At 67.1% G+C, this 54,905-nt stretch carries 54 protein-coding genes, 1 tRNA gene and 2 pseudogenes (2 of these 57 only partly in view); 36 read left to right on the plus strand and 21 right to left on the minus strand.

The window, feature by feature from the left end; translation table 11 throughout:
- The 5 genes and pseudogenes from E5CHR_RS02125 to E5CHR_RS02140 all read right to left on the minus strand — a co-directional run.
- Positions 1-394: the beginning of a class I adenylate-forming enzyme family protein gene (locus tag E5CHR_RS02125; RefSeq protein ID WP_162583520.1), read on the minus strand. 1,130 nt of this gene lie to the left of the window's left edge; only the first 394 of its 1,524 coding nucleotides appear in the window; its start codon is at positions 392-394; its stop codon lies beyond the left edge, outside the window.
- Between the two features lie 34 nt (positions 395-428).
- On the minus strand, positions 429-1,409 hold the full coding sequence (gene lipA / locus E5CHR_RS02130; RefSeq protein WP_162578161.1) for a lipoyl synthase: 981 nt from the start codon (positions 1,407-1,409) through the stop codon (positions 429-431).
- Positions 1,410-1,426: 17 nt separating this feature from the next.
- Entirely contained in the window at positions 1,427-2,104 is a 678-nt protein-coding gene (lipB, locus tag E5CHR_RS02135) for a lipoyl(octanoyl) transferase LipB (protein ID WP_162578162.1), read from the minus strand.
- Entirely contained in the window at positions 2,101-2,397 is a 297-nt protein-coding gene (locus E5CHR_RS31620) for a YbeD family protein (RefSeq protein ID WP_174255770.1), read from the minus strand. Before E5CHR_RS31620 ends, lipB begins: the two co-directional genes overlap by 4 nt.
- 9 nt (positions 2,398-2,406) lie before the next feature.
- Positions 2,407-3,300 (minus strand): annotated as a pseudogene (locus E5CHR_RS02140) (D-amino acid aminotransferase); the annotation flags it as partial.
- A 169-nt stretch (positions 3,301-3,469) separates the two neighbouring features.
- Between E5CHR_RS02140 and E5CHR_RS02145 the strand changes: the two are divergent.
- The 14 genes from E5CHR_RS02145 to E5CHR_RS02210 all read left to right on the plus strand — a co-directional run bounded on the left by E5CHR_RS02145 (position 3,470) and on the right by E5CHR_RS02210 (position 16,828).
- On the plus strand, positions 3,470-3,961 hold the full coding sequence (locus E5CHR_RS02145) for an ATP synthase subunit I (RefSeq protein ID WP_162578164.1): 492 nt from the start codon (positions 3,470-3,472) through the stop codon (positions 3,959-3,961).
- Positions 3,962-3,964: 3 nt separating this feature from the next.
- Positions 3,965-4,834, plus strand: a complete 870-nt coding sequence (gene atpB, locus E5CHR_RS02150) for a F0F1 ATP synthase subunit A (RefSeq protein WP_162578165.1) — start codon at positions 3,965-3,967, stop codon at positions 4,832-4,834.
- A 64-nt stretch (positions 4,835-4,898) separates the two neighbouring features.
- A complete protein-coding gene (gene atpE / locus E5CHR_RS02155) occupies positions 4,899-5,162 on the plus strand; it encodes a F0F1 ATP synthase subunit C (protein ID WP_019657641.1) in 264 nt (87 codons plus the stop codon).
- Between the two features lie 86 nt (positions 5,163-5,248).
- Entirely contained in the window at positions 5,249-5,719 is a 471-nt protein-coding gene (locus tag E5CHR_RS02160) for a F0F1 ATP synthase subunit B (RefSeq protein ID WP_162578166.1), read from the plus strand.
- 10 nt (positions 5,720-5,729) lie between these two features.
- Positions 5,730-6,260 (plus strand): F0F1 ATP synthase subunit delta, encoded by a 531-nt coding sequence (locus E5CHR_RS02165; RefSeq protein WP_162578167.1) that lies wholly within the window; start codon positions 5,730-5,732, stop codon positions 6,258-6,260.
- A 36-nt stretch (positions 6,261-6,296) separates the two neighbouring features.
- Positions 6,297-7,850: a F0F1 ATP synthase subunit alpha gene (atpA, locus tag E5CHR_RS02170; RefSeq protein ID WP_162578168.1), complete on the plus strand. Its 1,554-nt coding sequence runs from the start codon at positions 6,297-6,299 to the stop codon at positions 7,848-7,850.
- A gap of 21 nt (positions 7,851-7,871) precedes the next feature.
- Positions 7,872-8,747, plus strand: coding sequence for a F0F1 ATP synthase subunit gamma (gene atpG, locus E5CHR_RS02175; RefSeq protein WP_068674805.1), 876 nt, complete (start codon positions 7,872-7,874; stop codon positions 8,745-8,747).
- A gap of 46 nt (positions 8,748-8,793) precedes the next feature.
- Positions 8,794-10,209: a F0F1 ATP synthase subunit beta gene (gene atpD / locus E5CHR_RS02180; RefSeq protein ID WP_162578169.1), complete on the plus strand. Its 1,416-nt coding sequence runs from the start codon at positions 8,794-8,796 to the stop codon at positions 10,207-10,209.
- A 21-nt stretch (positions 10,210-10,230) separates the two neighbouring features.
- The gene (locus tag E5CHR_RS02185; protein ID WP_162578170.1) at positions 10,231-10,650 is read left to right on the plus strand and encodes a F0F1 ATP synthase subunit epsilon; all 420 of its coding nucleotides are present in this window, start codon (positions 10,231-10,233) and stop codon (positions 10,648-10,650) included.
- 283 nt (positions 10,651-10,933) lie between these two features.
- The gene (locus E5CHR_RS02190) at positions 10,934-12,103 is read left to right on the plus strand and encodes an ROK family protein (RefSeq protein WP_162583521.1); all 1,170 of its coding nucleotides are present in this window, start codon (positions 10,934-10,936) and stop codon (positions 12,101-12,103) included.
- Positions 12,100-13,608: a sugar ABC transporter ATP-binding protein gene (locus E5CHR_RS02195; RefSeq protein ID WP_162578171.1), complete on the plus strand. Its 1,509-nt coding sequence runs from the start codon at positions 12,100-12,102 to the stop codon at positions 13,606-13,608. The genes E5CHR_RS02190 and E5CHR_RS02195 overlap by 4 nt, the downstream gene beginning before the upstream one ends.
- Positions 13,577-14,602 (plus strand): ABC transporter permease, encoded by a 1,026-nt coding sequence (locus E5CHR_RS02200; protein WP_174255681.1) that lies wholly within the window; start codon positions 13,577-13,579, stop codon positions 14,600-14,602. The genes E5CHR_RS02195 and E5CHR_RS02200 overlap by 32 nt, the downstream gene beginning before the upstream one ends.
- A gap of 79 nt (positions 14,603-14,681) precedes the next feature.
- Entirely contained in the window at positions 14,682-15,641 is a 960-nt protein-coding gene (locus E5CHR_RS02205) for a substrate-binding domain-containing protein (protein ID WP_162578172.1), read from the plus strand.
- A 23-nt stretch (positions 15,642-15,664) separates the two neighbouring features.
- Positions 15,665-16,828, plus strand: a complete 1,164-nt coding sequence (locus E5CHR_RS02210; protein ID WP_162578173.1) for a Gfo/Idh/MocA family protein — start codon at positions 15,665-15,667, stop codon at positions 16,826-16,828.
- A gap of 24 nt (positions 16,829-16,852) precedes the next feature.
- Here E5CHR_RS02210 and E5CHR_RS02215 read toward each other — a convergent pair whose 3' ends face one another.
- Both E5CHR_RS02215 and E5CHR_RS02220 read right to left on the minus strand, forming a co-directional pair.
- The gene (locus E5CHR_RS02215) at positions 16,853-17,653 is read right to left on the minus strand and encodes a hypothetical protein (RefSeq protein ID WP_162578174.1); all 801 of its coding nucleotides are present in this window, start codon (positions 17,651-17,653) and stop codon (positions 16,853-16,855) included.
- A 120-nt stretch (positions 17,654-17,773) separates the two neighbouring features.
- Positions 17,774-18,325, minus strand: coding sequence for a nucleoside 2-deoxyribosyltransferase (locus tag E5CHR_RS02220; protein ID WP_162578175.1), 552 nt, complete (start codon positions 18,323-18,325; stop codon positions 17,774-17,776).
- A gap of 224 nt (positions 18,326-18,549) precedes the next feature.
- Between E5CHR_RS02220 and E5CHR_RS02225 the strand changes: the two genes are divergently transcribed.
- The 4 genes from E5CHR_RS02225 to E5CHR_RS02240 all read left to right on the plus strand — a co-directional run bounded on the left by E5CHR_RS02225 (position 18,550) and on the right by E5CHR_RS02240 (position 22,135).
- Positions 18,550-19,146 (plus strand): hypothetical protein, encoded by a 597-nt coding sequence (locus E5CHR_RS02225; RefSeq protein WP_197893831.1) that lies wholly within the window; start codon positions 18,550-18,552, stop codon positions 19,144-19,146.
- Positions 19,143-19,664 (plus strand): hypothetical protein, encoded by a 522-nt coding sequence (locus tag E5CHR_RS02230; RefSeq protein WP_162578176.1) that lies wholly within the window; start codon positions 19,143-19,145, stop codon positions 19,662-19,664. Before E5CHR_RS02225 ends, E5CHR_RS02230 begins: the two co-directional genes overlap by 4 nt.
- A gap of 39 nt (positions 19,665-19,703) precedes the next feature.
- Positions 19,704-19,982 carry a hypothetical protein gene (locus E5CHR_RS02235; RefSeq protein ID WP_197893832.1) on the plus strand — a complete coding sequence of 93 codons (279 nt, stop codon included), beginning with the start codon at positions 19,704-19,706 and terminating at the stop codon, positions 19,980-19,982.
- A gap of 74 nt (positions 19,983-20,056) precedes the next feature.
- Positions 20,057-22,135 carry an NAD(+) synthase gene (locus E5CHR_RS02240; protein ID WP_162578177.1) on the plus strand — a complete coding sequence of 693 codons (2,079 nt, stop codon included), beginning with the start codon at positions 20,057-20,059 and terminating at the stop codon, positions 22,133-22,135.
- Between the two features lie 84 nt (positions 22,136-22,219).
- On the opposite strand, the gene E5CHR_RS02245 is transcribed toward E5CHR_RS02240, so the two are convergent.
- Entirely contained in the window at positions 22,220-22,831 is a 612-nt protein-coding gene (locus tag E5CHR_RS02245) for an alpha-ketoglutarate-dependent dioxygenase AlkB (RefSeq protein WP_162578178.1), read from the minus strand.
- A 247-nt stretch (positions 22,832-23,078) separates the two neighbouring features.
- On the opposite strand from E5CHR_RS02245, the gene E5CHR_RS02250 reads away from it, so the two are divergent.
- The 5 genes from E5CHR_RS02250 to E5CHR_RS02270 all read left to right on the plus strand — a co-directional run bounded on the left by E5CHR_RS02250 (position 23,079) and on the right by E5CHR_RS02270 (position 29,804).
- Positions 23,079-24,173, plus strand: a complete 1,095-nt coding sequence (locus E5CHR_RS02250; protein WP_162578179.1) for a ligase-associated DNA damage response exonuclease — start codon at positions 23,079-23,081, stop codon at positions 24,171-24,173.
- Entirely contained in the window at positions 24,170-25,834 is a 1,665-nt protein-coding gene (locus E5CHR_RS02255; protein ID WP_162578180.1) for an ATP-dependent DNA ligase, read from the plus strand. The genes E5CHR_RS02250 and E5CHR_RS02255 overlap by 4 nt, the downstream gene beginning before the upstream one ends.
- Positions 25,835-25,910: 76 nt before the next feature.
- The gene (locus E5CHR_RS02260; protein WP_162578181.1) at positions 25,911-28,493 is read left to right on the plus strand and encodes a ligase-associated DNA damage response DEXH box helicase; all 2,583 of its coding nucleotides are present in this window, start codon (positions 25,911-25,913) and stop codon (positions 28,491-28,493) included.
- Positions 28,494-28,539: 46 nt separating this feature from the next.
- Positions 28,540-29,208, plus strand: a complete 669-nt coding sequence (gene pdeM, locus E5CHR_RS02265) for a ligase-associated DNA damage response endonuclease PdeM (RefSeq protein WP_232061926.1) — start codon at positions 28,540-28,542, stop codon at positions 29,206-29,208.
- Positions 29,209-29,219: 11 nt separating this feature from the next.
- Entirely contained in the window at positions 29,220-29,804 is a 585-nt protein-coding gene (locus E5CHR_RS02270) for a Crp/Fnr family transcriptional regulator (protein WP_162578183.1), read from the plus strand.
- A 99-nt stretch (positions 29,805-29,903) separates the two neighbouring features.
- Here E5CHR_RS02270 and E5CHR_RS02275 read toward each other — a convergent pair whose 3' ends face one another.
- Genes E5CHR_RS02275 through E5CHR_RS02285 form a run of 3 tightly spaced genes read right to left on the minus strand, consistent with a single transcriptional unit; the run spans position 29,904 to position 31,981 of the window.
- Positions 29,904-30,431, minus strand: coding sequence for a TPM domain-containing protein (locus E5CHR_RS02275; RefSeq protein ID WP_162578184.1), 528 nt, complete (start codon positions 30,429-30,431; stop codon positions 29,904-29,906).
- A 2-nt stretch (positions 30,432-30,433) separates the two neighbouring features.
- A complete protein-coding gene (locus E5CHR_RS02280) occupies positions 30,434-31,366 on the minus strand; it encodes a TPM domain-containing protein (RefSeq protein ID WP_162578185.1) in 933 nt (310 codons plus the stop codon).
- 6 nt (positions 31,367-31,372) lie between these two features.
- Positions 31,373-31,981 carry a LemA family protein gene (locus tag E5CHR_RS02285; RefSeq protein ID WP_443083055.1) on the minus strand — a complete coding sequence of 203 codons (609 nt, stop codon included), beginning with the start codon at positions 31,979-31,981 and terminating at the stop codon, positions 31,373-31,375.
- Positions 31,982-32,033: 52 nt separating this feature from the next.
- Here E5CHR_RS02285 and E5CHR_RS02290 point away from each other — a divergent pair, with 52 nt between their 5' ends.
- From E5CHR_RS02290 to E5CHR_RS02305, 4 genes are all read left to right on the plus strand, one after another.
- Positions 32,034-32,813 carry a hypothetical protein gene (locus E5CHR_RS02290; RefSeq protein ID WP_162578187.1) on the plus strand — a complete coding sequence of 260 codons (780 nt, stop codon included), beginning with the start codon at positions 32,034-32,036 and terminating at the stop codon, positions 32,811-32,813.
- Positions 32,814-32,914: 101 nt separating this feature from the next.
- On the plus strand, positions 32,915-33,364 hold the full coding sequence (locus E5CHR_RS02295) for a YybH family protein (protein ID WP_162583524.1): 450 nt from the start codon (positions 32,915-32,917) through the stop codon (positions 33,362-33,364).
- The gene (locus tag E5CHR_RS02300; protein WP_162578188.1) at positions 33,364-34,332 is read left to right on the plus strand and encodes a YheT family hydrolase; all 969 of its coding nucleotides are present in this window, start codon (positions 33,364-33,366) and stop codon (positions 34,330-34,332) included. The genes E5CHR_RS02295 and E5CHR_RS02300 overlap by 1 nt, the downstream gene beginning before the upstream one ends.
- 50 nt (positions 34,333-34,382) lie before the next feature.
- A complete protein-coding gene (locus E5CHR_RS02305) occupies positions 34,383-34,925 on the plus strand; it encodes a DUF2946 family protein (RefSeq protein ID WP_162578189.1) in 543 nt (180 codons plus the stop codon).
- Positions 34,926-35,003: 78 nt separating this feature from the next.
- Here E5CHR_RS02305 and E5CHR_RS02310 read toward each other — a convergent pair whose 3' ends face one another.
- From E5CHR_RS02310 to E5CHR_RS02325, 4 genes and pseudogenes are all read right to left on the minus strand, one after another.
- A complete protein-coding gene (locus E5CHR_RS02310) occupies positions 35,004-35,624 on the minus strand; it encodes a c-type cytochrome (RefSeq protein WP_162578190.1) in 621 nt (206 codons plus the stop codon).
- Positions 35,625-35,718: 94 nt separating this feature from the next.
- Positions 35,719-37,140, minus strand: a complete 1,422-nt coding sequence (locus tag E5CHR_RS02315; protein WP_269474039.1) for an efflux transporter outer membrane subunit — start codon at positions 37,138-37,140, stop codon at positions 35,719-35,721.
- A complete protein-coding gene (locus tag E5CHR_RS02320; RefSeq protein WP_162578191.1) occupies positions 37,137-40,298 on the minus strand; it encodes an efflux RND transporter permease subunit in 3,162 nt (1,053 codons plus the stop codon). Before E5CHR_RS02320 ends, E5CHR_RS02315 begins: the two co-directional genes overlap by 4 nt.
- 13 nt (positions 40,299-40,311) lie before the next feature.
- Positions 40,312-41,591: pseudogene (locus E5CHR_RS02325) on the minus strand (efflux RND transporter periplasmic adaptor subunit).
- 171 nt (positions 41,592-41,762) lie between these two features.
- Here E5CHR_RS02325 and E5CHR_RS02330 point away from each other — a divergent pair.
- Together E5CHR_RS02330 and E5CHR_RS02335 are read left to right on the plus strand one after the other, a co-directional pair.
- Positions 41,763-42,419, plus strand: a complete 657-nt coding sequence (locus tag E5CHR_RS02330) for a TetR family transcriptional regulator (protein WP_162578192.1) — start codon at positions 41,763-41,765, stop codon at positions 42,417-42,419.
- A gap of 42 nt (positions 42,420-42,461) precedes the next feature.
- Positions 42,462-42,536: transfer RNA gene (locus E5CHR_RS02335), tRNA-Arg, on the plus strand.
- Positions 42,537-42,562: 26 nt separating this feature from the next.
- Here E5CHR_RS02335 and E5CHR_RS02340 read toward each other — a convergent pair.
- The 3 genes from E5CHR_RS02340 to E5CHR_RS02350 form a co-directional block, all read right to left on the minus strand.
- A complete protein-coding gene (locus E5CHR_RS02340) occupies positions 42,563-42,715 on the minus strand; it encodes a hypothetical protein (protein ID WP_162578193.1) in 153 nt (50 codons plus the stop codon).
- Positions 42,712-43,671, minus strand: coding sequence for a DMT family transporter (locus E5CHR_RS02345; RefSeq protein WP_162578194.1), 960 nt, complete (start codon positions 43,669-43,671; stop codon positions 42,712-42,714). The genes E5CHR_RS02340 and E5CHR_RS02345 overlap by 4 nt, the downstream gene beginning before the upstream one ends.
- A gap of 227 nt (positions 43,672-43,898) precedes the next feature.
- The gene (locus tag E5CHR_RS02350) at positions 43,899-44,843 is read right to left on the minus strand and encodes an alpha/beta fold hydrolase (RefSeq protein WP_162578195.1); all 945 of its coding nucleotides are present in this window, start codon (positions 44,841-44,843) and stop codon (positions 43,899-43,901) included.
- Between the two features lie 113 nt (positions 44,844-44,956).
- On the opposite strand from E5CHR_RS02350, the gene E5CHR_RS02355 reads away from it, so the two are divergent.
- The 6 genes from E5CHR_RS02355 to E5CHR_RS02380 all read left to right on the plus strand — a co-directional run bounded on the left by E5CHR_RS02355 (position 44,957) and on the right by E5CHR_RS02380 (position 49,545).
- Positions 44,957-45,931, plus strand: coding sequence for a LysR family transcriptional regulator (locus E5CHR_RS02355; protein ID WP_232061927.1), 975 nt, complete (start codon positions 44,957-44,959; stop codon positions 45,929-45,931).
- 46 nt (positions 45,932-45,977) lie between these two features.
- Complete coding sequence (locus E5CHR_RS02360; RefSeq protein WP_162578196.1) at positions 45,978-46,595, plus strand: DJ-1/PfpI family protein; 618 nt, start codon at positions 45,978-45,980, stop codon at positions 46,593-46,595.
- A gap of 132 nt (positions 46,596-46,727) precedes the next feature.
- On the plus strand, positions 46,728-48,050 hold the full coding sequence (locus E5CHR_RS02365; protein ID WP_162578197.1) for an MFS transporter: 1,323 nt from the start codon (positions 46,728-46,730) through the stop codon (positions 48,048-48,050).
- Between the two features lie 76 nt (positions 48,051-48,126).
- Positions 48,127-48,531: a cupin domain-containing protein gene (locus E5CHR_RS02370; RefSeq protein ID WP_162578198.1), complete on the plus strand. Its 405-nt coding sequence runs from the start codon at positions 48,127-48,129 to the stop codon at positions 48,529-48,531.
- A 10-nt stretch (positions 48,532-48,541) separates the two neighbouring features.
- On the plus strand, positions 48,542-48,883 hold the full coding sequence (locus E5CHR_RS02375; RefSeq protein WP_162578199.1) for a ferredoxin family protein: 342 nt from the start codon (positions 48,542-48,544) through the stop codon (positions 48,881-48,883).
- Positions 48,884-48,894: 11 nt separating this feature from the next.
- Entirely contained in the window at positions 48,895-49,545 is a 651-nt protein-coding gene (locus tag E5CHR_RS02380; RefSeq protein WP_162578200.1) for a helix-turn-helix domain-containing protein, read from the plus strand.
- A gap of 61 nt (positions 49,546-49,606) precedes the next feature.
- On the opposite strand, the gene treF is transcribed toward E5CHR_RS02380, so the two are convergent.
- Positions 49,607-51,298 carry an alpha,alpha-trehalase TreF gene (gene treF / locus E5CHR_RS02385; RefSeq protein ID WP_162578201.1) on the minus strand — a complete coding sequence of 564 codons (1,692 nt, stop codon included), beginning with the start codon at positions 51,296-51,298 and terminating at the stop codon, positions 49,607-49,609.
- Entirely contained in the window at positions 51,285-52,052 is a 768-nt protein-coding gene (locus E5CHR_RS02390; RefSeq protein ID WP_162578202.1) for an SDR family NAD(P)-dependent oxidoreductase, read from the minus strand. The genes treF and E5CHR_RS02390 overlap by 14 nt, the downstream gene beginning before the upstream one ends.
- Before the next feature lie 321 nt (positions 52,053-52,373).
- Here E5CHR_RS02390 and E5CHR_RS02395 point away from each other — a divergent pair, with 321 nt between their 5' ends.
- Positions 52,374-53,015 carry a class I SAM-dependent methyltransferase gene (locus E5CHR_RS02395; RefSeq protein ID WP_162578203.1) on the plus strand — a complete coding sequence of 214 codons (642 nt, stop codon included), beginning with the start codon at positions 52,374-52,376 and terminating at the stop codon, positions 53,013-53,015.
- Positions 53,016-53,252: 237 nt separating this feature from the next.
- On the opposite strand, the gene E5CHR_RS02400 is transcribed toward E5CHR_RS02395, so the two are convergent.
- A protein-coding gene (locus E5CHR_RS02400; RefSeq protein ID WP_162578204.1) for a thiamine pyrophosphate-requiring protein crosses the window boundary here: on the minus strand, positions 53,253-54,905 show its 3' portion. 153 nt of this gene lie beyond the right edge of the window; the window shows 1,653 of its 1,806 coding nt (coding positions 154-1,806); its start codon lies off the right edge, out of view; its stop codon occupies positions 53,253-53,255.

The following is a 54,905-nucleotide window of genomic DNA, read 5'->3' on the forward strand; positions in this document are numbered from 1 at the left end:
CGTCGAGCGCGACGCGTGGAATGCCGTCCTGCGCCGCTGCGCCGATTGTCGCGGCCGCCGCCGCGTCGAGGAAGAGGATGCGCGCTTGCGCGTCCTCGATCATCCTTGCGAGGCTGGCGGGCGTAGAGCCGGGCGCGAGCGGCGCGACTGCGATGCCCGCGCGCAAAGCGCCCAGGAACAATGCCGCGTAGTGCGTGCTCGACGAAGCGCATATCGCGATGGCATCTCCTGGCCGCAGGCCGTCACGCTGCAGGGACGCCGCGATGCGGTCCATCAACGCATCGAGCGCGCCGTAGCGCAGCGTGAGTTGCGCATCGACGAGCGCCGGCCGGGACGGTGCTTCCTTCGCGTGCAGGCGAATCAGCTCGGCGATGACGCCGAACTCGCGTGCCATCGCAGCGTCGATCGCGCTCATCCGCGTGCTTCCGTCAGACCCCGGCCGCGTGCGCCTGCTGGTCCGCGTGGTAGCTGCTGCGCACCATGGCGCCCACGGCCGCGTGGCTGAAGCCCATCTTGTAGGCCTCTTCCTCGAACATCTTGAAGGTGTCGGGATGCACGTAGCGGCGCACCGGCAGGTGGCTGCTGCTGGGCGCAAGGTACTGGCCGATGGTCAGCATGTCGATGTCGTGGGCGCGCATGTCGCGCATGACCTGCAGGATTTCCTCGTCGCTCTCGCCGAGGCCCACCATGATGCCGCTCTTGGTCGGTACGGCCGGATGGAGCGCCTTGAACTTCTTCAGCAGGTTGAGGCTGAACTGATAGTCGCTGCCCGGGCGCGCTTCCTTGTAGAGGCGTGGCGCCGTCTCGAGATTGTGGTTCATCACGTCGGGCGGCGCTGCCTTGAGGATCTCGAGCGCACGGTCGTCGCGGCCCCGGAAGTCGGGCACCAGGATCTCGATCTGCGTCTGCGGCGAGAGCTCGCGAATGCTGCGGATGCAATCCACGAAATGCTGGCTGCCACCGTCGCGCAAGTCGTCGCGGTCCACGCTGGTGATCACCACGTACTTGAGGCGCAACTTCGCGATCGTCCTGGCGAGGTTGAGCGGTTCGTCCTTGTCGAGCGGGTCGGGCCGCCCGTGGCCCACGTCGCAGAAGGGGCAGCGCCGCGTGCACTTGTCGCCCATGATCATGAAGGTCGCCGTGCCCTTGCCGAAGCATTCGCCGATGTTGGGGCAGGAGGCCTCTTCACAGACCGTGTGCAGGTTGCTCTCGCGCAGGATCTGCTTGATTTCATAGAAGCGCGTCGTCGGGCTGCCGGCCTTGACGCGGATCCACTCGGGTTTTTTGAGCACCTCGCCCTGCACGACCTTCACCGGAATGCGAGATAGCTTGGCCGCCGCCTTCTGCTTGGCCAGCGGGTTGTAGGTGGCGGAACCTTGGGCGTCGCGGACGACTTCAGGGGTGCTCATGGGTGCGTGGGCGGGGTTCAGGGCGCGAGATAGATGGCCAGCTTGCTGGCCAGCACCTGTGCGGCTTCGTCCCAGGTTGTTTGAACCCCGATTGTAGAAAGATCGACGGTCTTCAGACCCGGGTAGCCGCAAGGGTTGATGCGGGAGAAGGGTTCGAGGTCCATTGCGACGTTGAGGGCGACGCCGTGGTAGGTGCGGTGGCGGGTGATCTTGATGCCGAGAGCCGCGATCTTCCCGAGGCAACGGAAGCGCTCGGAGTCATCCCCGGGCGAGGATTGCAGCCGCGCATGCGAGAACGGATCGTCCAGTCGCACATAGATGCCCGGCGCACCCGGCACCCGGTGCCCGGTCACCCCGAAATGCGCCAGCGTGCGGATCACCGACTCCTCGATTCGATAGACGTATTCCTTGACGTAGTAGCCTGCGCGCTTGAGGTCGACCAGCGGATAGGCCACCACCTGCCCTGGCCCGTGGTAGGTCACCTGGCCACCGCGGTCGGTCTGTATCACGGGGATCTCGCCCGGATCCAATACATGGTCCGCCTTGCCTGCCAGGCCTTGCGTGTAGACCGGCGCATGCTCGCAGACCCAGAGCAGGTCTCCAGATTCAGGCGTGCGCTCCTGCGTAAGGCGCTGCATCGCAGCGTAGGTGGATGCGTAGTCGACGTGGCCCAGCCAGTCGACCTCCAGCGTCACAGCACCACCTTGACCATCGGATGCGCGGTCAGCGCGCGGTAGATGTCGTCCAACTGCTCGCGGCTGGTGGCGGTCACCGTGATGGTCACCCCGAGGTAGTTTCCGGCCTTGCTGTTGCGCAGCTCGACAGTGGTCGCGTCGAAGGCGGGGTCGAACTGCTCGGCAATCTGCGTGATCGCGTGCACGAAGCCGTCGGCCTTCGCGCCCATGACCTTGATCGGGAACTTGGACGGATACTCGATCAGCGATTCTTTGCGCGCTTCGGTCGGCGTGTCTGGCGGGGTGGCTGTCATGCTGTCGCTTCCTTGGTCTTGCGCGCTGCGTTCCTTGGCGCGGCGATAGCCGGCGTCGAGTGCCTGAAAGATGGGTCCCGGGCGCCCGGCGCCAATGGGCTGGCCATCGAGCGTGACCACCGGCAGCACCTCCTTGCTGGCCGAAGACAGCATCAGCTCATCTGCGCCAAAGACCTCGTCGCGCCCGATGCGGCGCAGCGAAAAGGGAATGCCGGCCTCCGCGCAGATGCGCTCTATCAGGCCGTAGCGGATGCCCGCGAGCACCAGCTCGTCTTTCGGGGGGCCGCTGACCGCGCCGTCTTTGACGACCCAGACGTTGCTCGACGAGGCTTCGCTCAGCCAATCGCCCCGGAACATGATGGTCTCGGCCGCGCCGGCCTCCACGCTGATCTGGCGGGCCAGCACCGCGCCCAGCAGGCTGGTGCTCTTGATGTGCGCCTTCTGCCAGCGGAAGTCCTGCGCGCTGACGCAGGCGACGCCCTTTGCGCGCACCGCATCGGGCACCGGCTTCATCGGGTTGAGCATCACGAACACGGTGGGCGTCAGACCCTGGGGCATCGCATGCTCGCGCGGCGCGACGCCGCGCGTGACCTGGAAGTAAAGAGCCTGCACGGCTGCGCGTTGGTCGGCCGGGCTGGCCTCGATCAGGCGTGCAGCGATCGCGTGCCACCCGTCGTGCGTCAGCGGGTTGGCGATGCGCAGTTCGGCCAGCGATCGGTCCAGCCGCGCCATGTGCTCCTCGAAGCAGAAGGGAACGCCACCGTAGACCGGCACCACTTCGTAGACTCCGTCGCCGAAGATGAAGCCGCGGTCGAGCACGCTGATCTTCGCGTCGCGCAGCGGCGCGTAGGCACCATCCAGATAGCAAAGAGAATCGGGAGGGGCTTCGGCGATCGGGTGCATAAGCGATTATGGTGGGGACGCCGCCATGCTTTCCAATGGGGTCCCAGGCGCCCGCCGGCCACCAAGGGTGTTGCCAAACCTGACGGGAAGCTGGCGAAGGGCTTTGGGTTTCTACTTATAATCAGTGGCTTTGTAGAAATTCTGGGTCGTCATCCGGGCTTCATTCGAAATGAAAACAATCGCCCGCGATGTGGATGTCTGCGAGGACGGGCAAGACCCGGATGCCAACTTCAAGCCGCTGACTGCCGAGGAGGCCCAGCGGTTGCGCGAACGAAAGCCACTGATCTCGCCTTGGCGCGTGATCGCGGTCCAGGTCGCGGCGGGGCTGCTGGTGGCACTGGTCGCCTGGGGCTTGTCGGGGAGGCAGAGTTTGGGATGGTCCGCTGGATACGGCGCACTTGCGGTGGTGATTCCTTCCGCGGTGTTCGCAAGAGGACTGACGGGGAGGTTTTCTTCGCTGAACGCGGGCACTGCGGTGTTCGGGTTCTTCTTGTGGGAAATGGTCAAGCTGGTCTTGTCGGTGGCGATGCTGCTCGCCGCGCCGAGACTGATAGTGGCGCTGAGCTGGCCGGCGATGCTGGTGGGCTTGGTGGTGACAATGAAGGCGGCGTGGGTGGCGGTGATGCTGGCTCCCAAACGCCCGAAATTTAAAGACGAGTAACGGATGGCTGCTGAAAACGCTGCGGAACATGGTCAAACCGCTGGTGAATACATCGTTCACCACTTGACCCATCTTCAAAGCCGGACACCGTCGGGTGTGGCCGATTTCTCCGTATTCAATTTCGACTCGCTCTTCTTCGCAATCCTGCTCGGCATTGTCGGCTGCTGGCTGCTCTGGCTGGGCGCGCGCAAGGCGACCTCTGGTGTTCCCGGTCGCTTCCAGGCGGCCGTCGAAATGCTCGTCGAGATGGTCGACCAGCAGGCCAAGGGCATCGTGCACAACGCAAAGAGCCGCAAGTTCGTGGCACCGCTCGCGCTCACCGTCTTCGTCTGGATCGTCATGCTCAACGCGATGGACCTGCTGCCGGTCGATCTGCTGCCCGCCATCTGGGCCAAGCTCTTCGGCGCTGCCGGCGGTGACCCGCATCACGCGTACTTGCGCGTCGTTCCTACGGCCGACCTTTCGGTCTCGATGGGGTTGTCCGTCTCTGTGCTGCTGATCTGCCTGTACTACAACATCAAGATCAAGGGTGCCGGCGGCTGGGTCCACGAGCTCTTCACGGCACCCTTCGGCAACCATTGGGCGCTCTATCCCTTCAACTTCGCGATGCAGATCATCGAGTTCGTCGCCAAGACGGTCTCGCACGGGATGCGTCTGTTCGGCAACATGTATGCGGGCGAACTGATCTTCCTGCTGATCGCCTTGATGGGCGGCGCCTGGTCGCTCTCGGCCACCGGCATTTTGCTCGCGCTGGGTCACATCGTCGCGGGCACTGCGTGGGCCATCTTCCACATCCTGATCATCATTCTTCAGGCCTTCGTGTTCATGATGCTCACGCTCGTGTACGTCGGCCAGGCGCACGATCACCACTGACCTGTCGCGCCCTCGCGATTTCCGTTTTTCTTTTTCTCTTCAACCAAAGTCCTTAGGAGTCATCATGGAAGTTATTAGCTTTGTCGCTCTCGCCGCCGGCCTGATCATCGGTCTTGGCGCCGTGGGCGCTTGTATCGGCATCGGCATCATGGGCAGCAAGTACCTCGAGTCGGCCGCCCGCCAGCCCGAGCTGATGGGTGAACTGCAGACCAAGATGTTCCTGCTGGCCGGCCTGATCGACGCGGCGTTCATCATCGGTACCGGCATTGCGCTGTGGTTCGCCACCGCCAACCCCTTCCTCTCGCAAATCGCGAACCTGCCGAAGTAATTGGGCACAGGCTTCTCGTCGAAACCGCGTGTGCTTCTTTTCATGAAGTGCTGCGCTGGATTTCAATCTCAAAGAGAGGGTGAAAAGTGAGCATTACCGGTACCCTGATCGTCCAGATGATCGTGTTCCTGATCCTGGTCGGATTCACGATGAAGTTCGTGTGGCCGCCGATCGCGAAGGCGCTGGATGAGCGTGCCCAGAAGATCGCGGAAGGCCTGGCTGCGGCCGACAAGGCCAAGGTTGCGCTGTCCGAGGCGGACAAGCGGGTGGAAGTCGAACTGGGCAAGGCGCGCAACGAGTCAGCGCAGCGCCTGGCCGATGCCGAACGTCGTGCGCAGGCCATCGTTGAAGAGGCTAAGGCCCGCGCCACGGAAGAAGGCAACAAGATCGTGGCAGCCGCCCGTGCCGAAGCAGAGCAACAAGCCGTGAAGGCGCGCGAGGCGCTGCGCGAGCAGGTGGCCGTGCTGGCCGTCAAGGGTGCCGAGCAGATCCTGCGCAAGGAAGTGAATCCGGCCGTGCACGCCGATCTGCTTTCGCGTCTGCAGACCGAACTCTGAGACGCACGCCATGGCTGAACTCGCCACCATTGCACGCCCCTACGCCGAAGCGCTGTTCAAGGCCTCTTCGTCGGACCTTGCCAACACCGGTGCATGGCTCGAGAGGGTGGCGGCCATCGCCGCCAATCCCGAGCTGCAGCAATTCGCCGACAACCCGAAGGCCACGCCCGAGCAGGTGCTGGGCGTGATTGCCGGTGCCAACGGTGCCGCGCTGCCCCCGGCTGCCAACAACTTCCTGATGGCGCTGCTCGAGAACGGCCGCTTCACTGCATTGCAGGAGATCGCCAGGCAGTTTCGGGCGTTGGCGAATGCGCAAAGCGGCTCGTCCGATGCGGTGGTTTACAGCGCCTTTCCGATCGACGCCGGCGCCCTCAACGGCGTGGCGGCCGCGCTCGAGAAGCGCTTCGGCCGCAAGCTGCAGATTGCCGTCGAGCAAGACCCGTCCCTGATCGGCGGTATCCGCGTGGTGGTGGGTGACGAGGTGCTCGACACCTCCGTCAAGGCGCGCCTCGAACAAATGAAAGTTGCGCTGGCAGCCTGAGGCCGCCAGCCCCCTTAACGAAAGAAGGAAAGAGTCATGCAACTCAATCCCGCAGAAATTTCCGAGCTGATCAAGAGCCGCATCGAGGGCCTTGGCGTCAGCGCGAACATCCGCAACGAGGGCACCGTGGTGTCGGTAACCGACGGCATCGTGCGCGTACACGGCCTGTCGGACGCGATGCAGGGCGAAATGCTCGAGTTCCCGCCTTCGCCGGACGGCGCGCCGTCCTTCGGCTTGGCCCTGAACCTCGAGCGTGACTCCGTCGGCGCCGTGATTCTGGGCGAGTACGAGCACATTTCCGAAGGCGATACCGTCAAGTGCACGGGCCGCATCCTGGAAGTGCCGGTCGGCCCCGAGCTCATCGGCCGCGTGGTGAACGCGCTGGGCCAGCCGATCGACGGTAAGGGTCCGGTCAACGCCAAGCTCACCGACGTGATCGAAAAGGTCGCCCCGGGCGTGATCGCACGGAAGTCGGTCGACCAGCCAATGCAGACCGGCCTCAAGTCCATCGACTCGATGGTGCCGATCGGTCGCGGCCAGCGCGAACTGATCATCGGCGACCGCCAGACCGGCAAGTCCGCCGTGGCGATCGACACGATCATCAACCAGAAGGGTCAGAACATGACCTGCGTCTACGTCGCGATCGGCCAGAAGGCTTCGTCGATCAAGAACGTGGTGCGCGCGCTGGAGCAGGCCGGCGCGATGGACTACACCATCGTGGTTGCCGCTTCTGCCTCCGAGTCCGCTGCGATGCAGTACGTCGCGGCCTATTCCGGCTGCACGATGGGCGAGTACTTCCGCGACCGCGGCCAGGACGCGCTGATCGTCTATGACGACCTGTCCAAGCAGGCCGTGGCCTACCGTCAAGTGTCGCTGCTGCTGCGCCGCCCTCCGGGCCGCGAAGCCTATCCCGGCGACGTGTTCTACCTGCACAGCCGCCTGCTCGAACGCGCCGCTCGCGTGAACGCCGACTATGTCGAGGCCTTCACCAAGGGTGAGGTCAAGGGCAAGACCGGCTCCCTGACGGCACTGCCGATCATCGAAACGCAGGCCGGCGACGTGTCCGCCTTCGTGCCGACCAACGTGATCTCGATCACGGACGGCCAGATCTTCCTGGAAACCAGCCTGTTCAACGCCGGCATTCGTCCCGCCATCAACGCCGGTATTTCGGTGTCGCGCGTGGGTTCGTCGGCCCAGACCAAGGTCATCAAGGGCCTGTCGGGCGGTATCCGTACCGACCTCGCGCAGTACCGCGAACTCGCGGCCTTCGCGCAGTTCGCCTCCGACCTGGACGAAGCCACCCGCAAGCAGCTGGACCGCGGTGCTCGCGTGACCGAGCTGCTGAAGCAGGCGCAATACAGCCCGCTGCCCATCTCGCTGATGGGCGCTTCGCTGTTCGCTGTCAACAAGGGCTTCATGGACGACCTCGAGGTCAAGCAGGTGCTTCCGTTCGAGCACGGCCTGCACCAGTTCCTGAAGTCGAGCCATGGCGCGCTACTCGACAAGATCGAGCAGGCCAAGGCGCTCGACAAGGATTCCGAGGCCGAGTTGACGACGGCGATCACTTCCTTCAAGAAGTCCTTCGCCTGACCGATCCAAGGAGTAGTCTCAATGGCAGCCGGTAAGGAAATCCGCGGCAAGATCAAATCGGTGGAGAACACCAAGAAGATCACCAAGGCCATGGAAATGGTGGCCGCATCGAAGATGCGCAAGGCGCAGGACCGCATGCGTGCCGCCCGGCCGTACAGCGAGAAGATCCGCAACATCGCAGCCAACCTCGGCCAGGCGAACCCGGAGTACACGCACGCCTTCATGAAGGTCAACGAGGCCAAGGCCGTGGGCTTCATCGTCGTGACGACCGACAAGGGCTTGTGCGGCGGCATGAACACCAACGTGCTGCGCGCCGTGACCGCCAAGCTGCGCGAGCAGCAGCAGGCCGGCAATGCGGTCGAGGCGGTGGCCATCGGCAACAAGGGCCTGGGCTTTCTCAACCGCATCGGCGCTCGGGTGGTGTCGCATGTCACCCAACTGGGCGACACGCCGCACCTGGACAAGCTGATCGGCCCGATGAAGGTGCTGCTCGACGCCTATGCCGAGGGCAAGCTGAGCGCGGTCTACCTGTGCTACACCAAGTTCATCAACACGATGCGCCAGGAGTCGGTGGTCGAGCAGCTGCTGCCGCTGGCCGCCGACGCGCTGAAGATGGAAAAGGGCCAGCACTCCTGGGACTACATCTACGAGCCGGATGCGCAGAGCGTGATCGACGAGTTGCTGGTGCGCTATGTGGAGTCCCTGGCTTACCAGGCGGTGGCCGAGAACATGGCGTCGGAGCAGTCGGCGCGCATGGTCGCGATGAAGGCCGCCACCGATAACGCGGGCAGCGTGATCGACGAGCTCAAGCTGGTCTACAACAAGACTCGCCAGGCCGGCATCACCAAGGAGCTGTCGGAGATCGTGTCGGGCGCCGCGGCGGCCGCGGGGGTCTGAGCCTCGGTTCGACCTCAACCAGATTCAATTTTTATCGGAGCAGATGATGGCTCAAGAAGCAGCAGTTCAAGGCAAGATCGTTCAATGTATCGGTGCCGTTGTGGACGTGGAGTTCCCGCGTGACCGCATGCCCAAGGTGTACGACGCCCTGAAGTACGAAGAAGGCGGCCTGACGCTGGAAGTGCAGCAGCAGCTCGGCGACGGCGTGGTGCGCACCATTGCGCTGGGCTCGTCCGACGGCCTGCGCCGCGGCATCGTGGTCACCAACACCGGCGCGCCCATCACGGTGCCGGTCGGCAAGGCCACCCTCGGCCGCATCATGGACGTGCTCGGCCGCCCGATCGACGAACGCGGCGAGGTGAGCCAGGAGCTCACCGCTTCCATCCACCGCAAGGCCCCCGTCTACGACGAACTGTCGCCCTCGCAGGACTTGCTGGAAACCGGCATCAAGGTGATCGACCTGGTGTGCCCGTTCGCCAAGGGCGGCAAGGTGGGCCTGTTCGGCGGCGCCGGCGTGGGCAAGACCGTCAACATGATGGAGCTCATCAACAACATCGCCAAGGCGCATTCGGGCCTGTCGGTGTTCGCCGGCGTCGGTGAGCGCACCCGCGAGGGCAACGACTTCTATCATGAGATGGCGGAGTCGGGCGTGGTCAACCTCGAGAACCTTCCCGAGTCGAAAGTGGCCATGGTCTACGGCCAGATGAACGAGCCCCCGGGCAACCGCCTGCGCGTGGCGCTGACCGGCTTGACCATTGCCGAGTCGTTCCGCGACGAAGGCCGCGACGTGCTCTTCTTCGTAGACAACATCTACCGCTACACGCTCGCCGGAACCGAAGTGTCCGCGCTGCTGGGCCGCATGCCTTCCGCCGTGGGCTACCAGCCGACGCTGGCCGAGGAAATGGGCCGCCTGCAGGAGCGCATCACCTCCACCAAGGTGGGCTCGATCACTTCGATCCAGGCCGTGTACGTGCCGGCGGACGACTTGACCGACCCGTCGCCCGCGACCACCTTCGCCCACCTGGATTCCACCGTGGTGCTGTCGCGCGACATTGCCTCGCTGGGCATCTACCCCGCCGTGGATCCGCTGGACTCGACGTCGCGCCAGCTCGACCCGCACGTGGTCGGCGAGGAGCATTACAACGTGGCTCGCGCCGTGCAGGGCACGCTGCAGCGCTACAAGGAACTGCGCGACATCATCGCCATCCTGGGCATGGACGAACTGGCGCCCGACGACAAGCTGGCCGTGGCTCGCGCCCGCAAGATCCAGCGCTTCCTGTCGCAGCCTTTCCACGTGGCCGAGGTGTTCACCGGCTCGCCGGGCAAGTACGTGCCGCTCGCCGAGACCATCCGTGGTTTCAAGATGATCGTGAACGGCGAAGCCGACCACCTGCCGGAGCAGGCTTTCTACATGGTGGGCAGCATCGACGAGGCCTTCGAGAAGGCCAAGAAGGTCGCGTAAAGCGGCTGTTTAGGAATCCAGATGGCAAACACGATTCACGTCGACGTGGTCAGCGCCGAAGAGTCCATCTTCTCTGGCGAGGCCAAGTTTGTCGCGCTGCCAGGTGAAGCGGGCGAGCTCGGCATCTACCCGCGCCACACGCCGCTGATCACGCGCATTCGTCCCGGCGCTGTGCGCATCGAGACGGCAGACGGCGGCGAGGAGTTCGTCTTCGTGGCCGGCGGCATTCTGGAAGTGCAGCCCAACACCGTCACCGTTCTGTCCGACACCGCCATCCGCGGGAAGGACCTCGATGAAGAGAAGGCCAACAAGTCCAAGGCTGCCGCCGAGGAAGCGCTGAAGAAGGCCAAGAGTGATATCGACATCGCGATGGCCCAGTCGGAGCTGGCGGTGATGGCCGCCCAGATCGCCGCGCTGCGCAAGTACCGCCAGAAGAAGTAGGCGGGCCTGCGCCTTGCACCAACAAGCCGCCTTCGGGCGGCTTTTTTGTCGATGAAGGCATTCATGAGTCGCACGGCCGCACGGCCGCCCGGAGGCTCGCCGCCTCCTCTCCGAGCTTGACAACCCGACTTCGATCCATATTCGTCCGAAGTTCAATCTTGTTCGGCTGAAGCACTGCGCCTAGTATTCGGATCGCCGGAGGCAGCCGCACTGCGCCGGACGGCAACGAACAACAACGGAGACGACGCGCTTGGCACCCTGGAGCGGCCTCACTGCCGACGAGATGGCGCTGCTGGAAACGACCTTCTGGTCGGCCGGCGGCTCTCGCCATGCCATGGCCGAGCGGTTGGGCTTTTCCAAGAGCAAGGCCAATGCGCTGATCGCCGGACTGGTCGAGCAGGGGCTGTTGGCCGAGGCCGGCCTGCAGCGCTCCTCGGGCGGGCGCCGTGCCGAGAACCTGCAGCTGAATGAAGGCCTCGGCGTGCTCGTCGGCGTGGACATCGGCGCCACCAGCCTCGATGTCGCCGTGCTGCGGCCCGACCTGAGCGTGCTGGCCCAGCACGGCGAGCCCGCCGACGTGCGGGAAGGCCCCGGCGTCGTGCTGGCGCGCGTCCGCGCGCTGATGCGCGAGCTGCTGGGCGGCTGCGGCTTCGGACCAAAGCAGGTGATCGGCATCGGCATCGGCGTGCCCGGCCCGGTGAATTTCGAGGTCGGCCAACTCGTGAACCCGCCGTTGATGCCCGCCTGGGACAGCTTCTCGATCCGCGACTACCTCCGCGAGGACTACGCTGCGCCAGTATTCGTCGACAACGACGTGAACCTCATGGCGCTCGGCGAGCTCTGGCGCCTGAAGCGCTCGCTCTCCGACTTCCTTGTCATCAAGGTCGGTACCGGAATCGGCTGCGGCATCGTCTGCCACGGCGAGGTGTACCGCGGCGCGGCGGGCTCGGCCGGGGACGTGGGCCACATCTGCGTCGACCAGGAAGGGCCGCTGTGTCATTGCGGCAACCTGGGCTGCGTCGAGGCGATGGCCGCCGGCCCGGCCATCACCCGCATGGCGGTACAGGCGGCGGAAGCGGGCGAGAGCCGCGCGCTGGCCGAGAGGCTGCGCGCACAGGGCCGCATCGACGCAGTCGACGTAGGCCAGGCCAGTCGTGCCGGGGATGCCGCCGCCAATGCGATCGTGCAGCGCGCCGGGCAACTGATCGGGCAGATGCTGGCCTCGATCGTCAACTTCTTCAATCCGTCGCACGTGTTCATCGGCGGCGGCATCACCCGCATCGGGCCGCTGTTCCTGGCTGCGCTGCGCCAGAGCGTCTACCAGCGCTCCCTGGCCCTGTCGACGCGCCATTTGGAAATCCAGTACACGCCGCTGGGTGCACAGGCCGGGCTGGTGGGCGCCGGCGTGCTCGCAATGCACGAGACGCTCAAGGCCCGGGGGGTCGCGCCATGAGCGCCGCCCGCGTCGCCGTCGAATTCGACAATGTCGTCAAGGCCTTCGGGCCGGTGCAAGTGCTGCACGGCGTGAGCTTTTCGCTGGCGCCTGGCCGCGTCTATGGCCTGCTTGGCGAGAACGGTGCCGGCAAGTCCACGCTGATGAAGATCCTGGCCGGCTACGAGCCGATCACCGGCGGTGCGGTACGCGTCAACGGCGAGGCGCAGGCTTTCGCGAGCTCACGCGAGGCCGAGGCGCTGGGCATCGTGCTGATCCACCAGGAGTTCAACCTGGCCGAGGACTTGAGCGTGGCGCAGAACATATTTCTGGGCCACGAAAAAAAGCAGGGCTTCCTGCTCGACGACGCCGCGATGGACCGCGATGCCGCGGCCGCACTCGCGCAGGTCGGCCTGAAGGTCGACCCCCGCACCAAGGTGCGCCGCCTGATCGTGGCCGAGAAGCAACTGGTCGAGATCGCCAAGGCGGTCTCGCGCCATGCCCGCCTGCTCGTGATGGATGAGCCCACCGCCACGCTCACGCCCGGCGAGACCGAGCGGCTGTTCCGCCTCATAGCGCAACTGCGCGATGACGGCGTGACCATCGTCTACATCTCGCACAAGCTCGACGAGGTCGAGCGCGTCACCGACGAGGTGATCGTGATGCGCGACGGCCGCTTCGTCACGCGCGCCCCCACTGCCGAGCTCACGCGTCACCAGATGGCGAACCTGATGGTGGGCCGCGAACTGGCCGACCTCTACCCGCCACGCGACCCCGTCGTCGCGCACCCGGTGCCGGCCATGCAGGTGCGCGATTTCAGCGTCCCCGGCTGGGCCGACAAGGCCAGCTTCGAAGTGCGCCCTGGCGAGATCCTGGGCTTCGCCGGCCTGGTCGGCGCCGGCCGCACGGAGCTCTTCGAAGGACTGCTCGGCCTGCGGCCCTCGAGCGGTGGCAGCGTCGAGATCGGCGGCAAGTCCGTTCAGCTGCGCAATCCACGCGACGCTGCCCGGCACGGCCTCACCTATCTCAGCGAGGACCGCAAGGGCAAGGGCCTGCACGTTCACCTGGGCCTGCGCCAGAACCTCACGCTGATGGCGCTGGAGCGCTATGCCCAGCCCTGGCTCAAGACGGAGGCCGAACGCAGCGCATTGGCCGCGGCAGTGAAGGACTTCGGCATTCGCACCGGCGATCTGGAGGCGCGCGCCTCCTCGCTCTCGGGCGGCAACCAGCAGAAGCTCGCACTGGCCAAGGTGCTCCAGCCGAAGCCGAAGGTGGTGGTGCTCGACGAACCCACGCGCGGCGTCGACGTCGGCGCCAAGCGGGACATCTACTTCCTGATCCAGCGGCTCGCTCGCGAGGGGCTGGCCGTGATCGTCGTCTCTTCCGAACTGATGGAGCTGATCGGCCTGTGCCACCGCGTCGCGGTGATGCGCGCCGGCCGGCTCGTCGCCACGCTGGACGCGAGCCAATTGACCGAAGAGGAACTCATCGCCCATGCCACCGGAACCGCAGCAAGCCACGCCTGAAGCCGCGGGCGCCATGCACCGCAGCGAAACCCGGCCTCGCTGGACCGAGCGCCTGCACGGCCTCGGCCCGGTCATCGGCCTGGTCCTGCTTTGCATCGCCGGCACCTTGCTCAACGGCGACTTCGCCACTGTCGACAACGCCATGAACGTGCTCACCCGCACCGCCTTCATCGGCATCATCGCAGTGGGCATGTGCTTCGTGATCATCTCGGGCGGCATCGATCTCTCGGTGGGCTCGATGGCCGCGCTGATCGCGGGCTGCGTGATCATGTTCATCAACGCGATGGGGCCGGCACTCGGCTCTCCGCTGCTGGCGGTCATCATGGGTGCAGTGCTCGCGGTGGTGCTGGGCGCGGTCTTCGGACTGGCGCACGGCCTGCTGATCACGAAGGGGCGCATCGAGCCCTTCATCGTGACGCTCGGCACGCTGGGCATCTTCCGCGCCTATCTCACCTACTTCGCGGACGGCGGCGCGCTCACGCTGGACAACGATCTGTCCGACCTCTACGCCCCGGTCTACTACGCGAGCCTGCTGGGCATCCCGGTGCCGGTGTGGGTGTTCCTGGTCGTCGCGGTGATCGGCGGCGTGATCCTCAACCGCACGGCCTATGGCCGCTACGTACAGGCCATCGGCTCGAACGAGCAGGTCGCGCGCTACGCTGCCGTGGGTGTCGACGGCGTGAAGATCCTTACCTACGTGCTGCTGGGCGTTTGCGTGGGCATCGCCACGCTGCTCTACGTGCCGCGGCTGGGCTCGGCCTCGCCCACCACCGGCCTGCTGTGGGAGCTGGAGGCGATCGCCGCGGTGATCGTCGGCGGAACCGCGCTCAAGGGCGGTGCCGGCAGCATTACCGGCACCGTCATCGGCGCGATCCTGCTTTCGGTCATCAGCAACATCCTCAACCTCACCAGCATCATCAGCGTGTACCTCAATGCCGCGGTGCAGGGCTTCGTGATCATCGTGGTCGCTTTCCTCCAGCGCGGGCGCCGCTAGCAGGGTCGTTGCCGAGAGCTCGAAGCATCAGGAATCCAAAGAGTTTTCAGACGACGTTTTTTCAACAAGGAGACAGCAAATGAATCCCATCACCCGACGCCTGGCACTCACCGCGGTCGCCACTGCATTGGCCGCAGGTCCGGCCCTGGCGGCCGAGAAAGTCAATCTCGGCGTTTCGATCCCGGCCGCGACGCACAGCTTCATGGGCGGCATCAACTACTGGGCCAACCAGGCGAAGAAGGACCTGGAGAAAGAACACAAGGACCTCAAAATCACCATCAAGACGGCGGCAAACGCGCCCGAGCAGGCCAACCAGCTGCAGGACCTCTCGACAGTGACCAAGATCAATGCGCTGGTGATCTTCCCCTTCGAATCCGCCGCACTCACCAAGCCGGTCGCCCAGGTGAAGGCCAAGGGAACCTATGTCACGGTGGTCGACCGCGGCCTGACCGACACCAGCGCGCAGGACGCCTACGTGGCCGGCGACAACACCGCCTTCGGCAAGATCCCGGCCGAGTACATCGCCAAGAAGCTCAACGGCAAGGGCGACATCGTGGCGCTGCGCGGCATTGCCACCACGCTGGACAACGAGCGCATGGACGCCTTCAACGGCGTGCTGAAGAACTACCCCGACATCAAGCTGCTCGACGCCAAGTACGCCAACTGGAACAGGGACGACGCCTTCAAGGTCACGCAGGACTACCTGACGCGCTTCAAGAAGATCGACGCCATCTGGGCGGCCGACGACGACATGGCCGTCGGTGTGCTCAAGGCGATCGAGCAGGCCAAGCGCGACGATATCAAGGTCATCTTCGGCGGCGCGGGTGCCAAGGGCATGGTCAAGACCGTGCTTGACGGCAAGGACCCACGCATCCAGGCCGACGTCAGCTACTCGCCCAAGTTCATCTACGACGCCATCAAGCTCACGGCCGAGGCGCGCCTCAAGGGCGAGAAGCTGCCCGCGACGACGATCATTCCGTCGGTGCTGATCACCAAGGAAAACGCCAAGGACTTCTACCACCCGAACTCGCCGTTCTGAGCTTGTCGAATCACGGGTACCGGATGACCCAGACCCCTTCACGCAAGCTGCGCTATGCCATGGTCGGCGGCGGGCGCGATGCCTTCATCGGTGCGGTGCACCGCAAGGCCATCGCGCTCGACGGTCAAGCCGAACTGGTCGCCGGCGCCCTGTCGTCCAGCCCCGAGAAGGCGAAGGCTTCCGGGCGCGAGCTCTGGCTGGCCGACGATCGCAATCACGGCGACTGGCGAGCGCTGCTGGACGACGAATTGAAGCGCCCCCACGAAGAGCGCGTCGACTTCGTTTCCATTGTCACGCCCAACCATCTGCACTTTCCGGTGGCGCAGGCCTTTGTCGAGGCCGGCTTCCATGTGGTGTGCGACAAGCCGCTGGTGCACACCGGCGCGCAGGCCGATGCGCTGGTGGCGGCCGTGGCTCGGCAGGGCACGGTGTTTGCCGTGACCTACAACTACACCGGCTACCCCATGGTGCGCGAGGCGCGCGAGATGGTCCTCGGCGGGCGGCTCGGCGAGATCCGCAAGGTGGTCGTCGAATACAACCAGGGCTGGCTCGCGAGCCAGCTCGAGAAGGAAGGCAACAAGCAGGCCGCCTGGCGCAGCGATCCCGCGAAGAGCGGCGCGGCCGGTGCCATCGGCGACATCGGCTCGCATGCCGAAAACCTGGTTGCTACCGTGACGGGGCTCGAGATCGAAAGCCTCTGTGCCGACCTGAGCGCGCTGGTGCCGGGCCGCCCCCTGGACGACGACGGCAGTGTGCTGCTGCGCTTCCGCGGCGGCGCGCGCGGCGTGCTGATTGCCTCGCAAGTCAACACCGGATTGGAGAACGACCTGCGCCTTCGCGTCTCCGGCACCCAGGGCACGCTGGTCTGGCGGCAGGAGCAGCCGAGCGAACTGCTGCACCTGCCGCACGACGGACCGCGGCGCGTACTCACGCGCGGCTCGCCGTGGCTGGGCGAACCGGCGCGGCGCGCAAGCCGCCTGCCCAGCGGTCACCCGGAGGGCTTCATCGAGGCCTTCGCCAATCTGTATGCCGGCGTCGTGGCCGACGTGCGGGCGCGGCTCGCCGGCCGGCAGGCGGACGCACTGGAGTCCGACTACCCGCGTGTGGAGGACGGCGCTCGCGGCGTGCGCTTCATCGAGCGCGTGGTGGCGTCGAGCCGCAGCGAGCAGAAGTGGACGGCGTGGTGAAGGCGCTGCCGGCCCGGGCGCGCCTCAGCTTGCCGCGCGCCGCTGCCCCTGGGTGATCTTGCCCTGCTTCACCGCCCATACCCTGCCGTCGGGCGTGCCCACGAACATGGGCTCGCGCGCCCACAGGCTCCAGAAGACATGGGCGTCCGTCGGGATGTTGTCCAGGACGTGCGTGACGTACAGGCCGGCCGCTCGGCGATCCTGCCGCAAAGTCAGGCAGCTGCGCGTGAAGGCGCGTTGCGCGATCACCGATGCGCCCTCGGTGATCACGCGGTAGGTGCCGCCCAGCGGAACGGTTTGGTTTCCGCTGGCCACGGGCAGCAGGTAGACCACCCATCGGTGGGGGACCTGGCTCGCATCGGCCGGCAGGACCACTGTGTTGTATTGCTCGGCACAGGGCTGGAACCCGGACCCGACCGCCAGCTCGCGGGCGGCAGCCGCGCCTGCTTCGAACGGTGACAGGGGCGAGGGCTGGTCGAGCGTGGTGAGCTCCCGGACCTTGTCATCTTCGGTCGATACGGCCACGCGGTAGAGCGCGGCCGGCCGCCGGTCGACGAAGGTCACGGTGATCAGGCCGTCGTGCTCTTCGGTGATCCATCCCCGCACGCGCGTGTCGTTGCGAAAGGCAGGCGTCTTGAGCACAGCGTCGGTGGCCGTGGCGATGGCGCGCTCATGCTGGAACACCGCCTTGCCCATCACTTCGGCGCTCTGCACTGCAGCGGCTTCCTGGTCCGGCGGCAGGGTAGGCAAGGGCTGCTCGGCTTCGTCCGCGCGGGCGGCGAGGCAAGCCAGCGCGAGGGCCAATACGAGGAAGAGGCGCATCATGTCCCGGCAATCGAAAGCAGCGGATGCTATCGACGGCAGTCCCAAGTCACGCAGCGCGAAGACATTTCGCGAGAGTTGCGGGACGTTCCGCGTGAACGAGTCCTCACGCGGCGCGTGAGATCAAGGGTGCGCAGCGCGTTCCAGCAGCCGTGCCAGCCGCGCGAGCGCCGCCTCGGCAGAAGACTCGATCGCCGTCGAACAGGCCAGCATCAGGTTCAGGCACTGGCCCAGCCCCTCCACCATCACGCCGCTGTCGCGCTCCCGCAGGACGCCGGCCGCATCGGGGGCGCAGGGCCGCGCCGCACCCACGCGGCTGGCGTAGGTGCCCTTCGGCACGCCATAGACCACCACCGGCTTGCCGAGTGCCACCGCAAAGCCGATCTCGAACACGGTGCCCGAGTCCGGCTCGAGGCCGCGGAAGTCCATCAGATTGGCGATCACGCCGTCGGCTTGCCGGATGAGTGCGATGTTGCCTTCGTAGATGCGGCGCGCGCGCTCGTCGTCACTGCCCGTGGCGCCGGCGTCCAGACCACCGTCCGAGGGCTCGATCCCCTCCAGGCCGAGGCGCTCACATGCGGCCTTCAGGTTCCGGTAGATCCGCTCGCAGTCGCGAAAGAAGATGTCCGGGCCGGCAAGGTAGACGCGAGGCCGGGGAGGTCGGGGCTGGTGCATGGTCGAGTTCGTCGTCGCCCGGTCTTCACGGGCGAGGCTCGCATTGTCCGGCACACACAGGCCGGCCGCACGTTTGCCGCGGTTCGTAGGTCCGGTCCCACAGCAGTAACGTCCTTGCGCTGCCGGCCCATTGCCGCGGGCGAAATCAGCATTCGGTATCCGCACGTGGTCGCTGCTGCACCCGCGGGGCGCACGGACGGTGCTTTGTAGTGAAGGGGAGATGTATGGACGCAGAGAACATGCAAGCCCTGTGGGTCGCGGGGATCATCCTGGTCCTTGCCCTGGTCGTTTTGGCTGCCTATCTGTTCCACCGAAGACGACAGTCCGACCAACTGGCGGCGCGCTTCGGCGACGAGTACGAACTCGCCCTCAAGCAGCATGGCAGCCGTGCAAAGGCAGAAGCCGATCTCCGCCAGCGCGCGGCGCGGGTCGGGCAGCTGCACATCGTTGCGCTGGCACCGGGCGAGGCGGCGCGCTTCAGCAGCGCGTGGAACAGGGTGCAAGCCGAGTTCGTCGACAACCCGACCGGCGCTGTAACGCAGGCAGACCAGTTGGTGCGCGAGCTGATGCAGAAGCGCGGCTATCCGATGGGCGACTTCGAGCGCCGCGCGGCCGACATTTCGGTGGACCACCCGGCCGTGGTGAGGAACTACCGCGCGGCGCAAGCCATCCACGCGCGCACCCTCAGCGGCGAGGTCGAGACCGAGGAGCTGCGCAAGGCAGTGGTGCACTACCGTGCGCTGTTCGATGAATTGCTGGAGGTCCGCGTGGAGGACCCGCAGCGGAGCATGCCGGCCAGGCCGGTGGAGGCACGATCATGATTTTCGATACCAGGCGTAGTGAGCGGAACGAGAGGAACGAGCGCGAAGTTGCGGCGCGCGCATTGCAAAGCCGGCAAGTCGATGCCGGCATTGCGCCGGACGACCTCGAGCGGCCGGTTGCACAACAGCCGCAACAGCAGCACGACCCGCAGCAGTTGCAGGCCACGCAGGCTTCGCAGGTGGTGGAGCAGCAACGGCAGCCACAGCAGCCGCGCATGGCGCAGCCTGATGGCGCCGACGAATCCCTGGCCCCGCTCTTCACGCCCGAGGCGGCGCGGGATTTCCGTGCCAGCTGGGACGCCGTACAGATCGGCTTTGTCGACGACCCGCAACGGGCGGTGCGCCAGGCCGACGAGCTGGTCCGGCAGATGCTGCAGAACCTCTCGCAGACCTTCTCCGACGAGCGCGCCGGATTGGACGCGCGCGACGCCCAGGTGGCCGATGCCGCCTCGACGGAAAAGTTGCGCGTCGCGCTGCGTCGCTACCGCGCCTTCATGCAGCGGCTGCTCTCGTTGTGAGCGGAGATCCCTTCAACCTGCGACGAAAAGGAGTGCGACATGAATGATTCCCAGAAGCCCAAGAGCCCCGACATCCAGGGCGAGGGCAATTACGAGGCCACGCGGCGCTACGACAAGGCGACGACAGACTTCGTGAAATCGGGCAAGGTCGACCAGGCGGCGCGCGATGCGAGCCCGAAGAGCGAGGCCGAAGCCGAAGCGATGCGCAAAGCCGAGCAGGAAGGCAAGTCGCACGCGAAGGGCGAGGACCCCGCGTTGCGCAAGGGCGGCGCTTCGAACAAGGGCGGCGCTTCGAACAAGGGCGACGCCTCGAAATGAGGCGGGGCCGTGCGCGGAAGGGCCGGGCGGCCGTGTGCGGGGCGGCATCCGCCGCCTGAGGCCACAATCCGGCCATGACCGAGCACGAGTTCCTCAATCCCTACACCCACGGCTTCGCGCGGCTGGCTGTCGCGGTGCCGCGCAACCGGGTGGCCGACCCGGTGTTCAATACCGCCGAAACCCTGCGCCTGTACCGCCAGGCCGCGGCCGACGGCGCTGTCCTGGTGGCCTTCCCGGAGCTGGGGCTCTCGGCCTACACCTGCGACGACCTGTTCCACCAGGCTGCGCTGCTCGATGCCTGCGAGCGCGCCCTGATGGAGGTGGCCGAAGCGTCGCGCGGCATCGGCGCGGTCGCGGTCGTGGGTCTGCCGCTGCGGGTGGACCACCGGCTCTTCAACTGCGCCGCGGTCGTCGCCGGGGGGCGGGTGCTGGGTGTGCTGCCGAAGACCTACCTGCCGAACTACGGTGAGTTCTACGAGGCGCGCCAGTTCAATGGCGCCGACACGGCCCTGGCCACGGAGCTGGTGCTCGGCGGCCAGCGCATCCCCTTCGGCAGCGACCTGCTGTTCCAGTCGCGCCAGATGCCGCTCTTCAAGCTGCATGTCGAGATCTGCGAGGACGTCTGGGTGCCCATCCCGCCGTCCAGCTACGCGGCGCTCGCGGGCGCCACGGTGCTGGTGAATCTGTCGGCCTCCAACATCACGATCGGCAAGTCGGACTACCGGCACCGCCTGGTCAGCCTGCAATCGGCACGCTGCCTGGCGGCCTACCTCTACACCTCGGCGGGCATCGGCGAATCGACGACCGACCTCGCATGGGACGGCCAGGCCCTGATCTACGAAAGCGGCGACCTGCTGGCCGAGAGCGAGCGCTTCAGCAACAGCTCGCACATCGTCGCAGCCGACGTGGACCTGGAGCGCGTGTCGCGCGAACGCATGCGGCAGAACAGCTTCGGCACTTCGGTGCACAAGCACAAAGAGGCGCTCGCGGGCTGGCGCACCGTCGAGTTCGAACTGCCCGTCCCGGCGCAGGTGCCGCACGGCCTGCTGCGCCAGGTGGCGCGCTTTCCGTACGTGCCCTCGGACGCTGCAACCCGCGATGCGCGCTGCAGCGAGGTCTTCAACATCCAGGTGCAGTCCCTGGTGCAGCGCATCGAGGCGGCGCGCATCGACAAGCTGGTGATCGGCGTCTCCGGCGGGCTCGACTCCACCCATGCGCTGCTGGTGTGCGCGCAGGCCATGGACCGGCTGGGCAAGCCGCGTTCCGACATCCTCGGCTTCACCATGCCCGGATTCGCGACCACCGGCCGCACGCTCGCGCAGGCGCACCGGCTGATGGCCAGCATCGGCTGCACGGCGCGCGAGATCGACATCCGTCCCAGCTGCCGCCAGATGCTGGAGGATCTGGGCCATCCTTTCGCGCATGGCGAGCCGCAGTACGACATCGCTTTCGAGAACGTGCAGGCCGGCGAGCGCACCAGCCACCTGTTCCGGCTTGCCAACTTCCACCAGGGCATCGTGGTGGGCACGGGCGACCTCAGCGAGCTCGCGCTCGGCTGGTGCACCTATGGCGTGGGTGACCACATGTCGCACTACAACGTGAACGCGAGCGTTCCCAAGACACTCATCAAGCACCTGGTGCATTGGGTCGAGACCACGAAGCTGCTGGGTGACGAGGGCAGTGGGGTGCTGCGCGACATCCTCGAGACCGAGGTCAGCCCGGAGCTGATCCCGACGGCGGATGCGCCTGCGGCGGGCGAGGGCGCCGAAGCCCAGCCGGGCCAGCGCACGGAGGACACCATCGGTCCCTACGAGCTGCAGGACTTCCACCTGTACTACACGCTGCGCTATGGCTTCAGGCCGAGCAAGGTCGCCTTCCTGGCCCACGCTGCCTGGAGCGACCGCACCCGCGGACGCTGGCCCGACGAGCTGCAGAAGGAACGCAACGAGTACGGGCTGGCCGACATCAAGCGTCACCTCGGCACGTTCCTCTACCGCTTCTTCAAGACGAGCCAGTTCAAGCGCTCCTGCGTGCCGAACTCGCCCAAGGTCGGCTCGGGCGGCTCGCTGTCGCCGCGAGGCGATTGGCGCGCGCCCAGCGATTCGGAAGCCGAGGTCTGGCTGGAAGACCTGAAGCGTGTGCCGGTGCCCTGAAGGAGATGGGGCTGCTGCTGGCGTATCACTGGAGTACCTTCGCCTTCGGCCGCGGTGCCATTCGCCTTCGGAGCGGCCGGTCGGCTACGGTTCTTGCACCGCCGCCGTGCGCAGCGTGATCGAATAGCGCAGCGACTGGACCGGCGTCACGCGGTGCTGCCAGCGCCACCGCGCAGGCCCACGCATGCGATAGATCGAACGCGGCTCCACCACCAGGTCGATGTGCGGGCTCGGGCGGCCTTGCGGATCTCTGGCCGGCGGATAGGGCCTGAACTGCATCAGGCCCGCTCCCAGCAGCGAGATGCCCACGACCTGCTCGAATTCCGGCACGTCGCGGTGCCAGCCCAGCGGCGTGCCGGGGCGGTATTCGGCCACCAGCACGTGCACCAGCATCTCGGGCGCCACCTTCATCCACCGTGCCACCTTGTCGCGCAACGGCACCAGCTGGGGTGGGAGGTCCGGCGAAGGCCGCAGCCGGTTGGCGTCGAAGTCGTAGTGGCCGCCGAAGCTGATGCCGCGGCGCCGCGCCGTGTAGTCCTTGTAGCGCATCTCTTCGAGCGGCAGGGCCTGCACGATGCGAAGCAGCTCGCGCTCCTCGCCGGTGTCGAGAAAGCCCGCTTCATAGCGCCATCCCTCGATCAGGACGGCCGGCGTTTCACCAAAGAGCGCGGACTGCGCGGGATGCGTCGCGGCCATGCGTCTCCTGGGCGTCGGGCGGGGTCTTCACAAGCTTCACTCCTGCGTCATGTGCCTGGTCGGAGGTTCACGGTAGGAGCGCCGGCTGCGCCCGGGTGTAGGAGATCGACTCTCGGGCCTGCGCGCCAAGCCGAACTGCCCAGTCTTGTGAAGGCGATGGCGCGGATGATCGGCGAAGCCCGGGCATCGCGGGCGCGACGCGGGCCTACACGCGCGCCGTCGGCGGCGGGGCTAGCATGACTGCCCCATGCCACTCGAAGACCTCGTCACCGCGCGCCCCGAAGGCCTGTACTGCCCGCCCGGCGACTTCTACATCGACCCGTGGCGGCCGGTGGACCGCGCCGTCATCACCCACGCGCATTCCGACCACGCGCGCGTGGGCCATGGCCATTACCTCGCGCACGAGGACAGCGCCGGCACCCTTCGCGCACGGCTGGGCGACATCACGCTGCAGACGCTTCCCTACGGTACGGCGATCGACCATCGCGGCGTGCGCCTGTCATTGCATCCGGCCGGCCACGTGCTGGGCTCGGCACAGGTGCGGCTCGAGCACGCCGGCCGCGTGTGGGTCGCCTCCGGCGACTACAAGACGGAGGCCGACGGCACCTGCACGCCGTTCGAGCCGGTGCGCTGCGACACCTTCATCACCGAATCCACCTTCGGCCTGCCGATCTACCGGTGGCCCGCGCAGCCCGCGCTCTTCGCGGAGATCGACGGCTGGTGGCGCGCCAACGCGAAGCACGGGCGGGCCTCGGTGCTGCTGTGCTATGCCTTCGGCAAGGCGCAGCGCATCCTGCACGGCGTCGACGCAAGCATCGGGCCGATCGTGGTGCATGGCGCCGTGGAGCCATTGAACGCGGTCTACCGCGCTGCGGGGGTCGCGCTGCCTCCCACGCTGCGCGTCACGGACCCGGGGGTGGACGCGGCACTGCTCAAGCGCGCGCTGGTGCTGGCGCCGCCATCGGCCGCCGGGACGCCGTGGATGCGGCGCTTCGGCCAGTACTCGGATGCCTTCGCCAGCGGCTGGATGCAGCTGCGCGGTACGCGAAGGCGGCGCGGCGTGGACCGTGGCTTCGTCATGTCCGACCACGCGGATTGGCCGGGCCTGCAGCAGGCCATCGCGGGCACCGGGGCCGAGCAGGTGTTCGTGACGCATGGGAACGTGGCGGTCATGGTGCGCTGGCTGTGCGAGAACGGCTTGGATGCGAAGGGCTTCAAGACCGAGTACGGCGATGAGGACATGGAGGAAGGCGCGGGCACAGAAAGCCCCCATTCCGGCCCTTCCCCGGAGGGTGAAGGAGAAACATCCGAAGGCGCGGAAGGAGAAACCCTCGAGCCATGAAGCAGTTCGCCGCGCTGTACCGCGACCTCGATGCGAGCACCTCCAACCTCGTGAAGCAGGCGGCGCTGCAGCGCTACCTCCAGGCCGCCGAACCCGCGGACGCCGCCTGGGCTGTGTACTTCCTGGCGGGCGGACGGCCGCGGCAGCTGGTGCCGACCAAGTTGCTGCGGCTGCTGGCGCAGCAGGCTGCCGGCCTGCCCGAGTGGCTGTTCGACGAGAGCTACGAGGCCGTGGGCGACCTGGGCGAGACGCTCTCGCTGTTGCTGCCGCCGCCTACCGAGGCGCACGACCTGGGCCTTGCCACCTGGATCGAGCAGCACCTGCTGCCCCTGCGCGGGATGCCGCCCGAGCCGCTCGCCGACGCGCTGCGCGCCCAGTGGCGCCAGTTGGCGCCCGAGGAACGCCTCGTCTACTTCAAGCTCATCACGGGCGCTTTCCGCGTCGGCGTCTCGCGCCTGCAGGTCACGCAGGTGCTGGCGGCGATGAGCGGGCTCGACACCAAGCGCGTCGCGCAGCGGCTCATGGGCTACACCCACATCACGGGCCGACCGGGCGCGGCCGATTTCGCCGCGCTGATCGCTCCGGAGAGCGGGAACGAGCAGGACCGTCAGTCCAGCGGGCAGCCCTATCCGTTCTTCCTCGCGCATCCGTTCGCACTGCCGCTCGACCAGTTCGATGCGGTGCTGGGCCCCCCGTCGCAGTGGCTCGTCGAGTGGAAGTGGGACGGCATCCGCGCGCAGCTGGTGCGGCGCGCCGGCCAGGTGTGCCTGTGGTCGCGCGGCGAGGAGCTGGTGACGGACCGCTTTCCCGAGCTGGCCGAGATGGGCCGGGTCCTGCCTGACGGCACCGTGCTCGACGGCGAGGTGGTCGTCTGGCGCGACGATCGCGTGCAGCCCTTTGCCGAGCTGCAGAAGCGCATCGGCCGCAAGACGCTGACCCCCAAGCTGCTGCGCGAGATTCCCGCGGTGCTGCTGGCCTACGACCTGCTCGAATGGGAAGGTCGCGACCTGCGGGCGCTGCCCCAGCACGAGCGGCGTGTGCTGCTCGACAACCTCATCGCGACCGCGCAGCACCCGTCGCTGATCGCGAGCCCGATGCTGCACGGCGAGAGCTGGCAGGAGCTCGCCCGCCAGCGCGAATCGGCGCGCGCCATGGGGGTCGAAGGCATGATGCTCAAGCAGCGCCACGCGGCGTACGGCGTCGGCCGCACCAAGGACGTGGGCCTGTGGTGGAAGTGGAAGATCGATCCGCTCTCGGTCGACGCCGTGCTGGTCTATGCGCAGCGCGGGCATGGACGGCGCGCGAGCCTCTACAGCGACTACACCTTCGCGGTGTGGGACGCGCCGCCGGAGGTGGAAGGCCGCAAGCTCGTGCCCTTTGCCAAAGCCTATTCGGGCCTGAGCGACGCCGAGATGCGGCGCGTGGACGCCATCGTCCGGCGCACCACCATCGAGAGCTTCGGGCCGGTGAGGAGCGTGACGCCCACGCTGGTCTTCGAGCTCGGTTTCGAGGGCATCGCGCGCAGCGCGCGGCACAAGAGCGGCATCGCGGTGCGCTTCCCCCGGATGCTGCGCTGGCGCGAGGACAAGCCGGTGGAGGAGGCGGATACCTTGCAGACACTGGCAGCGCTGTTGCCTCAACCGGCATCGACATCGCCATGAGCAAGAGCACCCCGGTCTTTCTCCCTCACCTTCCGGGGGAGGGCAGGGGTGGGGGCACGCGGGAAGGAGCAACAGCGTGAGCCGTCTCGATGACTGGTTCGCGTCGCGTGGCTGGGAAGCCTTCGACTTTCAACGCCGCGTCTGGCAAGCCCTCGCCGAAGGCCGCTCCGGCCTGCTCCACGCCACCACGGGCGCCGGCAAGACCTACGCCGTCTGGCTCGGCGCGCTGCAGGCCTTCGCGGTGAAGAACGCGGGCAGGGCGCCGCCGCCGCTCACCGTGCTGTGGCTGACGCCGATGCGCGCCCTGGCCGCCGACACCTTGCGCGCGTTGCAGCAGGCCCTCGATGCCCTGCAGCCCGCGTGGAGCGCAGCCGCGCGCAGCGGCGACACCTCCTCGGCCGAGCGCAGCGCGCAGAACCTGCGCCTGCCGACCGTGCTGGTCACCACGCCCGAGAGCCTCGCTCTCCAGCTCGCGCGCGCCGATGCCAGGACGCTGCTGGGGTCGCTGCGCCTGGTGGTGGTCGACGAATGGCACGAGCTCATGGGCAACAAGCGCGGCGTGCAGGTGCAGCTCGCGCTGGCACGGCTGCGCCGCTGGAACGCCGGGCTCTGCATCTGGGGCATGTCGGCCACGCTCGGCAATCTGCAGGAGGCCATGCGCACGCTGCTGGCCGGCGGTGACGGTGTGCTGGTGCAGGGCGAGGTGCCCAAGCAGTTGCTCATCGACTCGCTGCTGCCTGGACGCGCCGAGCGATTTCCGTGGGGCGGGCATCTGGGGCTCACCATGCTGCCGCAAGTCGTCGAAGAGATCGCCGAGAGCGCGAGCACGCTGGTGTTCACCAACACGCGCTCCCAGTCCGAGATCTGGTATCAGGCCATTCTCGAGGCGCGGCCCGAGTGGGCCGGGCAGATCGCGCTGCATCACGGCTCGCTCGACCGCGCGGTACGCGAGTGGGTGGAGCTGGGCCTGAAGTCCGGCGCGCTCAAGGCGGTGGTATGCACCTCGAGCCTGGACCTCGGCGTGGACTTCCTTCCGGTCCAGCGCGTGCTGCAGATCGGCTCCGCCAAAGGCGTGGCGCGGCTGTTGCAGCGCGCGGGCCGCTCGGGCCACGCGCCGGGGCGGCCCTCGCGCATCACGCTCGTGCCGACGCACAGCATCGAGATCGTCGAAGGCGCCGCCGCACGCGAAGCGGTGGCGCAGGGCCGCATCGAGGAGCGCCGATCGCCCGCGCAGCCGCTGGATGTGCTGGTACAGCACCTGGTGACGGTGGCACTCGGCGGGGGCTTCGTGCCCGACGATCTCTATGCGGAGGTGCGCACCACCGTGGCCTACGCCGGGCTGTCCCGCGAGAGCTGGCAGTGGTGCCTGGACTTCGTGGCGCAGGGCGGGCCTTCGCTTGCGGCCTACCCCGACTACCGCCGCGCGGTGCCCGACGCCGAGGGCGTCTGGCGCGTGCCCGATACACGCCTGGCGCGCCGGCATCGCATGAACATCGGCACCATCGTCAGCGATGCGAGCATGGCCGTGCAGTACCTGCGGGGCGCCCGGATCGGCAGCGTCGAGGAGAGCTTCATCGCCCGCATGAAGCCGGGCGACTGCTTCCTCTTCGGCGGCCGGTTGCTGGAGCTGGTGCGGGTGCACGACATGACCGCCTGGGTGCGGCGCGCGAGCGGCCGCAAGCCCTCGGTGCCGCGCTGGAACGGCGGGCGCATGCCGCTGACCAGCACGCTGGCCGATGCCGTGGTGCGGCAACTGGCGCTGGCGAATGAGGGCCGCTACGAGACGCCCGAGTTGCAATGCGTGCGGCCGCTGCTCGAGATTCAGCAGCGTTGGTCGGCCCTGCCCACGCCGGACACCCTGCTGGCCGAGTTGCTGAAGACGCGAGAGGGTTGGCACCTGTTCCTTTACCCCTTTGCCGGGCGCCTGGTGCACCTGGGCTTGGCCAGCCTGCTTGCCTGGCGCGTCGCACGGCACCAGCCGCGCACCTTCTCGATCGCGGTGAACGACTATGGCTTCGAACTGCTCTGCGCGGCCGATCCGGATTGGGCGACGCTGCTGCCGCAGGTACTGGCGCCAGTGGACGAGACCGCGTTGCTGCACGAAGTGCTCGCCTCGCTCAACGCCACCGAGCTGGCGCGCCGGCGCTTTCGCGAAATCGCGCGCGTCTCGGGACTGATCTTCCAGGGCTATCCCGGCGAGCGGCGCAGCAGCCGGCAGCTGCAGGCCTCCTCCTCGCTGTTCTACGAGGTGTTCCGCAAGTACGACCCGGCCAACCGGCTGCTGCAGCAGGCCGAGGAGGAACTGCTCGCTCAGGAACTGGAGATCGGGCGGCTGCGCGCCGCCTTGGCGCGCATGGCTTCGCAGCAGCTCATCGTCCAGGCGCCGCAGCGGCCTACCCCCTTTGCGTTCCCGCTGATGGTGGAGCTGTTCCGCGAGAAGCTCTCGAACGAGGGCGCGGCCGAGCGTATTGCGCGCATGGTCGCGCAGCTGGAGCGGGCCGCCGGCGGCACGGCGGAGGCGGCCGACCCTGATCGCGTGCGCAGGACACTGGACTTCGAAAAACCGGTGGAGGATGCCCAGGGGACTGGCCAGGAAGCCGCGCCGCGCCGCAGTTCACGCGGGCGCGGAAAAGTCCCGCGAGGCCGACGGGCGGCGTGACAATTGGCAAGATTTTGCAGCGCGGCCATCTGGGAAACTCCAACGCGTGCATGCCGCTTCTTCCTCCTGCCGGCTCGACCTTGCCGGCGAATCCGTCGACCTGCTTCCAGAGCGCGCCCTCTGGTGGCCGGCTGCCGAAATGCTCTTCGTGGCCGATCTTCACCTGGGCAAGGCGGCGAGCTTCCGCGCACTGGGGCAACCGGTCCCGCACGGCACGACGGCGCAGAACCTTGCCCGGCTCGACCGCCTGCTCGAGCAGCACCAGCCGCGCGAACTCGTCGTGCTCGGCGATTTCCTGCATGACGCACTCGCGCGCACGCCGCAGCTGTTGCAGAGCCTCCAGGACTGGCGCGAACGGCACGCCGACCTTCGCTGCACGCTGGTGCGCGGCAACCACGACAGCCATGCGGGCGACCCGCCGGCGGCGCTGCGGTTCGAGAGCGTCGACGAGCCGTACCTGAGCGGCCCCTTCGCCGCCTGTCACCACCCCCGGCCCCATCCGACGCACTTCGTGCTCGGGGGCCATCTGCATCCGGTCTGCAAGCTGCGGGGCAGCGCGCGCGACAGCCTGCGCTTGCCCTGCTTCGTGCGCGAGCAAGGGCGCCTCGTCCTGCCCGCTTTCGGCGAGTTCACGGGGGGCTGGCTGATGGAGCCCATGCCCGGCCGGCATTTCTATGGCATCGGCGGCGAGGCCGTGTGGCCGTTGCCGATCTGAAACGCTCACTCATGGCACAACCGGCCCAGCCCCCCCGCCGCAACGACCTGCGCGAACACGCCGTCGAACTGATGATGCAGGCCGCTCCGCTGGCCGGCATGAGCCGCGCCGAAGCGGAAGTCGTGGTCGACGCCATGAAGCCGGTGCATGTGCTGGCCGACACGCTGCTGTTCGAGGAGGGTGACGCGGCCGACAGCGACTACCTGGTGCTCGTGCTCGAAGGTCAGTTGCGCGCTGTGAACAGCTCCGGCATTCCCGATGGCGAAGTCGTGATCACCGTGGTCGGTGCCGGAAGCCTGCTGGGCGAGATGGGGGTGATCGACGGCGGGCCTCGCTCCGCCAGCTGCACCGCGCTGACGGACGTCAAGCTCGGCGTGCTCCCGCGCGCTTCGCTGCTGGGCCTCGTCGAGAGTCATCCGATGGTGGCGGCCCGCATGATGCTGGGGATCTCCACGATCCTCGCCGGGCGCCTGCGCGAAGGCAACCGGCGCTTGCGCACCCTGTCGCAGGTGTCGCGCGCGTTGCAGCTCGAGCTGGACGCGGTCCATGCGGTCAACCGGCGGCTGTTGGAGGAGCAGGTCGGGCGCGGCGCCTGAGCCGTGCGGCCGCTCCGAAGGCCAACTGCACCGCAGCCGGATGCGGTGCCTGGATGAACAGCCCCGCGCGGCGCGGGCCAGCGCGATCTGGTCAGCCCGCTACACCACCACGACCGGCTCGTCGGGCAGCTCGTTGCGGTCGCGCTCTCCCTCGGCCAGCGGGAAGTGCGCCACCAGCAGCGCCGAGACTTCTTCCAGCGCCTGCGTGAGCCCGTCCTCGAAGCGCCCCTCGCGGAACGCGGAAGCCATCCGCTTGGCCATCGCGGTCCATTCTTCCGCGCTCACGTGGGCGTCGATGCCGCGGTCGGCCACGATCTCGATCGCATGCTCGGCCAGCAGCAGGTAGATCAGCACGCCGTTGTTTTCCGCGGTGTCCCACACGCGCAGCTTGCCGAACAGGGTGATCGCGCGCTCACGCGCCGGTGCGCCGCGCCGGATGTAGGACCACGGCAGCCCGGCCTCGATGCAGATCCGCACCTCGCCGCGGTGCCGGCGCTCGCTGGCCGCGACTCGCGCCGTCAACCGTTCCAGCGCATCGCGTGGCAGCGCACGCCGCACGTCCGCTGCGTCGGTCCAGCGGTGGCGCCACAGGCGCCGGAACGGAAAAAAGAAGGACTGCCTGGCCATTGCTACCAGTCTCCCGAGGCGCCGCCGCCACCGAAATTGCCGCCCCCGCCGGAGCTGAAACCGCCGCCTGACGAGGAGGACCCGCCGCCCCAGCCGCCACCCCCCAAGCCGCCGCCCAGCCCGCCGATGCCCGGCCCCCAGCCGCGGCCGCGCCGCCCGGCGCCCGAGCCGAAGGCGCTCGACAGCAGGGTGAAGAGCAGCGCTGCGAGCCCCGCCAGGACGGCGATCACCACGCTGGCGGTCAGCATCATCACCACCACGCCGGTCACGCCGCCCAGCGCCACCGGCCCCAGCACCTTGCCGAGGATCGCACGTGCGATCGGCGCACCGATCAGCACGCCGAAGAACAGGAAGATGGCCAGGTCGCCCCAATCGAAGCCGGGCTCCTCCTGCGCACCGCCGAAGTCGCCGCTCCTGGCGTCGACCTCCGGCAGCGGCTCGCCCTTGACGCGTGCGATCAGCTGGTCGGCCGCGGCGTCGAGTCCGCCCGCGAAATCGTTCTCGCGAAAGCGCGGCTTCATCGCGAAATCGATGATGCGTGCCGCCGCGATGTCGGGCACCGCTCCTTCGAGCGTCTTCGCGACCTCGATGCGCATCTTGCGGTCGTTCTTGGCGACGACGACGAGGATGCCGTCGCCGACCTCCTTGCGGCCGATCTTCCAGGCATTGCCCACGCGGTTGGCATAACTCGCGATGTCTTCGGGTGCCGTGGTCGGGACCATCAGCATCACGATCTGCGAGCCCTTCTGCTGCTCGAAGGCGGCCAGCTTGGCTTCGAGCGCCTGGCGCTGTGCGGCGTCCAGCGTGCCGGTCTGGTCGATCACGCGCGCGCCGAGCTGAGGCACCGGCAGCAGATCCTGGGCCTGCGCGCCCGCGAGCGCGAAGGCCAGGAGGAAGAGAGCTGCCAGCGCGCGCCGGATGCGGGCGGCCGTCATCGAGGCTTACTTCTTCGGCTGCTGCGGACCGAAATCGACCGTTGGCGGGGTGGAGATCTGGGCCTCGTTCTGCACGCTGAAGTTGGCCTTGGGGTCATAGCTGAAGATCTTGGCCGTGAGGTTGGTCGGGAAGCTGCGTGCCAGCACGTTGTACTCCTGCACCGTCTGGATGTAGCGGTTGCGCGCCACCGTGATGCGGTTTTCGGTTCCTTCCAGCGTCACGCGCAGGTCGCGAAAGGCCTGGTTGGCCTTCAGGTTGGGGTACTGCTCGGCGACCACCATCAGGCGCGACAAGGCGCTGGAGAGTTCGCCCTGCGCCTGCTGGAAGCGGTTGAAGGCCTCGGGGTTGTTGAGCGTCTCGGGCGTGACCTGGATCGACGTGGCCTTGGCGCGCGCCTCGATCACTTTCGTCAGCGTCTCCTGCTCGAAGTTGGCTTCGCCCTTGACGGTGGCCACGATGTTCGGCACGAGGTCGGCGCGGCGCTGGTACTGGTTGAGCACCTCGCTCCAGGCCGACTTGCTCGCCTCGTCGAGGCGCTGGAAGTCGTTGTAGCCGCAGCCTGCGAGCGACAGCGTCGCAAGGAGGATCAGGAGCCAGCGTTTCATGCTCACCATATTCGAAGCCCTCTTCGTCGTTCGTGCGAAAAGGCGAAGGTAGCATAGGCCGATGGCGGTCGATCCTCTCCAGGCCTTGCAGGCTGCAAACCGCAGGGCGCCGCCGCTGCGCCGGGACGAAGGCACGCTCCTGATCGCCGGTGCCACCGGGGCGCTGGGCCAGGAGCTGGTCCGGCGGCTTGCCGGCCGGCATCGCTTCGAGCACACGCGTGTGCTGGCGCGCGAACCCATTCGCGACGGACTGCGCGGCGTCGAGACCGTGCTGGCGCCGGGCCCCGATGTTGCACACTGGCCGCGCAGCGCGGCCGACGCTGCGCTGGTGCTGTTCGAGCCGCCGCGCCTCTACTACGACCGCGAACGCGCGCTGTGGACGCCCGAGCCGGCGCAGCTGCCCGCGCTCGCGGCATGGCTGAAGGCCTGCGGCGTGCGCACGCTGGCCGTTGTCCAGCCGCACGATCAGGGCCGGCTCCCGGAGGCACTCAAGCGTGGGCTGGCGAGCCTGGACGAAGAGGCGGTGGTGGCCCAGGGCTTCGAGCGTGTGATCATCGTGCGCACGGCGCGCAAGCCCACCGCGGCGCGCTTCGGCAATATCGGCGAGCGGCTGGCAGCCTGGATGCTGTCGATCGGACGCTTGATGGTGCCCGCCAGCGAGCAGCCGGTGCGCGCCGGCAAGGTGGCGGAGCTGGTCGACGTGGCGCTGCGCATCGCGCCGCCGGGTGTCCACGTGGCCGCGCCGGAGCTCGTGTGGCAGGCCGCCCAGGGCGAGCTGCAGGCGGTGGCCGAGGCCTGGCTGCTGGGCGGGCTCGGCGACGCCCGCAACGAAGAGGCGTGAACGAGCCACCGATGCCGGCCCCATTCCGGCCGCCTGATGCGCGGGCGACCGATGCGCTCGACCCGCCCGAGGCAAAATCGCCTCTTCCAGCCGCAGCCACCATGCCCAAGACCAAACCCAGTGCCGCCGCCGTGGCCGGCACGGCCGACGATATCGAGGCGTCCTTCTACGAGGCGCTGCAGCGGGGCGACATCGACGCGCTGATGGCCTGCTGGGCGGACGAGGACGAGGTGTTCTGCGTTCATCCCGGCGGCCCGCGCCTCGTGGGCGCCACTGCAATCCGCGCTGCCTTCGAGCAGATGTTCGCCAACGGCGCGATCCATGCCACGCCGGCCCACGTGCGCAGGGTGGAGTCGCTCGCGAGCGCCGTGCACAACGTGCTGGAGCGCATCGAGGTGCTGACGGCCGAGGGGCCGCGCCACGCCTTCGTGCTGGCCACCAACGTCTATCACAAGACCGCGCAGGGCTGGCGCATGGTGGCCCACCATGCGAGTCCGGGCATGGTGCATGCGCCCGACGAGGCGGACGAGATCCCGCAGGTCCTTCACTGATGCAATACGTCGCCCCGCGCTGGTTGCCTGGGGGCAACCTCCAGACCATCTGGCCCGCGCTCTGGGCTCGGCGGGTCGAGGCACCGCTGCCCGCTTACCGCCGCGAACGCTGGGCCACGCCGGACGGCGACTTCATCGACGTCGACTTTCTCGCGGCGCAAGGGCCCGCGCCGCGGCCGCTGCTGGTGCTCTTCCATGGGCTCGAGGGCTCCTCGAAGAGCCACTATGCCGAGGCCTTCGCGGCCCACGCAATGGCGCGCGGCTGGGACTACGCAGTGCCGCATTTCCGCGGCTGCAGCGGCGAGATCAATCTCGCGCCGCGGGCCTACCACTCCGGGGACTTCGAGGAGGTGGGCTGGATCCTCGGGCGCCTGCGCGAGCGGCAGGCCGGCCCCATGCTCGCGGCGGGTGTCTCCTTGGGCGGCAATGCGTTGTTGCGCTGGGTCGAGGAAGCCGGCTCGGAGGCCGCGAAAGTCGTGCGCGCGGTCGCATCGATCAGTGCCCCGCTGGACCTCGCGGCGGGCGGCGCCGCCATCGGCCAGGGTTTCAACCGCCTGGTCTACACGCGCATGTTCTTGGGCAGCATGAAGCCCAAGGCACTGGCCAAGCTGGCCCAGCATCCGGGCCTGTTCGACCGCGAGGCGTTGATGGCCGCAGCCGACCTGCATGCCTTCGACAACGTGTTCACCGCGCCGCTGCATGGCTTTCGCGACACCGACGACTACTGGCGCCGCGCCTCGGCCAAGCCGCACCTGGGCGCGATCCGCATTCCGGCGCTGGTCGTGAACGCGACCAACGATCCCTTCGTGCCGGCGGCCAGCCTGCCGCGTCCGGAGGAGGCGGGCCGCCATGTCACGCTCTGGCAGCCGGCCCATGGCGGCCATGTGGGCTTCCCGATGGGACCACCACCGGGCCACGTGCTCGGCATGCCGGAGCGCGTGGGCGACTGGCTCGCTCAGCACCTCTGACGCGGCTTCGTCCGATGGCGAAGCGGCGCCATCCGCGCCAGAATCCCTGCATGGACGACATCGTCAAACAAGCGCTCGCCAAGTGGCCCAACGTGCCGCACTGCTACGGCTGGCTCGGCCTCGACGCGCGCGGCAACTGGTACATGCGGGACGACCGCACGCAGGCCGCGGGGCCGTTCCCGGTCGCCAAGGGCTCGCTGCTGAAGCACGAAAAGCTGATCGACTTCATCCAGCGCAACTACGACCACGACGAGCGCGGCCAGTGGTTCTTCCAGAACGGGCCGCAGCGGGTCTATGTGGAACTCGAAGCCGCACCGTGGGTGTGGCGGGTCGGCGAGGACTTCAGCGTGCGATCACATGCCGGCGATCTGGTCGAGCCTTCGGCCAGCCTGGTCGACGAGCACGGGCGGCTCTACCTGGCCGCGCCGCTGGGGCTGGGCCTGGTGCACACGCAGGACATGGGGTTTGCGGCCGACGCGGTCGAGCAGGGGCGCTGGGTCCCTGAGAACGTGCGTGCCGCGGACCTGCCGGGCCGCTATGGGCATGTCATGAGCCCGGCCGCGGCCGCTGCGATGGCCCCCCCAGCGCACTGAGACGCCGAACACCGCATGCGAAAAAAAAGAGCCCGCGTACGGGCTCTTTTTTGTGAGCGATCCGAAGACCTGCTTTGCTTACTGCTTGGCGGGTTCGGAAGCCGGCGCCGCAGCCGCATTCGCAGCTGCGCCTTCCTGGGCACCGGCAGCGGCCGGCCGGTCGGGCACCGGGAACTTGGCGCCGCCGGCATTGGCCATGTAGACCACCGCACGGCCGATCTCGGTGTCCTCGAAGTCGCCACCGCCCTGGGGTGGCATGGCACCCTTGCCCTTGAGCGCGTGTTCCAGCAGGGTGTCGTAGCCCTGCCCGATGCGCGGGCCCCAGGCAGCGGCGTCGTTGAGGTGCGGGGCGCCCGGGATGCCGGGGGCGCCATGGCAGGCCACGCACTGTGCCTTGAACACCGCCTCGCCAGCTGCCAGCGGCCGGTTGGCGTCGCGGATCTCGATCGAGCCGACCTTCTTGAGGCGATCGGCAAGTTCGCGGTCGCGCTCCTGCTTGGTGACGCCATAGAGGGCCATGCCGGAGCCCTGTACCTCGCCCGAGGGATGGTTGGCGGAGGTCACATAGGAGACCAGGCCGACGATGATCAAGATCGGCGCGATGAAGGAGAAGAAGACTGCCAGCAGCAGTTGCTTGGGGTTCTTGATGGGGCCCGTGTGGGCATCTTCTGTGGCCTGGTAGTGCGCGTCGTCGCTCATTGGGTCCTCAGTGTGGGGGCTCGTCGGGCTTTTTGTAATCAACCGCGGATTATAGAGAGGCGCCCGAAGGCGCCTGTGGCGATTGCCTCCGGATTCAGCGCGTGGCCCATCCTCCGCCCAGCGTCTTGTACAGCACCACCTGGTTCTGCAGTTGCGCGAGCTGGATCTGAACCGCTGCCTGCTGCGCGCCGTAAAGCGAGCGTTGCGAGTCGAGAAGGTCCAGCGCGCTCGCGATGCCGTTGCGGTAGCGCAGGTCCGAGAGCCTGAAGCGCACCGATTCGGCCTCCGTCTGCGCGCGCAGGGCGCGCAACTGCTCACCCAGGGTGGCGCGGCCGGCCAGCGCATCGGAGACTTCGCGGAAAGCGGTCTGGATCGACTTCTCGTATTGCGCCACGGCGATGTCGCGGCCAGCTCTGGCCGACTCCAGCCCCGCCTGGTTGCGGCCGGCGTCGAAGATCGGCAGCGTCAACTGCGGCGTGAAGGCCCAGGCCTTGGTGCCGCGTTCGAACAGGTTCGAGAACTCGCTGCTGGCGGTGCCTATCGACGTGGTCAGCGCCACGCGCGGGAAGAAGGCGGCCCGCGCCGCGCCGATGTTGGCGTTGGCCGCGATCAGCTGCTGCTCGGCCGCGCGGATGTCGGGCCGTTCGCCCAGCAGATCGGAAGGCAGGCCGGCCGGCAGCTCTGCCATCGGCGCGACCGAGTCCAGGCCCCGCTCACCGCCTTCGGTGGCCTCGGGCGGCACGGGGGCGCCGAGCAGCAGCGCCAGCGCGTTCTCGTCCTGCATGCGCAGGCGCCGCTGCTCGGCGTAGGAGGCGCGCGCGCTCTCCGCCAGCGAGTCGGCCAGGCGCAGATCGATTTCCGAGGCCACGCCGCTGTCGAAGCGCAGCCGGGTGAGCTTCTGCGACTCCTCACGGGTGCCCAGCGTCTGGCGCGTGATCGCCAGCAGCTGGTCGTCCGCGATCAACGTGAGCCAGCCACTGGCCACTGCGCTGACGAGGCTGATCTGCGTGGCCTTGCGCGACTCCTCCGTAGCAAGGAACTGCGCCAGCGCCTGTTCCTTGAGGCTGGCGATTCGGCCGAAGAAGTCGAGCTCCCAGGCCGTGATGCCGAGGTTGACCGAATAGGTCGACGCCACGCTCCCGCCCAGGCCCGCCGCCCGCAGCGGATTCGGGCTCGAGCGCGAACCGCTGGCGGCCACGTCGAGCGTCGGGAACTGCGCCGCGCGCTGGATCTGGAACTGGGCGCGGGCTTGCTCGATGTTCGCAACTGCGACGCGCAGGTCGCGGTTGTTGGCGAGCGCCATGTCGATCAGCTTCGCCAGCCGAGGATCGGTGAAGTAGTCCTGCCAGGCCAGCGTCGAGACCGGTGAGGCACCGGCAGCGGCGGACTGCGCGCCGGGATAGCTGGCCGGGACCGGCGCGGCCGGGCGCTCGTACGTCGGAATCAGCGAGCAGCCGGCCAGTACCATGGCGGCCGCACCGGCGAGGGCAGTGGAAACGAAATTCTTTTTGATCATTGGGCGGGGCTTTCTTCGATGCCTGCGGCCTGGGCGTGGCGCCTATCGACCTCGCGCTGGCGTTCGCTGCCCTTGAACAAGCCGCGCACCACCACGAAGAACACCGGCACGAAGAACACGGCCAACGCCGTGCCGGTCACCATCCCACCGATCACGCCGGTGCCGATCGCACGCTGGCTTGCCGAGCCCGCGCCCGAGGCCAGCACCAGCGGCAGCACGCCGAGGCCGAAGGCCAGCGACGTCATCACGATCGGCCGAAACCGCAGGTGGGCGGCCGCCAGCGCGGACTCCACCACGCCCTTGCCCTGCGCCTGCAGGTCCTTGGCGAACTCGATGATCAGGATCGCGTTCTTCGCCGACAGGCCGATGATGGTGATCAAACCGACCTGGAAGTACACGTCGTTCGAGTAGGCGCGCAGCAGGGTTGCGAGCAGCACGCCCAGTACGCCCAGCGGCACGACCAGGATCACCGCCAGCGGAATGGTCCAGCTCTCGTACAGCGCGGCGAGGCACAGGAACACCGCGAGGATCGAGAAGGCGTACAGCACGATCGCCTGCGCGCCCGCGAGCTTCTCCTCACGCGACTGGCCCGTCCACTCGTAGCCGAAGCCAGCGGGCAACTGGGCGGCGAGCTTTTCGACCTCGGCCATCGCTGCGCCGGAGCTGTAGCCCGGCGCAGCCGAGCCCGAGATGCGGACGGCCGGATAGCCGTTGTAGCGCACCGTCTGCTGCGCGCCGGTGATCCAGCGCGTGCTCGCGAAGGCCGAGAGCGGCACCGGCTCGCCCTTGCTGTTGCTGGCGTTCAGCCTGAGCAGATCGTCGGGCTGCATGCGCGCCGGCGCGTCGGCCTGCACCACCACGCGCTGCAGGCGCCCCTGGTTCGGGAAGTCGTTGATGTAGCTGGAGCCCAGCGCCGTCGACAGCGTGCTGTTGATGGCGTCGAAGCTCACGCCTAGCGCATTCGCCTTGTCGCGGTCGATGTCGATCTGCAGCTGCGGCGCGTCTTCGAGGCCGTCGGGACGCACCTGCGTCAGCAGCGGGCTCTTGCTGGCCATGCCCAGCAGCTGGTTGCGCGCGTTGGTCAGCGCCTCGTGGCCGGCACCGCCGCGGTCCTGCAGGCGGAAGCTGAAGCCGCTGGCGTTGCCCAGCTCGGGAATGGGGGGCGGCGACAGCGGATAGATGAAGGCGTCGCGGATGCCCGACAGGGCCCCGAAGGCACGGCCTGCCACCGCGTCGGCCGACTGGCCCGGCTCGTGGCGGTGCTCCCAGTCCTTGAGCGTCACGAATGCGAGGCCCGCGTTCTGGCCCTGGCCCGAGAAGCTGAAGCCGAGCACGCCGACGATGCTCTGCACCTCCGGCTGCTTCAGGATGTACTTCTCGACCTCCTGCATGACCGACAGCATGCGTTCCTGGGTCGCGCCTGGCGGCAGCTGCACGTTGACGATGATGTAGCCCTGGTCTTCCTGCGGCAGGAAGGAGGTCGGCAACTGGCGGTACACCAGCACCACCGCCCCGATGATGGCGGCGTAGATCACCAGGTAGCGTGCCGCGCGCTTGAGGATGCGCGCCACCAGGCTCTCGTAGCCCTTCGCCGTGCGCGTGAAGCCGCGGTTGAACCAGCCGAAGAAGCCGCGCTTCTCGTGGTGGTGGCCGGCCTCCACCGGCTTCAGCAGCGTGGCACACAGCGCCGGCGTGAGCGACAGCGCCATGAAGGCGGAGAAGCCGATCGACGCCACCATCACCGCCGAGAACTGGCGGTAGATGTTGCCGGTCGACCCGGAGAAGAAGGCCAGCGGCACGAACACCGAGATCAGCACCACCGTCACGCCGACGATGGCGCCGGAGATCTGGCGCATGGCCTTGCGCGTGGCCTCGAGCGGGGAGAGTCCCTCTTCGCTCATGATGCGCTCGACGTTCTCCACCACCACGATCGCGTCGTCCACGACGATGCCGATCACCAGCACCATGCCGAACATGGTCAGCACGTTGATCGAGAAGCCCAGCCCCAGCAGGATGCCGAAGGTGCCCAGCAGCGCAATCGGCACGACGATCGTCGGAATGAGCGTGTAGCGCCAGTTCTGCAGGAACAGGAACATCACCAGGAACACAAGCGCCACCGCTTCGAACAGCGTCTTCACCACTTCGGTGATCGAGATGTTGACGAAGCGCGAGCTGTCGTAGGGAATGCTCCACTTCACGCCCTGCGGGAAGAAGCGCTCGAGCTCGGCCATCTTGGCCCGGATCGCCTTGGCCGAGGCGAGGGCGTTGCCGCTGGGCGAGAGCTGCACACCGATGCCGACGGCCTGCTGGCCGTTCAGCCGCGCCGAGGTGGCGTAGCCTTGCCCGCCGAGCTCGATGCGCGCCACGTCCTTGAGCCGCACGGCGGAGCCGTTGGTGTTCGCGCGCAGCACGATGTCGCCGAACTGCTCGATGGTGGTGAGCTGGCCGTTGACCACCACGGTCGCCGCGATCGCCTGGCCCGGCACGTTGGGCAGGTCGCCGATGGTGCCGGACGACACCTGCGCGTTCTGGGCCCGGACTGCCGCGTTGACGTCGGCCGCCGACAGGTTGTAGCCCTGCAGCTTGGCGGGATCGATCCAGATGCGCATGGCACGCTCGGTGCCGAACAGTTGCGCCTGGCCAATGCCGGCCACGCGCTGCAGCTCGGGCACCACGTTGCGCGAGGCGTAGTCGCCCAGCGCCGTGGTGTCGATCGCCGGGTTGTCGGAGGACAGCATCGTGAACAGCAGGAAGTTGTTGCGCGACTTGTCCACGCGCACGCCCTGCTGCGTCACCGCGGCCGGCAGCCGCGGCGTCGCCCGCGACAGGCGGTTCTGCACGTCCACCTGGGCCAGGTCCGCGTTGGTGCCGGTCTCGAAAGTGATGGTGATGGTGCCGGTGCCGTCTGCCTGCGCCACCGATTCCATGTAGATGAGCCCGGGCGAGCCGTTCATCTCGCGCTCGATGACCGACAGCACGCTGTCCTCCAGCGTCTGGGCAGAGGCGCCGGGGTAGGCGACGTTGATGACGATGGCGGGCGGCGCCACCGGCGGGTATTGCGCGATCGGCAGCTGCGTGATCGCCACGCCGCCCACCACGATGATGAACAGCGCGATCACCCACGCAAAGATGGGTCGCTCGATGAAGAACTTTGCCATGCGGGCGCGCTCCTTACGGCTTCGCGGCCGGAGCCGACGCGGCGTTGGCGGGCGCGGCCGGAGCTGCTGCGGAGGCGGGTGCCGGAGCGGTCCAGGGCACCGGCTTCACCGCAGCGCCGGGAGGCATCATCATCAGCTTCTGGAAGCGTCGACCATGACCTGCTCGCCGGCCTTCAGGCCTTCGGTGACCACCCACTGGTTGTTCTGCGCGGCGCTGATCTTCACCGTGCGCTTGCTGAGCTTGCCGTCAGCCCCGACCACGGTCAGCGTGTCGCCTTGCTGGGTGCGCGTGACAGCCTGCTGCGGCACCGTGATCGCATTGGTCGCCTGCGCCTGCTCCACCTTCACGCGAACGTACAGGCCGGGCAGCAGCTCACCCTTCGGGTTCGGCACCTCGGCGCGCAGCGTGACCTGGCCGGTGGTGGCGTCCACCGTCAGGTCGGAGAACAGCAGCTTCCCCGGCAGCGCGTATTCGCTGCCGCCTTCCAGCAGGATGCGTACGCTGGCCGCATCGCTGCCGCTTGCGCGCTTGAACTGCCCGGAATCCATGGCGCGGCGCAGCTTGAGCACCTCGTTGGCCGACTGCGTGAAGTTCACGTACACCGGGTCGATCTGCTGGATCACCGCCAGCGGCGTGGCGTCGCCCTGGCCGACCAGCGCGCCTTCGGTCACCAGCGCGCGGCCGATGCGGCCGCCGATGGGTGCAGTGACGCCTGCGTAGCCAAGGTTGATCTTGGCCGTCTGCAGTTCGGCGCGCGCCACGGCGATGTCCGCTTCCGCAGTCTTGGCCGAGGCCACGGCGTTCAGGTATTCCTGCTTGCTGACCGCGTTGGCCTCGACCAGCGGCTTGTAGCGCTCGGCCAGCGCCTTGGCCTGGACCGCGTTGGCCTCGGCACGTGCCAGGCTGGCCTGGGCGCTCTGCTGCGTCGCCAGATAGGGCGCCGGATCGATGCGGAACAGCGGCTGGCCTGCCTTCACGTCGCTGCCTTCGCGGAACAGCCGCTGCTGCAGGATGCCCGCGGCGCGGGCACGCACCTCGGCCACCCGCGAGGCTTCGAGGCGGCCCGGCAGCTCCGTGATCAGGCCGACATCGGTCGGCGTCGCCACCACCACCCCTACTTCAGGCGGTGGAGGGGCCCCGCCGCCGGCACCGCCGCCCGGGGCCGCTCCGGCCGGAGCCCCGCTCTTGCCGCAGGCGGCGAGCGCCAGCACCGCGGCGGCTGCGACGATGGCCACGACAGAGCGAGCCGGCATGGACAACAACGAATGGCGCGAGACATGCAGAACGGGCATGCGATTCCTTTGAAGCAGGTACGGGGACGGCGCGTGGTCGCGGCGGCTGCCTAAAGGCAACACGGCGAGCTTGGCCATCGGGAGGGGCCCGAGTTTACATACATTCATGAATGTATAGTGGCAACCGCACGCGAGTTCGGTGTTTTACATGTTCGAAGAGAGGGGGGCGAAGTGGTCCGTCGTACCAAGGAAGAAGCACTGGCCACCCGGCATCGCCTGCTCGATGCTGCGGAGGTGCTGTTCCAGTCCCAGGGCGTTTCGCGGACCACATTGCAGCAAATCGCGCAGGAGGCTGGCGCCACCCGCGGCGCGATCTACTGGCACTTCAAGGACAAGCCGGACCTCTTCAACGCCATGATGGAGCGCGTGACGCTGCCGCTGGAGTGCGCCACGCGTGAAGCGAGCGCGGCCCACGAGGATCCGTTGGCGGCGATCGAACAGGTGATGGTGCAGGCCCTGAACCTGATGGTCGCCGACCCGCAGGCGCGGCGGGTCTTCGAGGTGGCCACGCTCAAGGTAGAGTACACGGACGAGATGGCGCCCGTGCTGCAGCGCCATCGCAGCGCGCGCAACGAATGCGTGACCGATTTCGTCCATGCGCTGCAGCATGCCGCGACTCGCGCAGGCATCGAACTGCCCATTCCCGTCAAGACGGCCGCCTACGGGCTGCATGCGGTGATCAGCGGGCTGATCCAGGACTGGCTGCTCGAGCCCGGCGCCTTCGACCTTGTGCCCGCGGGGCGTCATCTGTTCAATGTTTATCTTGCAGGTCTGGGATTCGAGCGCAGGGCGGCGGTGGCGGAGGGGAACTGCAGGCAGCTCGCGTGATCAGTGATAATCAAGGGCTTCGGGCTGCGGCTCGAAGCCTCTCTCGCTGTATTTCAATGGATAGAATTCGGCCCTCCGAAGGCTGAGATCCAGGTTCGATTCCTGGCGGCGGGACCAGAACAAGAAGGGTGCGCAAGGCCGAGTCACTCGAAGCTGATATCCCTTGCGCGGATGACGTTGACGAAGTCCCTTCGTTCCCGCTTCACCATCGCCGCCCTGAGCCAAGATTGGCACCACGGCTTCAAATCCTTGTCTGCATTGAATGGCAGCTTGCGATAAAGCAGAAGGTTGATCATCGTTGATCCTCCTGCCGATGGGATCCGGGCTGACCACTGCTGCTGCGGGTGGGTAGCGTCATTGCCGTGACGCCGGCCACGACGCATGCAAGCCCAAGCCATGCCGTGGATGCCAGCCGCTCACCAAGAAACACGATGCCCACAGCGACACCGACCGGCACCCTGAGATAGGCCTGCGCGGCGGTCGACATCGGGCCCAGCGTGCGCAGGAGCCGGAAATAGAGGGTGAAGGCCAACGCGGTCGAGAGCACTGCGAGCGCCAGCAACGCGAGCACCGAGGCGGCGGAAGGCGCCAGCGTCCAGGGACGGTCGACCGCCAGGCTGGCGGGCAGCAGCACCGCCGCGCCGCTCAGCAGCGAACCCGTGGCCGGCACGACGGGATCGAGACTCTTGAACACGCGTCCTGACATCGCCGCGCAGCCGTAGCAGACGGCAGCCGCCACCAGGGCCAATTGCGGAAGCACCGAACGCCCGAGCCCGCTCAACACTTCGACGCCGACAATCAGGCAGATGCCCGCCAGCCCCGCACCCACGCCGAACAGGCGCTGCAGTGACGGCCTCTCCGCGCCGGCAAGGCACAGGCTCAGCAGAAAGATGAAGATCGGCGACGTGGAGTTGAGAATGGTCGCAAGACCCGCATCCACGCTGCGCTCGGCCCACGCGATGAGCGTGAAGGGCAGGACGCTGTTGAAGCAGGCCTGCAGCAGGAAGCGCCGCCAGGTCGCGGCATCACGGGGCAGCCGCCCGCCTCGCAACCGCAGCACGGCGAGCAGCAGCAACCCGGCGACCAGCGTACGCGATGCGATCAGCGTCAGTGGCGGGATCGTCGCCACGCCGATCTTGATGAAGGTGTATGAGGCGCCCCAGAGGGTGGCAAGCAGCACAAGCAGTGCCCATTCCGTGGTCGATCTCGGCAATCGCGCGGTCGGCGCTGGTTTGATGGTGTGAGTGCGCATGTTGCGCCAATGATCGCGAGAACGGTCTTCCTACACTTCGCCGGCGAGCGAAGCGTGCAACGCCCGACCCGTGTGCTTGTTTGCGAATTGGCATCAGCCGCCTGACCGGCTATGACCCATCGGGCATCTTCGAAAAGCCATGGCCTCGAAAATGCCCAGGTTGTTGACGAGGATGCCGATGCCAGCGTGACGCCGCACCGCCTCCTCGGCAGCGTTCACGGGGTTCGTCAGCCCAGGAAGTTGATCAATGCCGGGATGACTTGGTCTGGCGCCTCTTCCATCAGCCAGTGGCCAGAACCGTTGATGATCACGCCCTGCACGTTGTTCGCGACCATCTTGCCCTGCTCGATCAGGAATGTCCCGCCGGCCTTTTCGCCGGAGAGCACCAGCATGGGCATCGGCAGCGGCGTCTTGCCCATTTCGGCGAACTCGGCCGCGTCCTTCTCGAAGGCCTTGAAGTATTCAAATCCGGCGCGCATACCGCCCGGTTGTGCGTAGGCCTTCGCGTAGAAGCGGCGATCAGCTTCGGGCACCGAGTGCCTGGGGTCGGCCGCGAAGTCATTCCAGAAGTGCTCGAAATAAATACGCTCGCGTCCGCTCACGAGCGCCAGCGGCGTCGCACCGTGAAAATGGAAATGCCAAAGGTCGCGCAGAAGCCAGACGTTCTGCCATGCGCCGATGCCGGGAAGGAAGGCGTCCATGAGCACCACCTTGTCGGTCTCCGAAGGGAATTGGGCGGCATAGGCGTAGGCAACCATCAAGCCGATGTCATGTCCGACGATGCTCACGCTGCGGATGCCAAGCGAGCGGACAAGTTCGTGCACGTCGACGGCCATGTTTTTCTTGCCGTAGCCTGCCTCCGGCTTCGACGAGTTGCCGGCGCCCCGAAGATCGGGCACGACCACGGTGTGCGATTTCGCCAGCAGCGGCATCAGCGGGTTCCACATGTGCCCGGTCTCGGCGTAGCCGTGTAGCAGCACGACGGTCGGCCCCGCGCCGCCAATGCGGTAGTGAATGCGGGTGCCGTTCACCTCTGCGCTGCCTTCACGGAAGCCTTGCACCGCGTCCGCGGCGGGTGTCGCAGCCGCGGCCGACCCCATGCTCATTGTGGCGCCAGCGGAAACCGCGCCGGCAATCAGGGCGCGACGAGTGGGTAAGGGATGGAAGTCCATGCTGAGGCCTTGTGGGTTTGAAAGTGAAGCAAATTTATGGTTCAGCTTCACTTCCGCAAAGAGCCCAAAAGTGCTTTACTCATTCAGCTTTCCTGAATGATGGGACCTGAGCCATGGACCGATTGCGTGCTTACGAGGTGTTCGTGACTGTGGTCACCCGTGGCAGTTTCACCAAGGCAGCCGATGCGCTGGACACCTCACCGGCCAACGTGACGCGCTACGTCAATGAACTGGAGGCCCACTTGCGCACGCGGCTGATCAACCGCACATCGCGCCGCTTGTCGCTCACCGAAGGCGGCAAAGCATTGTTCGACCGGGCGAAGTCGATTCTTGAGGAAGTGGCAGAAACCGAGGCGCTGGCGACCACCGCGTCGCTCCAGCCGCGCGGGCGCTTGCGCATCAACGCGCCGCTGAGTTTCGGCAGCCTCGTGCTGGCGCCCCTGTGGCCGCAGTTCATGGCGAAGTATCCCGATGTCGAACTCGACATTGCGCTCATCGACCGCGTGGTCGACATCGTCGAGGAAGGCTACGACCTGGCCATCCGCATCTCACGGACCACATCGGGCAACCACATTGCGCGTCGCTTGGGCCGCTCCGAAAACCTGGTCTGTGCCTCGCCCGAATATCTTGCGACCCACGGCATGCCCGAAGTCCCGGCCGACCTTTCTCGGCACCTGTGCCTGGGCTATACGTACGGTGCGGCATCCGATGAGTGGCAGTTCGCCGGTCCTGACGGAACACTGGAGTCCGTGCGCGTTCGCTGGGCCGTCAGGGCCAACAATGGAAACACGGCCCGCGCGGCAGCGCTCGCCGGCGCCGGTGTCATCTGGCAGCCCAGTTTCGTGATCGGCGAGGATGTCCGGGCTGGACGATTGGTCGAGATCATGCCTGCCTATCGCATGCCTCCCATCGACATCTTGGCGATCTACGCAAGCCGTCGCCACCTCAGCGCAAAGGTTCGAGTGATGGTCGACTTTCTGGTGGATGCCTTGCAAAGGAACGCAGCCGCTGAATGGCGGAGGACACCCTCTGCAAGTACGGTTGCTTCCCCGCCGCAAGGTGTTGCTCAATGGGAAACTTTTCCATAAAGTGAGGCTCTGCGGCCATGTTGCGCCGCCCCACCTGGAGCTTCGGATGAAGTTTGCTTTTCTGCTGTACGAGGGCGTGGAGCCTATCGATCTGGCCGCAATCGGCGTGATATCAATGGCGAAGCGCGTGGTTCCAGAGCTCAGTTACCTGACGGTGGCAATTGACGGGGGCCTGCAACGGCTCTCGAACGGGCTCAGGGTTGCGCCAGACTTCGCCTTTGGCGATTGCCCTGAAGTCGATGCGATCATCATCCCCGGCGGCCCTGGCTGGCCCACTGCCTCGGAAGACGGCGCCATCCGCTCCTTTCTCCAGCGCCGCAGCGGCAGCGCGACATTGGTTTCCGTCTGCACTGGCGCCATGATCCTTGCTGCTGCGGGGCTGCTGGACGGGCGAGTGGCGACGACCAAATGCGAGGTCCGCGCGCCCGAGCCGTCACCGCTGGCCGTGCTGGCGCACGAGCATCCGGAAGTCGACGCGCGCAAGGCGCTCGTCGTCGACACCGGGACGATCATCACCGGCGGCGGCGTGTCGCTGTGCATCGACGCCATCCTGCACGTGCTCGCCACGCGCATCGGCCCGGACGAAGCGGCCGAAGTGGCCCGCATCATCGAGTACACACATGCGTGGCAAGCCAACAAGGCGCGCCTGCCGACACTCGCGTGAACTCCGGGTTTGTCCCGCCCCCAGATCGTTTGACAGCATAGAACGGGAAAACTATAGTTTCCCAACAGACAACAAAAAGTTGCCTGCATTACCGCCGTACGGCGGCTCGTCTTTGTCAAACTGGAGAAGTCGATGGAAATGACGGATGCAGGTGCCTATGGCGCCGTCCCTGCGGCCAGGTCGGACCACCGGGTCAAGCGGGTCGTTTTTGCGAGCGCGCTCGGAACGATCATCGAGTGGTACGACTTCCTGATCTACGGCGCGGCGGCAGCACTTGTGTTCAACAAGTTGTTCTTTCCCGCTGACGACCCCTTCCTCGGCACACTCGCCGCTCTGGGGAGCGCCGCTGTGGGGTTCTTCGCGCGTCCTTTCGGCGGCGCGGTGTTTGGCTATTTTGGCGACCGGCTCGGACGCAAGTCGATGCTCTTGCTGACGCTGTTGATCATGGGGCTGGGCACCTTTGCCATCGGCCTGCTGCCCACCTATGCGCAGATCGGCATCTGGGCCCCGATACTTCTTGTGCTCCTGCGGGTCATCCAGGGCATCGGCCTCGGCGGCGAGTGGGGCGGGGCGGCGCTGATGGTGCTGGAGCATGCGCCCGCCCGCCGGCGGGGGCTGTGCGGCAGTCTTGTGCAGGTTGGCTTCCCGATCGGCCTGATTCTTTCGGCAGGCGTGTTCGCACTGGTGTCCAAACTGCCCGAGGAGGAGTTCCTGTCCTGGGGGTGGCGTGTGCCTTTCCTCTCGAGCCTGGTGCTCGTGATTCTCGGGGCCTTCATACGGATGAAGGTCGAGGAGTCGCCCGTCTTCGAGGCCATGAAAGCGAAACAGGAAATCGCTCGCAATCCGCTTGCAGAGGCGCTCTTCAAGCATCCCAAGAGCTTTTTCATCGCCATCGGCCTGAAGATCTCGGAGGTCTCCTGGGTCTACATGCTCACGGTGTTCGTGGTGGTGTATGCGACGACCAAGCTGGGCTTGCCGAAGTCGCAGATTCTGGATGCGATCATGATCGCGGCCGCTATCGAGATCGTGACCATTCCGCTGTTCGGGTACCTGTCGGATGTGTTCGGCCGCCGGCCGTTCTATTTCGCGGGGTCGCTGTTCACCATCGCGTTCGCATTCCCCATGTTCTGGCTGCTGGGCACGAAGGACCCACTCGTGATCGTCGCTGCCGTCGCCGTGGCCCTGAGCTTTGGTCACGGCCTGATGTTTGCGCCGGAGGCTACCTACTTTCCCGAGCTCTTCGGCGCCAGGTCACGCTACAGCGGCGCATCGTTTGGCTTCCAGGTCGCGGCGGCCATCGGCGGTGGCTTGACTCCAGTGCTCGCCACCGTGCTCAGCGAGAAGATGGGCGGCACCGCAGGCATTTCCATCATGCTCATCGTGTTGGCGCTCATCACGCTGACGGCGGCGTTCTTCGCGCACGAGACGCGGAACAAGTCGGTCTCCGCCTTGTAGGCGAATTTCCTCCGCATCGTTCATTCCTTCATTCCTTCATTCCTTCATTCGTCCATTTCTTCCAAGGAGTTTCTCCATGTCCAACACCCACACCGCCCAACGTCTGGTCGGAAAGCTCGAGCCCACCAAGGGTGGCTCCATCTACGTCGATCCGGAAAAGATCGAATGGCAGAAGTCGCAGTTCGACAAGATCTGGATGAAGGTGCTTTACCGTAACGACGAGGCAGGCGAAATGACGGTGCTGCTCAAGTGGGAGCCAGGCGCCGTGCTGCCTTTCCACAAGCATCCGGAAATCGAGCAGAGCTGGGTGCTCGAAGGGTCCTTTTATGACCACGACGGCATTTGCCGCGCTGGACAGTACGTCTGGCGCACTCCTGGCTCGCTGCACGAGACACGCTCCGATGAAGGCTGCTTGCTCTTGGCGGTGTACCGCAAGCCGAACGTGTTCTTCAACACCGCCGGGTTCCAGGCCGCCGCCTGAAGGAGGCTGCGTGGCCTACGTCGTCACCGACGCATGCATCCGCTGCCGCTATGGCGAATGCATAGAGGTCTGTCCGCAAGACGCGTTTCGTGAAGGGCCGAACTTCGTCGTGATCGATCCGCACGCCTGTGCGAACTGCGCGTTGTGCGAGATGGTCTGCCCGGTGCACGCCATCTTTTCCGAGCAGGACCTCGGCGACGCCCTGCGTCCCTTCGTCGCCTTGAACGCTTCGCTCGCACGGACCTGGCCGCGTGCCGTCTACCGCGGGCCGCTGCCTGATGCCGATGAATGGGCTTCCCGAAAGTCCAAGCTCACGCAGCTCGATGCCGGGACGCCGGAGGTGCGCCCGTAAAATCCGGCGACATGCCGACGACCAAGCGCCCAGAGAAAAAGACCGATGGCGAAACGAACGCCACACCGCAGGACGACACGCCCCTGCCTGTCGATCTGGGCGCACGAATCAAGCAGCAGCGGCTCTCTGCGGGGCTGACCCTGGCGGAACTTGCAGAGCGCGCCGGCTTCGGCAAAGCCTACCTTTCGCGCATCGAGAACGGCAAGAAGGTGCCGCCCATCGGCACGCTCTCGCGCATCGCCGACGTGCTCGGCATCGAAGCCGCGGCGTTGCTGCAGGCGGCGGGCGTGCGCAGCCGCTGGCGCGGCGCCAGCGTCGTGCGCAAGAATGAAAAGCGCGCGACCGTGCTCGGCGGCAGTGCCTTCGGCTACGACTACTTCGCGCTTACCGATGCGACCGACGGGCGCGCACTCCAGCCCTTCCTGTTCTCCTTTCCTGCGGAGGTCGACAAGTTCGTCTTCTTCGAGCACGACGGCGAGGAACTCCTTCATGTGCTGACGGGCCGCATCGAATGGCAGGTAGGCATGGACAAATACATTCTCGAGGCCGGCGACACGATCCATTTCGATTCGCGCATGCCGCACCGCGGTCACAGTCTTTCGGGTGCGGCCACGGCGCTCGTGGTCATGTACTCGCCTGGGAAGCCTGCCAATCTGGCTTGAGGCGCGCGGCGCACCGAGACGGCCCCTCGGGTCGCCAATGCAGCGGGCCATAGGCCTGCACTCACCGGTGCCGCGGCGCCGGATCATGCGAGACACAGCGCTGCGCGCTGTGTCCCGGCTGTGCCTTCAACAGCGCGCTCGCGACCCCGTTGGTCCACCCGAATCCATCCTGCAACGGGTACTCCCCGCCTCCGCCGCCCGAGGAGTGTTCGCGCTTCCCGGAGCGCAGCGCATATTTTTCGACCAGCTTCCCTTCGCGTTCGTACACCGCCGCGACGGTGGCGAGCCAGCGGCGCGAGATCGCGTTCGAGAGCGATCGGCATCCATAAGCGGCGAACCCCCGGATACCCATCCACTGGAGCGGCGCCCAGCCGTTGGGCCGGTCCCATTGCTGATCGCTCCAGCAGTCCGTGGTCGAAAGTCCGCCCGGCGCGAGCATCCTTGCCGACACCGTCGTGGCCAGCGCCTGCGCATGCGCCGGCTCGGCGAGCCCGACGAACAGAGGCACGACGGATGCTGCCGTCAGGCAGGTCCGCCGCGCTTCGCTGCGCCAGTCGTAGTCGAAGAAGGCCGCTTGCCCATCGTCCCAGCAAAGCTCGATGAGCGCGGCCCGGCGCTCGCGAGCCCGCTGCGCAAACTCCCCTGCAGTTGCCGAATCGCCGCTGTGCCTTGCGACTTCCGCGATCTTGGTCTCCAGCTTGTAGAGGAACGCGTTCAGGTCGACCGGCAGCATGTCGGTCGTGCAGATGCTCGTGAGCGATGGCGCCGTCGCAGCGCGGGCGTGGAAGGGCACCGGCCCGTCTCGGCGCGGTGATGGCGCTTCCCGAAGCCAGCGCGTGCTGAAGTCCCAGCCCGACTCGCAGGCCGCACGCAAATCGCGGTAGACCTCGGCAGGCTGGCGCCGGCACGCCTGCACCGTGGCCACATCCTCGAGCCACGCTTCCTCGCGCGGCGTGTCCCGGTCGTCCCAGTAGCGATTGAGCAGCCTGCCGTCGCGAAGGCGTACGACACGCCGCCGCGCCTCGCCGGATGCAAGCCCATCGCTGCCGGCCATCCAGTAGGCATGCTCCTGGCGCAGCTGCGGCAGGAACTCCGTGTCTGCTGCGGCACCATGGCGCTGCGCGAGCTCGACCATCAGCGCAAACACCGGCGGTTGCGAGCGGCTCAGGTAGTAGGTGCGCGTTCCGTTCGGAATGTGCCCGTAGGTGTCGATCAGGTAGGCGAAGTTGTGGACCATGTCGCCCATCATCTGCACATGGCCTGCGCCGGCGAGCCCCAGCATGGTGAAGTACGAGTCCCAGTAGTACAGCTCCGCGAAGCGCCCGCCGGGCACCACGTAGGGATGCGGCAGTTGCAGCAAGGAGGCATGCGGCGGATGCACGCGGGGATGCCGGGTCAAGACGTTCCAGAGGCTCTCGATGTGATCGCCGATGGGCTGGCCGGGAACCGAAACATACTCGCTGGCCGGCGGATGCGTGGGCCTGAAGTTGGCGTGCACGAAGTCCGACAGGTCGAAACCCGGGTCTCGGCATCGGGCGCGGTAGGCCGCGAGGATGGCTGCCGGCGCGCCTTGGGGCGCACAGTCTACGAAGGTCTTGCTGTCCGAGAAGATGCCCGATTGCTGGACCGCGGTAAACAGCTCCTGGTAGCGGTCCGCTGGAGTGAGCGTGTCCGGCGCCGGCGCCTGGGCCGCCGCTCTCGAACGCTGCGCGCCGCGGCTGGTGCCGAACTGCCCGGAATCATTGCTCGGCATAGTTCCAGAGCAAGCCCCCATCCACCACGCTCGTCGTGCCCGTGATGTAGTCGGCGTCGGCAGAAGCCAGGAACGCGGTCACGCCCGCGACGTCGCCGGGCCGGCCCAGGCGCTTCAGGGGAATGTTTGCGAGCAAGGCATCGTGGAGCGCGGGATCACTCAGCACGCGCGCGTTGATGGGTGTCTCGATGGCGCCCGGCGCGATGTTGTTGACGGTGATGCCGTAGGGGGCGAGTTCAATGGCCAGGTTGCGGGTCATCATCCTCATGCCGCCCTTGCTGATGCAATAGGCAGAGAAATGAGGAAAGGGCAGGTCCTCGTGAACCGAGCTGATGTTGATGATCCTGCCCCCGCGCCCGGCCTGCTTGCACCGGGCGGCAAAAACCTGGGCAAGGAAGAACGCACCCTTCAGGTTCACGTTCATCACCGCGTCATAGTCGGCTTCGGTCACGTCGAGAAACTCCGCCCGCTTCTCGATGCCTGCGTTGTTGACCAGGATATCGATGGCACCAAGCTGATCGGCCACCCTCGCGAACGCCGCGCGCAAGGGCTCGATCTGCGACACGTCGCAGGGCATCACGGCACAGCGGCGCCCGAGCGCTTCGATCTCGCTGCGCAGCGACTCCGAGCGCTTGTCGGCCTCGCGCACGTTGAGGGCGATGTCGGCGCCCGATTCCGCCAGCCGCAGCGCAATGGCCTTGCCGATGCCCTGGGAGGCGCCTGTCACCAGGGCAGTCTTGTTGTGCAGATTCATTGAACAGGCCTCTGAAGCGTAGGCACACGCGGCAAACTCCGCCACTGTGCCTTGCACGGTAGACCCCCGCCGTGGTCCTCGCATGTAGGAGCGAGCCGCGCAAGCATCGCCGCGAGAACGCACTTGCACCCTGCCGCGTTTTGCGGAATCGTTTCCTGCAAGTTTGGGAGCACCCCCTGTCTGTGCAGGTGACCACGTGAAGTCCCGTTGCGGGCATCCGGCTTGCCATGGTCCATCGCATGAAAGACGCTTGTCCTGGAGGCTAGAAAGATGAAGGAAGGCAGAGCACGATCGCAACATTTCGGCCCGGCGAGCCGGCCCGTGGAGGCAAGGCCACAGGTCGCCTTGTCGGAAGCGGGCGTTGCCCGCGCCTACAAACGGCTCGCCCCGATGTACGACGTGTTGTTCGGACGAGTGCTCGAGCCGGGGCGGCGACGCATGGCAGAGGTCGTCCGCGCACTGCAGCCCGCGTCGCTCCTCGAGATTGGCGTCGGCACGGGGCTCGCCCTGGCGCACTACCCGCCCACTTCGAAGATCGTGGGCATCGACCTGTCCCACGAGATGCTCGAGCGCGCGCGTGAAAGGGCGCGCGCCCTGCCGGATCGGCAGATCACCATCGAGCACATGAACGCGGAGCGCACCAGCTTTGCGGATGGAACCTTCGACTGTGTCACTCTGCCCTATGTGCTCTCCGTCACGCCGCGGCCGGCCGAACTGGTGCGCGAGATCCGCCGGATCTGCAAGCCGGGTGGAACCATCGTCGTGCTCAACCACTTCAGCGGAAGCAGGTTCTGGTGGCTGATGGAGCGGGCCTTTCGCTCTGCGGCCGAGCACGTCGGCTTCCGTTCGGACTTCCGCTACGAGGAGCAGATCCTTTCCCATGACTGGGAGGTGGTCGGCATCGAGTCCGTCAATCTGCTCGGCCTCTCCAGGCTCGTCGTACTGAACAACCGCAGGTCCTAGCCATTCCGAGCGGTGCGCCATCACCTGCACTGGCTCAAGGACCACGGCGTCACCTGCCTGAGGGTGATGCTCGAGTACGCGCAGGGCCGCCATCGCTACATCGAACGGCCCGTCGGCCGCTTTGTCCAAGACATGGTGCAGCTCTGGGACGATCTCTTTGCGCTGTGCGAGGAGGTGGACCTCTATCTCCTTCTCACGCCATTCGACACCTTCTTCACATGGCGTCAAGTGCTTTCGTCAAGGCGGCGCGTCGTCGTTCTTCTTGCCCGGGAGGATGTGGCTGAGCACTTGCCTGGCGGTGTTCGCGATCATCGAGCCGCCCTCGGCATCGCCCTTGACGAGCGACGTGACGAAGTTGCGCGCCTGCTTCAAGTTGATGTGGGGCGGGAGCGGCGGCACCTCCGGATCGGTCTTGATTTCGAGCAGCACGGGCCGTGTCGCTGCAAGTGCCCTGTCCCATGCAGGGCCGACGGCTTCAGGGTCGTCGACGTAGATGCCGTCCAGGCCGATGAGTTCGGCGAACTTGTGATACGGCACGTTGGGCAGCGTCTGGGTGGCCTCGAACTTCGGGTCGCCTTCCATGACGCGTTGCTCCCAAGTGACCTGGTTCAGGTCTTCGTTGTTGAGCACCATGACGATCCAGCGCGGATCGCTCCACCGCCGCCAGTACTTCGCCACCGTGATCAGCTCGGCCATGTTGTTCATCTGCATGGCACCGTCGCCGACCATCGCGATGACCGGGCGGTCGGGATGTGCGAACTTCGCGGCAATGGCGTAGGGCACGGCAGCGCCCATGGACGCGAGCCCGCCCGAAAGCGAACCCATCATCCCGCGCCGCACCTTGATGTCGCGTGCGTACCAGTTGGCACAGGAACCGGAGTCGCAGGTCAGGATGGCGCGGTCGGGGAGCCGCGCCGACAGTTCGACGAAAGGCCGCTGCGGATTGACCGGCTCGGCCGCCGCCATGGCGCGCTCGTGAAGGGTCTTCGCCCATTCGTCGTTCCAGCTGCCGATGTCGTCGCGCCATCCGGTCTCGGTCTTCTGCTGGAGCAGCGGGAGCAATGCCTCCAGCGTGGCCTTGACGTCGCCCTGCAGGTTGACCTCCATCGGATAGCGGATGGAAAGCATGCCGGGATCGAGGTCGACCTGGACGCCGCGTGCCTGGCCTTCCTTCGGCAGGAACTCCGCATACGGAAAGCCGGAGCCCAGCATGAGAAAGGTGTCGCACCCCGCCATGAGTTCATCGCTGGGCTTGGTGCCGAGCAGGCCGATCGAGCCGGTGACCCATGGCAGGTCGTCCGGCAGCGCCTGCTTGCCCAGGAGGGCCTTGGCCGCACCCGCGCCGAGCCTGTCGGCGACAGCGATGATCTCGTCCGTGGCTCCATTGCCGCCTGCTCCCACGAGCAGGGCCACCTTCTTGCCGGCGTTGAGCACCTCTGCCGCGCGAGACAGGTCGGCCGCAGCCGGCAGCACGCGCGGCGCCGACCAGCCGACGCCCGAGAAGACGGAGCCGTGGGCCCGCGGCGGTTGCTCCATCGGCAGGTCCTGCAGGTCGTTCGGGATGACGAGTGCGGTGACGCGCCGGCGTCCGAGCGCAATGCGCACGGATCGGTCGATCAGGTGGCGCACTTGCGCGGGCACGCTGGCCGTGGCGACGAAATCGCCCGCGACATCCTTCAACATCGAGTGGAGGTCGAGTTCCTGTTGATAGTGGGAGCCGACCGCCGTTCTCGCCTGCTGCCCGACGATGGCCAGCACCGGCACGTGGTCGAGCCGCGCGTCGTAAAGCCCGGTGATCAGGTGCGACGCGCCGGGGCCGGAAGTGGCAAGGCACACGCCGAGTTCGCCGGTGAACTTGGCATGCGCCGAGGCCATGAACGCGGCCATCTC

The organism is Variovorax sp. PBS-H4 (genome assembly GCF_901827205.1).
Classification (GTDB): Bacteria; Pseudomonadota; Gammaproteobacteria; order Burkholderiales; family Burkholderiaceae_C; genus Variovorax.

Coding starts and splice junctions, on each gene's coding strand:
- E5CHR_RS02380 (WP_162578200.1), top strand. CDS start 48,895: ATGCCGACGACCAAGCGCCCAGAGAAAAAGACCGATGGCGAAACGAAC.
- atpG (WP_068674805.1), top strand. CDS start 7,872: ATGGCAGCCGGTAAGGAAATCCGCGGCAAGATCAAATCGGTGGAGAAC.
- E5CHR_RS02370 (WP_162578198.1), top strand. CDS start 48,127: ATGTCCAACACCCACACCGCCCAACGTCTGGTCGGAAAGCTCGAGCCC.
- E5CHR_RS02345 (WP_162578194.1), bottom strand. CDS start 43,671: ATGCGCACTCACACCATCAAACCAGCGCCGACCGCGCGATTGCCGAGA.
- E5CHR_RS02165 (WP_162578167.1), top strand. CDS start 5,730: ATGGCTGAACTCGCCACCATTGCACGCCCCTACGCCGAAGCGCTGTTC.
- E5CHR_RS02270 (WP_162578183.1), top strand. CDS start 29,220: ATGGCACAACCGGCCCAGCCCCCCCGCCGCAACGACCTGCGCGAACAC.
- atpE (WP_019657641.1), top strand. CDS start 4,899: ATGGAAGTTATTAGCTTTGTCGCTCTCGCCGCCGGCCTGATCATCGGT.
- E5CHR_RS02315 (WP_269474039.1), bottom strand. CDS start 37,140: ATGATCAAAAAGAATTTCGTTTCCACTGCCCTCGCCGGTGCGGCCGCC.
- E5CHR_RS02320 (WP_162578191.1), bottom strand. CDS start 40,298: ATGGCAAAGTTCTTCATCGAGCGACCCATCTTTGCGTGGGTGATCGCG.
- E5CHR_RS02275 (WP_162578184.1), bottom strand. CDS start 30,431: ATGGCCAGGCAGTCCTTCTTTTTTCCGTTCCGGCGCCTGTGGCGCCAC.
- E5CHR_RS02245 (WP_162578178.1), bottom strand. CDS start 22,831: ATGGCCGCGACGCATCCCGCGCAGTCCGCGCTCTTTGGTGAAACGCCG.
- E5CHR_RS02220 (WP_162578175.1), bottom strand. CDS start 18,325: ATGCACCAGCCCCGACCTCCCCGGCCTCGCGTCTACCTTGCCGGCCCG.
- treF (WP_162578201.1), bottom strand. CDS start 51,298: ATGCCGAGCAATGATTCCGGGCAGTTCGGCACCAGCCGCGGCGCGCAG.
- E5CHR_RS02255 (WP_162578180.1), top strand. CDS start 24,170: ATGAAGCAGTTCGCCGCGCTGTACCGCGACCTCGATGCGAGCACCTCC.
- E5CHR_RS02285 (WP_443083055.1), bottom strand. CDS start 31,981: ATGGTGAGCATGAAACGCTGGCTCCTGATCCTCCTTGCGACGCTGTCG.
- E5CHR_RS02190 (WP_162583521.1), top strand. CDS start 10,934: ATGGCGCTGCTGGAAACGACCTTCTGGTCGGCCGGCGGCTCTCGCCAT.
- E5CHR_RS02365 (WP_162578197.1), top strand. CDS start 46,728: ATGGAAATGACGGATGCAGGTGCCTATGGCGCCGTCCCTGCGGCCAGG.
- lipA (WP_162578161.1), bottom strand. CDS start 1,409: ATGAGCACCCCTGAAGTCGTCCGCGACGCCCAAGGTTCCGCCACCTAC.
- E5CHR_RS02215 (WP_162578174.1), bottom strand. CDS start 17,653: ATGATGCGCCTCTTCCTCGTATTGGCCCTCGCGCTGGCTTGCCTCGCC.
- E5CHR_RS02200 (WP_174255681.1), top strand. CDS start 13,577: ATGCCACCGGAACCGCAGCAAGCCACGCCTGAAGCCGCGGGCGCCATG.
- E5CHR_RS02290 (WP_162578187.1), top strand. CDS start 32,034: ATGGCGGTCGATCCTCTCCAGGCCTTGCAGGCTGCAAACCGCAGGGCG.
- E5CHR_RS02305 (WP_162578189.1), top strand. CDS start 34,383: ATGGACGACATCGTCAAACAAGCGCTCGCCAAGTGGCCCAACGTGCCG.
- E5CHR_RS02195 (WP_162578171.1), top strand. CDS start 12,100: ATGAGCGCCGCCCGCGTCGCCGTCGAATTCGACAATGTCGTCAAGGCC.
- atpD (WP_162578169.1), top strand. CDS start 8,794: ATGGCTCAAGAAGCAGCAGTTCAAGGCAAGATCGTTCAATGTATCGGT.
- E5CHR_RS02355 (WP_232061927.1), top strand. CDS start 44,957: ATGGACCGATTGCGTGCTTACGAGGTGTTCGTGACTGTGGTCACCCGT.
- atpA (WP_162578168.1), top strand. CDS start 6,297: ATGCAACTCAATCCCGCAGAAATTTCCGAGCTGATCAAGAGCCGCATC.
- E5CHR_RS31620 (WP_174255770.1), bottom strand. CDS start 2,397: ATGACAGCCACCCCGCCAGACACGCCGACCGAAGCGCGCAAAGAATCG.
- E5CHR_RS02250 (WP_162578179.1), top strand. CDS start 23,079: ATGCCACTCGAAGACCTCGTCACCGCGCGCCCCGAAGGCCTGTACTGC.
- E5CHR_RS02225 (WP_197893831.1), top strand. CDS start 18,550: ATGGACGCAGAGAACATGCAAGCCCTGTGGGTCGCGGGGATCATCCTG.
- atpB (WP_162578165.1), top strand. CDS start 3,965: ATGGCTGCTGAAAACGCTGCGGAACATGGTCAAACCGCTGGTGAATAC.
- E5CHR_RS02300 (WP_162578188.1), top strand. CDS start 33,364: ATGCAATACGTCGCCCCGCGCTGGTTGCCTGGGGGCAACCTCCAGACC.
- E5CHR_RS02350 (WP_162578195.1), bottom strand. CDS start 44,843: ATGGACTTCCATCCCTTACCCACTCGTCGCGCCCTGATTGCCGGCGCG.
- E5CHR_RS02240 (WP_162578177.1), top strand. CDS start 20,057: ATGACCGAGCACGAGTTCCTCAATCCCTACACCCACGGCTTCGCGCGG.
- E5CHR_RS02230 (WP_162578176.1), top strand. CDS start 19,143: ATGATTTTCGATACCAGGCGTAGTGAGCGGAACGAGAGGAACGAGCGC.
- E5CHR_RS02185 (WP_162578170.1), top strand. CDS start 10,231: ATGGCAAACACGATTCACGTCGACGTGGTCAGCGCCGAAGAGTCCATC.
- E5CHR_RS02390 (WP_162578202.1), bottom strand. CDS start 52,052: ATGAATCTGCACAACAAGACTGCCCTGGTGACAGGCGCCTCCCAGGGC.
- E5CHR_RS02310 (WP_162578190.1), bottom strand. CDS start 35,624: ATGAGCGACGACGCGCACTACCAGGCCACAGAAGATGCCCACACGGGC.
- E5CHR_RS02145 (WP_162578164.1), top strand. CDS start 3,470: ATGAAAACAATCGCCCGCGATGTGGATGTCTGCGAGGACGGGCAAGAC.
- E5CHR_RS02295 (WP_162583524.1), top strand. CDS start 32,915: ATGCCCAAGACCAAACCCAGTGCCGCCGCCGTGGCCGGCACGGCCGAC.
- E5CHR_RS02210 (WP_162578173.1), top strand. CDS start 15,665: ATGACCCAGACCCCTTCACGCAAGCTGCGCTATGCCATGGTCGGCGGC.
- E5CHR_RS02235 (WP_197893832.1), top strand. CDS start 19,704: ATGAATGATTCCCAGAAGCCCAAGAGCCCCGACATCCAGGGCGAGGGC.
- E5CHR_RS02360 (WP_162578196.1), top strand. CDS start 45,978: ATGAAGTTTGCTTTTCTGCTGTACGAGGGCGTGGAGCCTATCGATCTG.
- E5CHR_RS02340 (WP_162578193.1), bottom strand. CDS start 42,715: ATGATCAACCTTCTGCTTTATCGCAAGCTGCCATTCAATGCAGACAAG.
- E5CHR_RS02205 (WP_162578172.1), top strand. CDS start 14,682: ATGAATCCCATCACCCGACGCCTGGCACTCACCGCGGTCGCCACTGCA.
- E5CHR_RS02280 (WP_162578185.1), bottom strand. CDS start 31,366: ATGACGGCCGCCCGCATCCGGCGCGCGCTGGCAGCTCTCTTCCTCCTG.